Here is a 57,671-nt window from a genome sequence, read left to right as displayed (position 1 = left end):
GATCGGCGGGCCCAACGTCCTCAACCATGCCCACACTGTAGGCACGGCGACCGCCGCGCCCGGGCCTGTCCTACACCTTCTACGCCGTGGCGGCCCAGACCTCCCCGGACATCTCGGTCGGCTCCAACCAGTCCCAGCGCGCTGGTGGGCCCGGCGGTGGTTAGGTGGGGGTATGTCTGAGAGTGCGACGGTGGCCGATCGAGCCGCGATCATCGATGTGGTGACGCGGATGTTCGTTTTCACGGATCAAGGGAAATGGGCGGAGCTGGTGGACCGGGTGTTCACGGCGAAGGTGGATTTCGATGGGGGATTCGGTGGTGGCGTCGCAGAGCGGGCGGCGATCGATATCGTCGAGGATTGGCGGGTGGGTCTCGGCGAATTGGACGCGGTGCACCATCAATCGGGAAATCATCTGGTCGAGGTGCGCGGCGACGTAGCGGACGTGCACGCGGACGCGATCGCGGTGCATGTGAAAGAGTCGGCGACACAAGGCAAGACGCGCACCTTTGTCGGCAGCTACGACATCGGAACGGAGCGCACACCGGACGGCTGGCGAGTCAGCCGCTTCCATTACCGCCTCAAGGTGATCGACGGCAACGCCGATCTCACCTAAGCCCTGTCTCGAAGTCCCATCCGGCGCCGCCACAGTCCAGCTCGCCGCCTGGCCGCGTCGCCGATATCAACCCCGGCATCGGCTCCTCCTCCGCCTTGCCAGGCGACGAGCTGAACCGCGGCGGCATCCGGCCGGACTTCGAGACCGGGCCCAGCGACGAGAAGCGCGCAGACCCATACGCTTCGCCGCGCCGCCGATCCCGGTGAACACGGCCAACCTCGGTGCGTCGCGCCGCGACGCGCGGGGTAGCATCCCAAGGCTCGGCGGGTGACGAGGAAACCGGTGCAAATCCGGTGCGGTCGCGCCACTGTGAAAGCCAGACCCTCTGGGCTTGCCCACTCCGCCGGCTCGCTGGCTGCCGACCCCCGGCAGCGAGCAGCGAACACCCGATGGGCGCGTCACCCGAGGAAGGCTGCCACCTGTGATCCTGCTGCTGTCCACGTCCGATACCGATTTGCTCAGTGCCCGTGCCAGCGGCGCCGACTATCGGTGGGGTAACCCCGCCCGGCTGCTGGTGGACGATCTGCCCGCGCTGCTCGACGGCGCCGATCTGGTGATCGTGCGCATCCTCGGCGGCAAGCGCGCGTGGGAGGACGGGCTGGCGGTGCTGCGCGACAGCGGGGTGCCGATGGTGGCGCTCGGCGGCGAGATCGCGCCGGACGCGGAGCTGATGGAATGTTCGACGGTGCCCGGCGGTGTCGCCGCGGACGCGCACAACTATCTCGCGGCCGGCGGCGCGGCGAATCTGCGCCAGCTGCACAACTTCCTATCCGATACGGTGCTGCTGACCGGCCACGGCTTCGAGCCGCCGGTGCAGTTGCCGAGTTGGGGTGTGCTGGAACGGACTCCGGGGGTGGCGGTACCGGCGGACGCGCCGACGGTCGCGGTGATCTATTACCGCGCACAGCATCTGGCCGGTAATACCGGCTACATCGACGCCCTCTGCCAGGCGATCGAGCACACCGGCGCCCGCCCGCTCCCGCTGTACTGCGCGTCGCTGCGCACCGCCGAGCCGGAGCTGCTCGCGACCCTGCGCCAGGCCGACGCGCTGGTGGTGACGGTGCTGGCCGCGGGCGGCACCAAGCCCGCCACCGCCTCGGCCGGCGGCGAGGACGAGGCGTGGGACGTGGGCGCGCTCGCAGACCTGGATGTGCCCATCCTGCAAGGCCTGTGCCTCACCAGCGGACGCGAGCAGTGGGCGGCCAACGATGACGGGCTGTCCCCGCTGGATGTCGCCACTCAGGTCGCGGTGCCCGAGTTCGACGGACGGATCATCACGGTGCCGTTCTCGTTCAAGGAGTTCGACGCCGACGGCCTGTCGACCTACGTCCCCGATGCCGAGCGCGCGGCGCGCGTCGCCGGTATCGCGGTGCGTTACGCGCGGTTGCGCCACATCCCGGCCGCCCGTAAGCGCATCGCCCTGATGCTGTCCGCGTACCCGACCAAACATGCCCGCATCGGCAACGCGGTCGGCCTGGACACGCCGGCCAGCGCCATCCGTCTGCTCACCGAAATGCGCAAGGCCGGTTACGATCTCGGCGCGCCCGGCGAGATCCCCGGCCTCGACGAACAGGACGGCGACGCCCTGATCCACGCGTTGATCGCGGCGGGCGGCCAGGATCCGGACTGGCTGACCGCCGAACAGCTGGCGGGCAACCCGATCCGGATCAGTGCCGCCACCTACGCGGCCTGGTTCGACACCCTGCCGGACGACCTGCGCGAGGCCGTGATCGAGGCGTGGGGCCCGCCGCCGGGCGAGCTGTACGTGGACCGTTCGGCCGACCCGAACGGTGAGATCGTCATCGCCGCACTGCGCTTCGGCAACGTGGCGCTGATGGTGCAGCCGCCGCGCGGTTTCGGCGAGAATCCCGTCGCCATCTATCACGACCCCGACCTGCCGCCGAGCCACCACTATCTCGCCGCCTACCAATGGTTGCGCGCGGCAGCGGGTTTCGGCGCCGACGCGATGGTGCACCTCGGCAAGCACGGCAACCTGGAGTGGCTGCCCGGTAAGACGCTCGGCATGTCCGCGTCCTGTGGCACCGACGCCGCGCTCGGCGACCTCCCGCTGATCTACCCGTTCCTGGTGAACGATCCGGGCGAGGGCACCCAGGCCAAGCGCCGGGCGCACGCGACGCTGGTCGACCACCTGATCCCGCCGATGGCGCGGGCCGAAAGCTACGGCGATATCTCGCGTTTGGAGCAGCTGCTCGACGAGCACGCCAACATCTCCACCCTCGACCCGGCCAAGCTGCCCGCCATCCGGCAGCAGATCTGGACGTTGATGCGCGCGGCGAAGATGGACCACGATCTGGGCCTGGCCGAACGCCCGGACGAGGACGTCTTCGACGACATGCTGCTGCACGTCGACGGCTGGCTGTGCGAGATCAAGGACGTGCAGATCCGCGACGGCCTGCACATCCTCGGCCAGGCGCCGGCGGGGGAGAGCGAGCTGGATCTGGTGCTGGCCATGCTCCGCGCCCGCCAGCTGTGGGGCGGTGAACGCAACGTGCCCGGTCTGCGGGAAGCGTTGGGGCTGGACGAGTCCGGCACCGAGGCCCGTGGCCGGGTCGATGTGGTGGAGGAGCAGGCGCGCGGTCTGGTCGCCGCGTTGCAGGCCGCCGACTGGTCCGTGGACGCGGTCGATCGGATCGTCGACGAGTTCGCGGCGGCGGGCGCGACCGCCGACCGTGAGCTGACGGCCGTGCGCGCGGTATTGCGTTTCGCCGCCGCCGAAGTCGTGCCGCGCCTGCGGCAGACCGGGGTCGAGGTGGAGCGCGTCCTGCACGCGTTGAACGGCGGGTTCATTCCCGCGGGGCCCAGTGGCTCGCCGCTGCGGGGCCTGATCAACGTGCTGCCCACGGGCCGCAATTTCTACTCGGTCGACCCGAAGGCCGTCCCCTCGCGGCTGGCCTGGGAAACCGGTCAGGCCATGGCGGATTCGCTGCTGGCCCGCTACCTGGCCGATCACGGCGAGTACCCGCGCTCGGTGGGGCTGTCGGTGTGGGGCACCTCGGCGATGCGCACCTCCGGCGACGATATCGCCGAAGTCCTTGCCCTGCTGGGTGTCCGGCCGGTCTGGGACGAGGCGAGCCGCCGGGTCACCACGCTGGAGGTGATCTCGCTCGACGAATTGGCCCGTCCGCGTGTCGATGTCACGGTGCGCATCAGCGGCTTCTTCCGCGACGCCTTTCCGCACGTGCTGGCGCTGCTGGACGACGCGGTCCGGCTGGTCGCCGAGCTGGACGAGCCCGCCGAGTCCAATTACGTACGCGCCCATGCCGCCGCGGATCTGGCCGAGCACGGCGACGCCCGCCGCGCCACCACCCGCATCTTCGGTTCCAAGCCGGGCACCTACGGCGCAGGGCTGCTGCAGCTGATCGATGCCAAGAGCTGGCGCACCGACGACGATCTCGCACAGGTCTACACCACCTGGGGCGGCTACGCCTACGGCCGCGATCTCGACGGCGCGCCCGCGGCCGACGACATGCGCACCGCGTATCGCCGAATCGCGGTGGCCGCCAAGAACACCGACACCCGCGAGCACGATATCGCCGACTCCGACGACTATTTCCAGTTCCACGGCGGCATGGTCGCCACGGTCCGCGCGCTCACCGGGAAGAACCCCGAGGCCTACATCGGCGACAGCACCCGTCCCGACGCGGTGCGCACCCGGACGCTGTCCGAGGAGACCTCGCGCGTGTTCCGCGCCCGGGTGGTCAACCCGCGCTGGCTGGAGGCGATGCGCAGGCACGGCTACAAGGGCGCGTTCGAGATGGCCGCCACCGTCGACTACCTGTTCGGCTACGACGCCACCACCAACGTGGTCGCCGACTGGATGTACGAGAAGCTCGCGGAGAGTTACGTTTTCGACGACGTGAACCGCAAGTTCATGGAGCAGTCCAACCCGTGGGCCCTGCACGGCATTGCCGAGCGGCTGCTGGAGGCGGCCGAGCGGGACTTGTGGGAGCGGCCGGAGCAGGCGACACTGGATCGGTTGCGTCAGGTCTATTTGGAGACCGAGGGCGAATTGGAGTAGTCCGGAAAAGCAACCCCCCAATTATCGGGGGAATTTCGAAATCGCTGATCTTCCAGGGCAATTCGATCTGCCGCAGGCTCTCGACAACATCATTGCCGAGAGCGCATGATCGATGGTGTTTCCACGGCCGTTTACCGGGGAAACGCCAATCGAATCGGCTAGATGATTGGAAAGCCTTATGAATATCAGGAAATTCGTAGCGACCGCAGCCCTCACCATTGCCGCGACCGGTATCGCCGCCGCCACCGCGCACGGTGAGGTGCAGGTGGCCGACGCGATCACCGGCGTCGATCAGGGGGTGGCCTACACCGCCGCCGTCGCACCGGACCACTCGAGCGCGACCGTCACGCTCGCCTCCGGCAAGTTCGTGCTCACGCCCGATCAGGGCATCTCCGTCGTCGCGCCGGACGGCTCGCTGGTCGCCACCGTGCCGACCACGATGCAGTCGGTGTCGGGGCAGCAGGTTCGGGTGGCGCCGCAGGTCGACGCCGCCGCAACCACTTTGACGCTGCAGCCGGTCGGGGCCGCGGTCCCGGAGCTGGGCGCCCCGCAATTCATCGGTGACGCCGGTACCACCGTCGCGGGTGTGTTGATCGGATGCGCGATCGGCTTCCTGATCGGGCTGATCTTCGCCATTATCGGGGCCATCCCCGGCTGCATCATCGGTGGCATCATCGGCGGCATCGCGGGCGCCAACCAGCCCTAGTAGGTAATCGCGGTACCAGCGAACCCGGTCGCGATCGGCCCTGTGCCGAATCGGCCGGGTTTCGCTATTTTGCCGAATTGTGCTGCGTCGACGATTTATTCGGCACCGGCCGCGCGCCGGAATCGCTCGGCGGTCGCCAGCAACTGCTCGACGAGTTCCGGGCCGTCGAGCACCTCGAAATCGACGTCGGCCACACCGAGATAGTGCGCGAGCATCCGCGGATTGTCCGAACCCGCCTGCACCACACAGTGATCCGGTCCGTCCGCGGCGACCGACACCGCGGGCGGCAGCTTCGCCCGGATCTCCTGCGCGGGTGCGGCCATGCGCACCGTCGCGCGATAGCGCCATGTCGCGGCCCCGACGCCGCGCTGCACCCGGTCGGCGAGCTCGGCTTCGGACAGCTCGCGCGGCGTGAACCGCGGACCGTTGGGCGTCTTCGGCACGATCCGGTCCACCCGGAAGGTGCGCCAGTCGGCGCGACCGGGATCCCAGGCGACCAGATACCACCGCCCGCGGAAATGCACCATCCGGTGCGGTTCGACCGCACGCCGCGACGGCGTCCCGGCGTGTGTCTCGTAGTCGAACCGCAACTGCTCGCTCGCCCGGATCGCGGCCGCCACGGCGGTGAGCACCGCGGCGTCGACGGTGGTGCGCTGGAATTCCGGTGCGTGCACGGTGGCCGAGGTGAGCATGGCGACCCGCTGCCGCAGCCGTGCGGGCAGCACCTGTTGCAACTTCACCAGCGCGCGGACGGAGGTTTCCTCGATCCCGGTGACCGCGCCGTTCGCCGCGGTGGCGAGCCCGACCGCGACCGCGACGGCCTCGTCGTCGTCGAGCAGCAGCGGCGGCAGCGCGGAGCCCGCGCCGAGCCGGTAGCCGCCCGCGACACCGGGCGTCGCGTACACCGGATAGCCCAGGGTCCGCAACCGCTCGATATCGGTGCGGATGGTGCGGGTGGACACCTCGAGCCGCGCGGCGAGCGCGGGACCGGTCCAGTCCCGATGCAGCTGTAGCAACGACAACAGCCGCAGCAATCGTGCGGAGGTCTCCAACATCGGTCGATCATCGCAGCAATCGCGGAAAACTTCCTTCCGCGATCAACTGCCGACCACCGCGTTCATGATCGTGCCCGCGCTCGTGGCGACCACCCCGCCGATCATCGCGCCCGCGATCATCTTCGGCGACTCCAGCGCGCCGCCCTGCCACTTCTCCCAGGCGAATCGTCCACCGGCGAAGGTGATTCCGCAGACGCCGGACAGCAGCACCAGCCAGGTGAGGTAGCGGACCATCTGCAGGATCTTGTCCGAGATCGGCGGCGCTTCCGGGGTCGGGTTACCGATTTGGGCGAGGAGGGCGTCGTGCACAGCGATGATGACCATGAATACGCTCGCTTCGGGTCGATGTGACACCGGGCGCGGTGTCACGGGCGCGTTGTCTGGGAGATAGCCATGCTTGTCCCGGACAGTATGTGCGGCCCTGACGATTTCGTGGAGCGTACGGCGGAACCTGTCGGGAATGTCCGATCAGGGCGTTATGGTGCGTGCGACCCGGAAGCCGACATCATCGAGGCGCAAACTCGGGTGACTGCGCCGGCGCACACCGGCCCGGCAGCTCCAGTGTTCGTCGAACCAGCCGCCGCCGCGCAGCACCCGGTAGGAGCCGTAGACCTCGGCGTCGTAGATGTCCCAGCACCAGTCCCAGGTGTTGCCGAGCATGTCGAACAGGCCGAACGCGTTGGGCCGCTTACCGCCGACCTCGTGCATCCGATCGCCGGAATTCCCGCGATACCAAGCGATCTCGTCGAGCGGACCGTACCGCGGGCCGGTGCTGCCCGCGCGGCACGCGTACTCCCATTCGGCCTCGCTCGGGAGTCGGTAGCCGTCGGCGGCGGCATCCCATTCGATGTCCTCGTCGGCTATGCGATACGCCGGACGCAAGCCCTCCTGTGCGGACAGGGCATTACAGCACCGCACGGCGTCCCACCAGGAGACGCCGTCGACGGGCCGGCGCTCGCCCGCCGCGCTGCTCGGCCGTTCCCCGGTGACCTGGGCATAGCGTTCCTGGGTGATCGGGACCGCGCCGATCCGGAAGGGTGCGATATCGACGGTCCACTGGCGGCGGGTTCGCCGATCCGCCAGCTGTACCGTGCCCGCGGGCACGGTGATCAGTGCGTGCGCGTCCACGCGCAGGTCAGGCGCGCAGCTCGGGAATCGCTCCGTCGCGTTCCAGGTCGGGCTCGACCTGGTGCGGGAAGACGAACTTGCGCATGGCCCACCAGCGGAACACCGTGGCGAGCAGGGTGCCGATGATCGTCGCGCTGACGAAATCGGCGATGTTCTCGGTGACCACCGACACGTGCGGCGCGCGGAGCTGGAAGATGTAGCTCGACACCGCGAGCGGCAGCTGGTTGATCACCATGCCGATGCCCGCCACCACGAAGAACAGTGCCGCCTCGTGCCGCCGCTCGTGCCCGCCGCGTGCGGTGAACGCCCACTCGCGGTTCAGGACGTAGGACACGACCGTCGCGATCAGCACGGCGACCATGTTCGCGGTCACCGGCTTACCGTGCAGGACGGTCCATTTCAGTCCGAAGAACAGCACCGAGGTGGTGACGAAGGCGATCGCTCCGACGGTCAGAAACTTCAGCAGCTCCGCGTTGCGCACGAACGCCGACAGCATTCGGCTCGGCACGCGGGCAGCGACAATCTGGGCCAAGAACATCGGGCCAGGTTAGCCGAGTGCGGGCGGGCCGCTGTCACCGCCGCCGGGTTCTCGATCGTTTCGCGAGTGCGTTTGCGGGAGAACGGATCTCGTATTCGGCAGGGCACGATATGAAAACGATCATGCCGAGCCGTTATCTTTCCGTTATATTCAGTCGGATAGCGCTCATCTATTTTCCCAGGTCAGAGCCGTATCGGCCGACTGTACAGATGCACATGCGCCGCTGGTCACAGTTGCACTCGCGCTCGGTGCGCCGAACGCCCGGAAATGTGAGAGTGTCTTGTATCGAGGCCGGGGCCCAGAGGAAAGTGGCTCGGACACCGGTCGGTACAACCACGAGGGGCCTCAGCCGTCGGCTGCGGCCCCTCGTTGTCTGGCCGGTGTGTTAAGCCGTTGGGCTGCGCCAATATTCGGGATCGCGACCGTAGTCGGGCGTGGTGTACGCGCGATCCCACGGCGCGTCCGGCGCCAGCAGTTCCCGCCACGGCGCGACCTCGACGTAGAGCACCCGCATGGCGTCCAGGGAGGCGTAGTGCAGGGCGGGGCCGTCCGTGCTGACCGCGTCGTCGGGCACCGCGACGTCGAAGTTGCGTTCCAGCGCGGCCCGCACGGTGGCCTCGACGCAGACATTGGTCTGCAATCCGGCGACGACGAGGCGGTGCGCGCCGAGATTGCGGAGCAGCGGCTCGAGTTCGGTATAGGCGAAGAAGCTGTGCCGGGTCTTGGTGAGCACCACGTCGCCGCGGCGCGGCGCGACCTCGTCCATGATGCGGGACTTCCACTCGCGTTGCTCGGCAGACACTTTCGGAACCAGCGGGCGGCGGTGCTGCAGATGTCTGCGCGGTCGCGGGCCGGTGCCGATCAGGCCGGACTGTCCGGCGATCATGCGGGAGTAGATGAGCGGGAACTGTTGGCGCCGCGCCTGTTCGGCCAACTCGGCACATTCGCGCACGACCGCGTCGAGTCGCCAGATGGGCGGCCAGCCCAGTGCGTCACGCACGCCGTCGTCGGCGATGTAGGTGTTCTGCAAGTCGATCATGAGCACTGCGGTCTCGACCATCGGCGTCCTCCCGTGCGCGTCGAGGAACCCTTGTCTCGAGGGTAGGACGGCACAGCCGACGGCGTCGCGAAACGGCAGGCGCGGGTGCGGGTTCCGGCCCGTCAGTCCGGCGTGACGGGTCCGTTGATCTCCACGATGGCGTCGTTCAGGTCGATGACCGCCGCGACGCGCTGCCCCCAGGGGCGCGTGGTGGGGACCAACGCGCTGCGCGCACCGGCCTCGACCGCGCGGCGATAAGCGTCGTCCACGTCGTCGGTTTCGAGCAGCACGCGAAATCCGTCGGTGGGCCGGGGTTCGGCGTAGTCCTCGATCTTGCGCCGGTGTTCGACGCTGAGATAGGGCGCGGTCGGCCCCTCGGACCACCCGCCGCGGCCGAGCACCACGAAGGTGCCGTCGCTGTCGGCGAACACCTGTCCGAGACCGAAGGCCGCCTCGTAGAACGCCACCGTCGCGTCCACGTCGTCCACCAGTAACGCCACCCCGCCGAAGTGCATACCGACTCCTTGGATCCCCGCAGCCATTTGGAAAGGTAAATTACCGTATGGCGGCAATCGGCGCTGCCTCGATCTTTGTGAGATTGGCTACCGTGCGGCGAATGGGACGGGCACCAGGTCGAGTGCCATCTCGACCTCGATCAGCGACTCGTCCCGGGGCATCGCTCGCCGCCGCCCGGTCCGCTGGAAACCGTGCCGGAGATAGAGGCGCTCGGCCGGTTCGTTGCCGTCCAGCACCCAGAGGAGGGTTCGCCGGTGGTCCTGGCCGCGGGCCCACTCGAGCACGGTGCGCACCAGTGCGTCGCCGACGCCCAGGCCGCGCGCCTGCGGGGCGACCCACATCGAGACCAGGTTGGCGGTTTCCGGCTGCTCGCCGAGTTCACCACCCGCGAGGCCGGCCGGTTCGCCGTCGACCGTCGTGATGAACAGTGTTCGTTCGGAAAGCTTGTGCCGCCAGTCGGTTTCGGTGCGTTGGGCGGCCTGCGCGTGCGTCAGGTTCGCGGAGTAGGGGGCTTCCAGCAGCCCGGCCAGTTGCACGTCGCGGAAGATCTGCCAGTCGTCACCGACGAGGCGTCGCGTGTTGATCATCGCTGCATGGTCGATCACCCGGCGGGTGCCGCGCAACGCATTTGCCGCCGATGTCAGGTCCGGGACGGCTTAATTACGTAACATGCTCTAACGTAATTGTGCGTAGGGCACGGCGGTGAGGGAATGCGATGAAGGTCGACCTGAGATTGGACGCGGGATCGACGCAGGTCGCCGACCGCGCGCGGGAACTCGTAGGGCTCGGGGCGGACGGCCTGTTCACCTTCGAAGGCCCCAACGACATCTTCGTGCCGCTGACGCTGGCCGCCGCGACCGTGCGAGCCGACCTGATGTCCAATGTCGCGATCGCGCTGCCGCGCAGCCCCCTGCATCTCGCGCACACCGCCTACGACCTGCAAACCCTGAGCGGCGGGCGATTTCGCCTCGGTCTCGGATCGCAGGTGCGTCCGCATATCGAGAAGCGTTACGGCGCACAGTGGTCCGAGCCGGTCGCGCGGATGCGCGAGACCGTGCTCGCGATCAAGGCCATCTTCGACGCCTGGGAAGGGCGGTCGCCGTTGCGCTTTCGCGGACGGTTCAGCACGCACACGCTGATGCCGCCGATGTTCGATCCCGGGCCGAACCCGTACGGCCCGCCCGAAGTCTGTCTCGGCGCGCTCGGCCCGCGGATGACCCGGGCCGCGGCCGAGGTCGCCGACGGACTGCTGGTGATGCCGTTCAACAGCGCCAGGCACTTTCGGGAACGGACCCTGCCCGCCGTCGCCGACGGTCTGGCGCGCGCCGGGCGGACGCCCGCGGAACTGCGGATCTACCCGCAGGTCATCGTCGGCGTCGGCCGCACCGATGCGGAACTGGCCGCCGCGGCGACGGGCGTGCGGGAACTGCTGGCGTTCTACGGTTCCACGCCCGCCTATCGGCCCGTGCTGGAGGTCGAGGGGTGGGCGGATCTGCAACCCGAGCTGAATCTCTTGTCCAAGCAAGGTGATCGGGCCACCATGACGAGCCTGATCGATGACACGATGCTCACCACCCTCGCCGTGCACGGCACGCCCGAGCACTGCGCCGCGTCGATCCTGGATCGGTTCGGAGCGGTCGCCGACCGGGTGTGCTGCTACTTTCCCGGTTATCCCGTGTCGAATTCCCATGTCGCGGACCTGATTCGGGCCTTACAGGACGATGTCGTGTGAGCGAGGTCCTGGTACGGGTCGAAGACGGCGTCGCGATCCTCACACTGCATCGACCCGAGCGGCGCAACGCCTTCACGAAGCAGATGGGAATCGCGCTGGGGGAGTACTACCGGGCCCTCGACGCCGATGACGCGGTGCGCGTCGTCGTGCTCACCGGCACGCCACCGGCCTTCTGTGCCGGCGCGGACCTGTCCGGCGGTGAGGATACGTTCGCGGCCAGTGCCGACCCGAGTTTCAGTGCGTCGCCGGTAATGCCGCCCGCGTTCGACCTCGGCAAGCCGGTGATCGCGGCGATGAACGGGCACGCCATCGGCATCGGCTGCACCCTCGCGATGCAGGCCGATATCCGCATCGCCGCCACCGACGCGAGCTACGCGGTGCCGCAGGTCCGCTTCGGCCTGGTACCGGATGCCCTGGCGCACTGGACGATTCCGCAGATAGCCGGCACCGCCGTCGCCGCCGAAATCCTGCTGACCGGCCGCAAACTCGACGGCCCCGAACTGGTCCGCCTCGGCCTCGCCAGCCGCACCCTACCCTCCGCCGAAGTCCTCCCCGCCGCCCTCACCCTGGCACACGACATCGCCACCAACGTCTCCCCGACCTCCGCAGCCTTGTGCAAGAAACTGCTGTGGGACACCGCCCGCCACAGCTTCGCCCCCGAGCGCGTGGCCGAGCTGGAAACCGAGCTGCACCACCAGGTAATGGGTTCGCCGGATGCTGCCGAAGGGATGCGGGCGTACCTGGAACGGCGGGAACCGCGTTGGGCACCGCGGTTTTCGGCGGGGGAGTAGTTGTAAGCGGTTGTCAGCCGCCGATACTCGTCGTGGGTGCGTGGGTGCGTGGGTGCGTGGGTGCGTGGGTGCGTGGGTGCGTGGGTGCGTGGGTGCGTGGGTGCGTGGGTGCGTGGGTGCGTGGGTGCGTGGGTGCGTGGGTGCGTGGGTGGCGCAGCGCGGCTGACGGCTGGTCCCGTGGGCTCAGCGGCTGGTCACGAGGGCGCATGGGCTCGGCGGCTCCGTGGCTTGATGTCAGGTGGGACTCGCGGGCTGGACAGCTCGTGGGCTCGCTGGCTGGCCGGTTTGTGGGCTGATGGCTTGATCGCCAGCTGGCTTATGGGCTCGTCCACTCGGTAGGTTCGTAGTTCGTCCGCCGTGGGTTCGTGAGGCTCGTCGCTTCGTCAGGTGTTGCGTTGTGCGGCAATGACATACAACGCTTCGGCGAGGGCGTCGGCGAATCCGTCCTGTTCGTCGCCGCCGCGCACCAGCGCGTGGAAAGTTGTGGTGCCTGAGAGGATTTCGAACAGCACATCGGGGTCCGCACGCTCGGTCAGTTCGCCGCTGGTGAACGCGTGGTCGAGCAGTTCGGCGAAGGCGGCGCGCACCGGCGCGCCGATCGCGAGCAACCTGCGGCGCGCCTCCTCGGTCTGCGAATCCGCCAGCAGCCCGGGCACCCCGGCGCGCGCCGCCGGACTCGCCGCTCGCGCGAGAAAGATCCGCACCCAGATCCCCAGGTCCGCACGCAAATCACCGGTGGGCACCGGCAGCGGATGCCCGCCCGGCCCATGCACCGCTTCCTCCAGCAACGCCTCCCGGCTGGGCCAGCGCCGATAAATCGCCGGCGCGCTCACCCCGGCCCGTCGCGCGATCGCCACCACCGTCGTCTGCTGATACCCCACCTCCGCCAGCAACCGCCGCGCCGCCCCCAACACAGCCAGATCCTTCTCAGCATCCCGAGGCCGCCCCGGCCGAGCACGCGCATCCGAGGTCACCCCCGAATAATAGGCTGCCACCGCCCTCTACCGGCGCATCGAGGCGGCGGCCTTTCCCAACGGATGGTCACGTCGCACCCACGGCGACGTTCAGGTCGACGGCGCTCCACCCGCCGCGGCCGACCCGACAAAGCCCCCGCAAAGATCGGCGCCGCCCCCGCACGACTGGTCAACTGATCACCAGGTAATGGTGGCGGCATCGCCCGAGAGCCCAACACCACCATTACCTGGTGATCAACTGTCCAGCAGCAGGACTGGCCGCCTTCGCTCTGCCGGCTGTCCGTCAACGCGATGGTCGCCGCGAATCGCCTGCGCAGGGTCGAATTTCAGGTAGCGCGGCGATCCGACCGCGGTTCCGCTCGACGCGGGGCAGTAGTTGAGTAGGGAGCCGCAGGACCTCCTGAGCACGTCATCCGTGTTGACCTCACGCAGGACCCGTCCCCGAACTGTCCGCCGCCCGGCCCGAAGCGCTGTGGCGCAGATGGGAGCGCGTCAGTGCGTGGGCGAGAATCTGGAAGAAGAGGTGTAATGCGGAAGAAATTCTTCCGCAATGGGGTGGAGGGTGGTGTTCATGACGAACACAGCGATTCATCCTTTCCGTATCGAGATCTCGCAGGGCGAGTTGGATGACCTGCGGGCTCGGTTGAGCAGTGCGCGGGTGCCGGTGGTGGTGCCGGGGACCGAGGGGGATTGGGGGCGGGGGATCGCGCCGAGCTACCTCGCGGAGTTGGCGGCGTACTGGCGCGACGAATTCGATTGGCGGGCGCAGGAAGCGAAGCTGAACGCGTATGACCAGTTCACTACGGAGATCGACGGGCAGACGATTCATTTCATCCATGTTCGGTCGGCGGTGGCAGGGGCGGTGCCGCTGCTGATCACGCACGGGTATCCCGGGTCGGTGGTGGAGTTCGTCGATCTGATCGGGCCGCTGACGGATCCGGCGGCGTACGGCGGCGACCCGGCGGATGCGTTCCATGTGGTGATTCCGTCGCTGCCGGGGTTCGGCTTCTCCACGCCGCTGTCCTCGACCGGGTGGGAGCTGGCCCGCACGACCGACGCGTTCGCCGAGCTGATGACCCGGCTCGGGTACGAAAAGTTCGTGGCGCAGGGCGGCGACGTCGGGGCGGGCGTGACCTCGCGGCTGGCCGCCGTGTATCCGGAACGGTTGATCGCGACCCACGTGAACAGCGACCAGGGCACGCTCGGGCTGGTCGGTGAGCAGTTGCCGATCCCGGAGGGGCTCAGCGCGGACGACCTCGCGGCGATCGAGCAGGCGCGGGCGAGCTGGGCGGAACAGAAGGGGTACCTGGTGCTGCAATCCACGCAGCCGAACGCGATCGCGGCGGCATTGACCGATTCGCCGATCGCGCAGCTGGCGTGGATCGCGGAGAAGTTCCAGGCGTGGACCGATCCGGGGCGACCTGCCGGTGAACGGATCGACCGGGACGTGCTGCTGACGAACATCAGCATCTACTGGTTCACCCGCAGCGGCGCTTCGGCTGCTCAATTCCTTTGGGAGACCGCGCATTCGGGTATGGCGTGGGCGGCTCCCTCGGGCGTCCCGCAGGGGTGGGCGATCTTCAACACCAGCCCGTTGATGCGGCGGGTGATGAACCCGGGCGGCTACCTGGAGCATTTCACCGAGTACACCTCGGGCGGGCATTTCGCGGCCTTGGAGCAGCCAAAGTTGTTCCTCGACGATGTCCGCACCTTCTTTCGCAAGCATCGCGGCTGAAACCGGTTGGCGGGGCGCGTGGGTGCGCTCCGCGTACGTCGCAGCGCGTACGTGCGGGCGAGTCGCGCAGCGGATGTCCTGGTGTGCCCCTCGGCCTACGGTTTTCGCTATGACTTGGAATGAGCTGGCCGCGAGCAAGTTCGCACTACTGACCACCTATAAGAAGGACGGGACGCCCGTCGGCACGCCGGTGTGGGTCGCCTCGGACGGCGACCGCATCGTGGTGTGGACGAACCCGAAAACCTGGAAGGTCAAGCGCATCCGGCGCAATCCCGCGGTGATGCTACAGGTTTCGGATGCGCGGGGACGCCCGAAAGGCGACGAGGTGTTCGCCGGCACCGCCACGATCCTCGACGCCGACGGCACGCAGCGGGTACGCGACCTCGTCGGCCGTGAATACGGTCTCATCGGCACCCTGGTCATCAAGTTGCACAAGCTGTTTCGCGGAGCGGACGGTTCCGTCGGCTTGGCCATCGCGCCGACCCCGTGATCGCCGGGGCGTCCCCTCGGCATCTCGCCGCTGCCGATCGGTCGCATTGTGCACTGCTGATACTCGGTTGAGCCCACCACCGATGCGGGGTCGGGTTCATGGGGTGATGCGGGCCGGGTGCACGGTCGATACGAGACAGGCTCATTGCCGGGCGACAGGTTCACGATCGGTGTGAAGCCGGGTCCGCTGCGCGGTGTCGGCTGGGTCCACCGTTGATGGGCGGCGGGCGTCCATCGTCAACACGTAATGGGGTTCGCGGCCGATTCGCCGTATGGTCTCCGATCGCCGCCAACCTGTGGCAGGGCTCACCACTGCTCACGCCCCGGCCTGGAGCGGAACGAGTACGGCGGCGAGGCGTTTCAGGCCGACTCGGCGAGACCCGCTGCGCGCCAGGTATCCGCGAGGTCTTGCAGGGGCAGGTCCAGGGCCATGCTCAAGGCGACGACGGTGCCGAAGGCGGGGGAGGGGAGGCGGCCGGTCTCGATCTTGCGCAGGGTTTCCGGTGAAATGCCTGCTGTCCGAGCGACTTCGGTGAGGTCGCGCTCGGCGCGCGCGGCGCGCAGAGCGGCGCCGAGGCGGCGGCCTGCGTCGATCTGAGCCGGAGTCAACGGGAGACGGACCATGGGAAGCAGGTTAGTGTTGGTATTTAAATACCGCAAGTCCCCTGTGGTGTGGTATTAAAATACCGTTCATGTTGGGTATTTTAATACCGAAAGGAAAGCTCATGGTGGAGCTGAAGACGCCGGACGAGATCGCCCGGATGCGCGTGACCGGACAGTTCGTCGCGGAGGTGCTCGCGGAGTTGCGCGTGCTGGCCAAGGTCGGGGTGAACCTGCTCGAATTGGAGGCGCACGTGCGCGAGCGGATCGCGCGGCGCGGCGCGCAGTCCTGCTACTGGGACTACGCGCCCTCGTTCGGGCGCGGTCCGTTCCGGAACACCGTTTGCCTGTCGGTGAACGACGCTGTGCTGCACGGCCTTCCGTTCGATTACCGGCTGCGTGACGGCGACGTGCTGACCATGGACCTCGCGGTCGGCATCGACGGCTGGGTGGCCGACGCGGCGACGACGATCGTGGTCGGCACCGCCGACGAGGCGGACCTGCGGCTGATCCGAGCCACCGAGGACGCGCTCGCTGCCGCGATCGCGGTTGCCTTGCCCGGCAAGCACATCGGCGACATCTCCGCCGCCATCTCCGCGGTCGCGCGCGATTACGGCTATCCGGTGAATACGGAATTCGGTGGTCACGGGCTCGGCCGCACCATGCACGAGGATCCGCACGTGGCCAATCACGGGCGCGCGGGTCGCGGCTATCGGCTGCGGCCCGGCCTGGTCATCGCGATCGAACCCTGGTTCGCCCGCACCACCGACCGCATCGTCACCGACCCCGACGGCTGGACGCTGCGCTCGGCCGACGGTTCGCGCACCGCCCACTCCGAACACACCGTCGCGATCACCGGGTCCGGTCCGCAAGTGCTCACCGCCGCCTGAGTCCGCGAAGGCGTGTGCAGGGCTACTCGCCCGCTGGGCCGGGAATGACGAGCGCCGCAAAGCAACTCGTCCTCCTTTGCCTCGAAATGGCGAGTGGTGCAGGGGCACTTGCTCGTTGGGTCGAGAATCGTGCGCGGCGCTGGGGGCGTTCGTCTGGCTGGGCTCGGGAAGTGGGGCTGGGGCGCTCGCCCGCCTGGGTTGCGGAAAGGCGAGTGGCGCAGGGCCACTCGCCTGTCTGCGACTACTCCGGGGTGCCGAGCCAATCCTCGAGGTCGTCGGCGATCTTCAGGTGGGTCGCGATCTCGGCGCGTTCGTCAGAGGAGAGGTCGAGTGCTGCTATCTCCTTGCGTAGTTCGTCGGCACGGTCCGGATCTTTCATGGCCACTGCCAATTCGGTGAGTTCGGCGAGGGCGTGGGCCTTGTCGAGGGTCGACGCGGTCGCGCCGAATCGGCGCAGGCCGGCTTCGAGGGTCTTGCGCGCCGCCTCGTCGTCTTCCTTGGAGAAGCGCAGGATCCGGGCGTTGTCCAGAATCCGTTGCAGCCCTTGGAGTTCGCGCGAGCCGCCGTACTCGAAATCGGGCTCGTCGCGTTGTAGGTAGGTGACACTGTTGCCGCCGGGATCGATCGTGGTGAACCGGGTTTGGCCAGGGCGGAAGCGGCTGATCCGGGGCACCCCCTGCGCGGGGACCCGTCCGTAGCGTTCGCGTAGCGCGGTGCTGAAGGATGCGTGCAGCTCGGCTACCTCGTCGACCATGACCAGGCAGCCCATCTCTGCCTCGCCGACCTCCCGCTTGTCCTTCTTGTCGCGGTAGAAATGCAGCTCGTAGTCGTTGCGCTGCACTGAGCAGTAGACATACGGGGTGTGTTGCTCCCCGGTGACCTCGTATCCGAGGGTCCGATAGAACTCGAGCGTCTCGGCGGAGTTGCCGCCCCACATCACTGGCACAGCCGCGTCGCCCATCAGGCCTCCAAGCTTTGGTAATCAATTTTGACTACCCCAGGTTAGGGCCGTTTCACTGTGGAAGTCAAACTTGACTACTATGGGAAATTCCTATCTGAAGGAGGTTCGCCATGTCGGCCGTGCGCCTGTTGGTGCTGGGGGTGATGCGGTTGCGTCAGCCCACCTACGGCTACGCCGTGCGCCGCGAATTACTGTCCTGGCGCGCCGAAACGTGGACGAACGTGAAACCCGGCTCGATCTATCACGCACTGAAACAGCTGACGCAGGAAGGCAAGCTGAGTGCGTTCGGCACCGAGGGCAGCAGCGAGGGGCCGGGCCGCACGCTGTTCCAGATGACCGAGGCGGGCGAGGCGGAATTCCGCAAGCTGATGGACGAGGCGCTGGTCAGCATCGACATGGAGGAACTCGGCGCGGGCATCGCGTTCATGGACGCGCTGCCGCGAGCGCACGTGCTGGCGAAGCTGCGCGAACAGCGCCGGCGCAGCGAGGAGGTCCGCACGGGCCTGCTCGCGATGATCCCCGACTTTCCCACCCGCTACGAACAGCCGCACTCGACCGACCTGCTGGAACTGTGGAGCAGCGTGTTCGGGAACCTGGCGCAGTGGACCGACGGCCTGGTGGAAAGGATCGAGGCGGGCGAGTACCGAATGCCCGATTGAACCGGATCGGATTACGCTGCCCTTCATGACGAACACGCTGGGGGCTGTCGGCAAAGCCGAATACGTACTGCTGACCACGTACCGCAAAGACGGCACGCCCGTGGGCACCGCGGTGTGGGCGGTCGCCGACGGGGACAAGCTCTATGTGTGGACGGTGACCGACAGCTGGAAAGTGAAGCGGCTTCGGCGTAATCCGGAGGTCACCGTGCAGCCGTGCAACGTCGCAGGGAAAACGCGCGGTGAGATCGTCAAAGGCACCGGACGCATCCTCGACCCCGAGGGCACCGAGCGCGTCCGCAAACTGTTGATGCGCAAGTACTGGTTGATGGGCCCGATCACCATCCTCGGCAGCAACCTGCGCCGCGGCAAGAAGGGCACCATCGGGATCGAGATCACGTTCCCCTGAACGGTTTCGGGCGCACGGGTGGGCTGCGCCCGGTCCATTGAGCTGATTCCGCTGTGCCGGTTCCACCGTGCCCGGTCCTGCTGTGCCGGTTCCACTGTGCCCGGTCCTGGTGTGCCTGGTCCCGTTGAGCGTGGTGTCCCCATTGCGCCCGGTCCCGCTGAGTCTGGTCCCGTTGCGTCCGGTGCACTATGTCCGGGTCGCGGTGTGCCCGGTCCTGCTGAGCGCGGACCATTGTGCCCCGGTCCCGGTGCGCTGTGTCCGGTCTCGCTGGGCTCGGTCCGCTGTGCGCCAGTCCTGATCTCCCGCACCAGTTCTGTCTCCCCGCACCCGCTGTGGCAGGCCATAGGGGGTGCGAGGAGTCGAAAAGGGTGCGGCTGTCGATGGCGAGCCGAGCAGGTGGTGCGGTGGTCTGCCGACCGGGCGGTGCGACCGTCTGCACCCCGCGGTGCGGTTGCGGCGGCGGTTCCGCCCACGGCTCGGCCTGTCCGCCGTGGACGGAGCCCCTACGTCGCCTGGCTCACCGAGGACATGTGGAAATCGGGAATGCGCAAGGGCGGCATGGCGGTTCGGGTGAACCAGTCCTTCCACTCGCGGGGGAGGGTGATTTCGCTGGTGCCTGCTTCGGTGACTCGGCGGAGCAGGTCGAGCGGGCTCTCGTTGAAGCGGAAGTTGTTGACCGCGGCGGTGACCTCGCCGTTCTCGACGAGGTAGACGCCGTCCCGGGTGAGGCCGGTGAGCAGCAGGCTGGCTGGATCGACCTCGCGGATGTACCAGAGGGTGGTGAGCAGCAGCCCGCGCTCGGTGCGCGCGATCATCTCGTCGAGGGTCGTCGCGGAACCGCCGGTGAGCAACAGGTTGCCGCCGGGAATGGTTGCGGTGGTGCCGAATTCGGCGGCGGTGGCGCGCGGATAGATCAGTGACTCGATGACGCCATCGCGAATCCAGTCGACCCGTTCGGCGCTCAACCCGTTGTCGAACACCGACATCGCTTGCGACGATGCGGAAGTCGCGACGAACGGGCGATACTCGAGTCCCGCCGCCTGCGGATCGGAGTACAGCGTCAGCGGAATGTCGGTGAGCCGCTCACCGATTCGTGTACCACCGGCGCGGGAGAACGCAGTATGTCCCTCGTGCGCGCCGCGCCCCTCCATCTGCCAGTGCAGATAGATCATCATGTCGGCGACCGTGGACGGCGGCATCAGCGTCTCGTAGCGACCTGCGGGCAGCTCGACCTTGCGTCCGGCCCAGTCCAGGCGGCGTGACAATTCGGCCAGCAGGCCGGGGACGTCGACATCGGTGAAGTCCGCGGTGCCGACACCGGCCCAGGCGCTGGCGAGATCCGTTCCCGCACCACGCTTTCCGTTGATCTCCACCGAGCCCGTCGGCTGGGTGAACCGGCGGCGCAGTCCGGTCGAGGTGCCCAACCAGGTGGTGTGCACGGTGTGGTGCGCGAATCCGTACAGCCGATCGCTGCCGTCGAAACCGGCCGAGAGACCGCGGGCCAGGTCGGTGAACACCTCGATGCCGGTGCTGCCCGCGGGATCAGCCCAGTCCTCGGCGGGCCGTTCCGAATCCAGCAGCGGCATAGCGTCTTCGGCGGGTGCGGCGGCACGGGCCGCCTCCTCGCTGCGGCGCACCACCGCTTCGATCTCCGCCGGATCGACACTGGTCGACCCGATGGTGCCGACCCGGGCGGCGCGCGGACCGTCGCGGAAGATCGAAATCACCGCCCAGTCACGGTAATTCGACGATCCGTTGGTGGTCATCGAATTGCCGGCCCAGCGCAGCGACGCGTCGTGCGCGTCGGTGACGATCACCATGGCTTCGTCGGCGCGGGACAGGGCGAGCACACGCTCGACGACCTCGCCCGCGGCGATGATGGTCTGCTGGCTCACTGCCCCGCCTCCGTCCGGGTGTTGAGAATGTTGATGCCGCGCACCAGCACCGACGGGCAGCCGTGGCTGACCGCGGCGACCTGCCCGGGTTGGGCCTTGCCGCAGTTGAACGCGCCGCCGAGCCGCCAGGTGGACGGTCCGCCGACCGCCTCCATCGCGCCCCAGAAGTCGGTGGTGGTGGCCTGGTAGGCGACGTCGCGGAGTTGGCCGTCCAGCTTGCCGTCGCGAATGCGGAAGAACCGCTGACCGGTGAACTGGAAGTTGTAGCGCTGCATGTCGATCGACCACGACTTGTCGCCGACGATGTAGATGCCGTCGCGCACCCGGGAGATGAGTTCCGCGGTGCTGGTGTCGTTTTCGGGATCGGGCTGCAACGAGACGTTCGCCATCCGCTGGATCGGCACGTGATGCGCCGAATCCGCATAGGAGCAGCCGTTGGACCGGTCCAGGCCGAGGCGCGGCGCGAACACTCGGTCCAGTTGGTAGCCGACGAGCACGCCGTCACGCACCAGATCCCAGCGCTGCCCGGCCACGCCCTCGTCGTCGTAGCCGACGCTGGCCAGGCCGTGCGGCTCGGTGCGGTCACCGGTGACATGCATGATCGGGGTGCCGTATTGCAGGGTGCCGAGCTTGTCCGGGGTGGCGAACGAGGTACCGGCGTAAGCGGATTCGTAGCCGATGGCGCGGTCGTACTCGGTGGCGTGGCCGATGGATTCGTGGATGGTCAGCCACAGGTTGGTCGGGTCGATCACCAGATCGGTCGGGCCGGGGGTGACGGTCGGCGCCTTCACCTTCTCGGCGAGCCAGGACGGGATCCGGGCCAGTTCGTCCGACCAGTCCCAGGTGCCGTCGGCGCCCGTGACGTACTCCCAGCCGCGCCCCACCGGCGGTGCCAGCGTGCGCATGGTCTCGAACACGCCCGCCGCCGAATCGACCGTGGTCGCCTCGAACTGCGGATGCAGCCGGACGCGCTGCTGGGTGATCCTCGAACCCGCGGTGTCGGTGTAGAAGGTCTGCTCTTTCACCTGCAACACGTACGCCGTGACGTGGTCGACGCCGTCGGCGCCGGACAGGCGTTCCGAATAGTCCTGCAGCAGTGCGACCTTGTCGGTGGTCGGCACGGTGAACGGGTCCACGTCGTAGGCGGAGACCCAGTACACGTCGTCGTAGATCGGTTCGTCCGCGAGTTCGACCCGTTCGCGGTTCAACGCGCGCAGCGTCGTCGCGACCGTCACCGCGGTGCGCGCCACCTCGGCGGCGGTCGCGGGAGTCAGCGCGGCATGCGAGGCGAAACCCCACGTGCCGTCGACGATCACGCGGACCGCGAAACCGAGTTCGATGTTGTCGGTGATCGCCTCGACGCGCCCGTCGCGCAGCCGGATCGTCTGCGTCACCAGCCGGTGCACGCGCAGGTCGGCGTGCTCGGCGCCCGCTGCGCGCGCCGCACTCAACGCGGCGTCGGCGAGCGCGGTCAGCGGCAGTTCGAGAAACTCTGCGTCCACATCCTTGGAAGTCGCGATGCTCACCCAGCCCAACCTAGTCCCTCCCGCCCGACCACATCCCGCGCCACCCCGCGCAAACATGCGCCCCCTGCAAACATGCATCACACGCACCCCGCACCAGCTCCGGCGCCGGCCGGTGTGCCAGGGGGCGGGGTCAAAGGTGCAGGGGCGCAATGTCAAAGGTGGGGGAGTCGGAACGGCACGCGCGAAACCCGCGCATACCACGCCTGTCTCACGAAATGCCGTACTGTGCCCGCGTGCCGCCATCCGCCCTCCGTGACCGCAAACGCGAACGTACCCGCCGTGCGCTGCTCGAGGCAGCCGTAGACCTTTTCGAGTCCAGAGGCTACGACGAGACGACGGTGGCCGATATCGCGGCGGCGGCCGAGGTGGGCACGCGCACCTTCTTCAACTACTTCGCGAGCAAGGAAGAACTGCTCTTCCCGGAGACCGACGAGCGGGTGCGGGCCGCGGTGGCCGCGATCGGCAGCCGCCGGCCGGGGGAGCGTCCGGTCGAAGTGTTACTCCGGGCTTTACGCGCAGCCGGTGACAATCCCGGCGAACATCTCGTCGACGATCTCAGCGCCCGGATCGCCGCATTGCGCGCGCAGGTGTCGCGCACCGTGCCGTCGGTGAGCGGCCGGGCCGCGCACGCACAGTTGGTGGCGCAGCGTGAGATCGCGCGCCAGCTGCATACCGCGTTCCCCGCCGAACTGGACGAGGTGGGGGCTGCCGCACTGGTCGGCGCGGTCGTCGGCGCGGTGTCCGGTGCGCTGACCGTGCTGTTCCAGCAGCCGATCAACGGCGCGGACGACGGCGAGCGACTGCACCGCCAGATCCACGAGACCACCTCGCGCGTGCTGAAGCCTTGGCTCGCCTCGCAGGTCGAGCCCATCGGCTGATCAGCCGAACTGCTGCCAGCCCAAGCGGATCACCATCGCGACCACCACCACGAGCAGCACGACGCGGACGAATTTCGCGCCGTTGCGCAGCGCCATGTGTGAGCCGACGATCGCGCCCGCCACATTGCCGACCGCCATGGCCGCGCCGAGCAGGAACAGGATGTGGCCGGTGAGCCCGAAGAAGATCAGCGCGCCCACATTGGATCCGCAGTTGATCACCTTCGCCATCGCGGCGGCCCGCACGAACTCGGTGCCGAGCAGCGTCGCGAACGTGATGATGAGGAAGGTCCCGGTGCCGGGGCCGAGCAGGCCGTCGTAGAAACCGACGAGTCCCGCGGCGAGTGCGATGGTGAGGATCGCTTTGCGCCGGGTGGGCGCGTGCGTGGCGAGCGTGACCCCGATCGAGGGTCGCAGCGTGACGAACACCGCGACGCCGACCAGCACCACCATGACGATCGGAATGAACAGGTCACGGTCGATCAATGAGACTGCGGCAGCACCGGTTCCGGCGGTCACCGCCGCGATTCCCGCCGCGGGCACGAGGACCCGCCACTGCATCGGCACCTTCCTGGCGAAGGTCAGTACCGACGCCGCGGTGCCCGCGACGGCGGCGAGCTTGTTCGTGCCGAGCGCGGTCTGCGGCGCGATGTTCGGTGCGACCAGAAACAACGTCGGCAGAATGATGAGCCCACCGCCGCCGACCACCGCGTCCACCCAGCCCGCGGCCGTCGCCGCGGTTATCAACACCGCCCAATCACCGATCTGCACGGGGCAAGCCAACCAGGTGGTCGGCTGCGGGCCAGTCAGCAGTCCAGTTCGGCGCACTCGGCGCGCGGGTGCGCCCCGGCGTGCCCGCCCCGACCTAGGGTGGACGGGTGCGCCGGTTCAGCCTGTGGCTTCGCGGGAAGCCCATCGTCTCGGATTCGATACTGGCGGCTGTCCTCTTACTGCTCGAGATCCTCAGCGTCGGGAACTCCACGCACAAGGTCGCCTTTCTCGCGGTCGGGGTTTTTCTGCCGCTGCCGATCGTGTTGCGCCGGGTGTATCCGCGCGCGATGGCGGCGATCGCGCTGGTGTCGTCGCTGGTCGCGACGGCGGTCGCCTATGTGGTCGGGGACGAGGCCGATCACATCACGCTGTTCAGTCTCGGGATCATGCTGTACACGCTCGTCGCCTACGTGGGCAGACGGGAGGGGCTGTGGTTCGGACTCGGCGTGGTGCTCGATTCGGTGCTCTCGAATCTGGCGCTGGACAAGCCCGCGGGCGGCGAGGCCGTCTTCACCGTCATGTTCTTCGCGCTGTGCTGGACGCTCGCGGAGTTCATCGGCGCGCGGCACGCCTATGACACCGAGGTCGCGGCCCGGCTCGCGGTCGCGGACTACGACAAGGAACGCCGCGCGCACGACGCGGTGTCGGCCGAGCGCACCCGCATCGCCCGCGAACTGCACGACGTGGTCGCGCACGCGGTGAGCGTGATCATCGTGCAGGCCGACGGCGCGAAGTACGCGCTGCGGCGCGACCCCGACGCCGCCGAGCAGGCGCTCACCACGATCGCAGGGACCGGTCGCGAGGCGCTGCGCGAACTGCGCCGGACCGTCGCGCTGCTGCGGACCGAACACGCGCCCGACCAATTGCCCCAGCACGGCACCGCCGGACTCGCCCGGGTGGTGGACATGATGCGCGGCGCCGGCCTCGCCGTGGAACTCGAATTGACCGGGGAGCTCGACGACGTCGCGCCCGAGGTCAGTCTCGGCGTGCATCGCATCGTGCAGGAGTCGCTGACGAACACGCTGCGCCACGCCGGGCCGCATCCCAAGGCGTGGGTGCGGGTGCGCCGCCGCGACGCCGACGTGACGATCGACATCTCCGATACCGGCGGCGTCCCGTTGGACGAACCCGCGGTCCGGATCAAAGGCGGCGGAATGGGTTTGGTCGGAATGCGGGAACGCATCGCCGTGCTCGGCGGCACGTTGGAGACCGGTCGCGCCGCGGACGGCGCGTGGCGGGTGCAGGCCACGATCCCGCTCGCGCCCGGCTTGCCGGAATAGGTCGGCAGGCCGTCGGCGGGCCCGCGCACGTTAGATTAGGTGCGTGCCGATCACCGTTCTCGTTGTCGACGACCAGGAACTCATGCGCATGGGGTTGAAGATGGTCCTCGGCGCGCACCCCGATATCGAGGTGATCGGGGAGGCGGCCAACGGAGCGGCCGCGGTGAGCCGGGCCGCCGAGCTGGTACCCGATGTGGTGCTGATGGACGTGCGGATGCCGGTGGTCGACGGCGTCACCGCGACCGCGCGGATCGTCGAGGCGGGGCACGGCTGCCGGGTGCTCGTGATGACCACCTTCGATCTCGACGAGCACGCGCTCGGCGCGTTGCGCGCGGGCGCGAGCGGCTTCCTGCTCAAGGACACCCCGCCGGAGGATCTGATCTCCGCGATCCGCAGCGTCGCCGCCGGTGACGCGGTCGTCTCGCCGAAGGTGACCAAGCGCCTGCTGGATCGGCTCATCGCCGAGGATCCCGCGCGGATGCGCGACCCGGGCGTGCTCGAGGTGCTCACCGCCCGCGAACGGGAGGTGCTCGAACAGATCGCGGCCGGCCGTTCCAACGCCGAGATCGCCGAACAGCTGTACCTCTCCGAGGCCACCGTGAAGACGCACGTCGGGCGCGTGCTCACCAAGCTCGGCCTGCGCGATCGCGTACAAGCGGTGGTGCTCGCCTACGAGACCGGCCTGGTCCGCCCTGGCGGTTAGTTCCCGTCGCTTCCGAGGCGGCGGGCGACTGGGTCGACTTCGCGGCGGCGAAAGTCGCTGTGCTGGAACCTTTCCAAGGAATTCTCGGTGCCGTTCGACCGGCCGCTGCATGATTGTCTGCGCGCTGCGGACGCCGCGGTCGCGAGCCGGGCGCTGCTGAGCGATCCCGAGGCGGTCGAGCGGCCGATCGAACAGTTCACCCCCCGGCCGGTGACTCACAAACGGCTGCGCAGCGTCGGCAGACCGGGGCCGGTCAGATCATCGCAGTAGGCGATCCGGCCCGCCATCGCCATGACCAGTGCGGTAGTCGTCCCGCGCACCTCAGGACCGGTGCCGATCTCGAACGGGCCGTCGGTCGCCGTCACGCGCAGCCCCGCGATCGCGCTGTGGCCGGATACCGTGAAATCCCGGCTCGCGTAGAACCGGGCCACCGCGGTCGCGGCCGCGACCGCGGGCTCGCGCGGCAACCCGAGCGGGCGCCGGATGTCCTGCGCGTGCACCACCACCTCGCCGAGCCAGGCCGCGGTATCACCGAAGGTCGCGGTGGTGCTGGTACGGACCGCCCGGAACCGGTCCAGCGTTTCGGCGGGTGTCGCACCATGATGCTCGGCCAGCTGCCGATCGTTGTGCAGCGCGAAATCGAACCGGGCACGCAGTGCGCTGAGCACCCAGCGGATCCGGCCGACGCTCGCCGCCGCGGTCAGGTGGGCGAGCACCTCCTCGACTGTCCATTCCCCGCACAGTGACGGGCTCGCCCATTGCGTCTCGTCCAATTCGGCCAGATCCTCGGCCAGCGCCGCGCGCTCGGCATGCGTCATCGCCCAGATCTCGGCACGCGACAGTTCGTTCGCCACTCGGCCTCCTCATCCGGCATTGCCCGCCGGTCCGCTGTTCCACTGCTACAGACGGCCTGACTGCCGGGAACTCATCGGCCGCTCAGGTCTCATGGGACTCTCAGGCGGATCCGGGAGAAAATATGGCGGGCCGGGCGTTGAATCGGGTAGATCGTCCGAAAGGAACGCCATGCCCGCCCTGGTATTCGTGCTCTATGTGATCACCGAGATCGCCGCCCTGGTCGCCGTCGGCCAATGGCTCGGCGTGATACCGGCCATTCTGCTGCTCATCGCCGGATCGGCGGCGGGCATGCTGCTGGTCGGCTCGCAGGGACGGCGGGTGTTCGAGCAGTTCCGCCGCGTCGGCCGCGGCGAGATCGCGCCGGGGACCGCGGTCGCCGACGGCGCGCTGGTCGCGGCAGGCGGGTTCCTGATGTTCGTGCCCGGTCTGGTCACCTCGTTGATCGGCCTGTTCCTGCTGCTGCCGCCGACCCGATTCCTGGTGCGGCCGATGGCCGCCGCGTTCGCCGCGCGCCGGGTCGCCAAGTTCCAGGCCGCCATGCCGTACCGGGGCGTGGTGATCGACGGTGGCGAAGTCATCGACGGCACCGTCGTGCACCAGTACTACGACGACGGACAGGGCAACGCGCGTCGCGCCATCACCAACCCCTGACCACCCCGATTGTCAAAGGGTGGTAGCGCCATTACCAACGAGTAGTAAAGACACGCCAGCGCGCTAGGGATCCCGCTGAAAAGGGGCTACGGTGACGCGATGGCCACCGAGCAACTCACCATCACGGTGAGCGAAGAGCTGGCCGCCGCGGTGAAACGTGCGGCGGCGGCTGCGGGACAATCGATTTCCGGGTTTGCGGCCGCCGCGTTGCGGCTGGAACTGATCGCCGTCGAGGCGGGTTGCCCGCCGGGTTCGCCGTGCGGTCCCGGCAGCGCGCCGCCGCGCTTCGCCGACGTGATGACGGTGCTGGCGCACGCCGAGGATGTGCGGCAGCCCGTACTGAACGGCTGACCCGAAAGCCCGAATCGGGCATACGGCAGACTGGGATCTCGTGAATACCCAGTTGCTCATCGGCGGTCGTATCTACAGCTCCAGTTCTCCGGACGCGACGGCGATGGCGGTGGCCGACGGCACCGTGGTGTGGCTCGGCGCGGAACAGCCCGGACGGGCACTGCATCCGGACGCCGAGGTCATCGATCTGGACGGCGCGTTCGTCGCGCCGGCGTTCGTGGACCCGCACGTGCACGTCACCGCGCTGGGACTGAAGCTCACCGGACTCGACCTGTCCGTCGCCCGTTCGCTGGAGCACTGCCTGAGCTTGCTGCGCGATTTCGCCGCGGCCCGGCCCGAGGGCGCGATCCTCGGTGACGGCTGGGACGAGACCACCTGGCCGGAGGGCAGACCGCCCACGGTCGAGGAGATCGACAAGGCCGCCGGCGCCCGCCACGTCTACCTGTCCCGGGTGGACGCGCACTCGGCGGTGGTGTCGTCCGCGCTGCTGGACGCGCTGCCGCAGGTGCGCGCGGCCGACGGGTTCACCCGCGGCGAGCCGGTCCGGGCGGCGGCGCACCACCTGGTGCGGACCACGGTGCTCGCGGAACTCGATCGCGCGCAACGGGATCGGGCGCGGGCGGCGGCGCTGGACCACGCGGCCGCGCACGGCATCGTCGCGGTGCACGAATGCGCGGGGCCGGAGATCTCCGGTCGCACCGACGTGCGCGAACTGCTCGAATTCCGGCACGGCGTCGAGGTGCGGGCGTACTGGGGCGAGGCGGTGCGCAGTGCCGAACAGGCGCGCGCACTGGTGGCCGAACTCGGCGTGCACGCGCTCGGCGGCGACCTGTTCGTGGACGGCTCGTTCGGTTCGCACACCGCCTGGCTGCGCGAGGACTACGCCGACCAGCCCGGCACCGGCCGGTCCTATCTCGACGCCGAGGCCATCGCCGCGCACGTCCGCGCCTGCACCGAGGCGGGTATCCAAGCGGGCTTCCACGTGATCGGCGACGCCGCCATGGACGCGGTCGTCGCCGGATTCGACCGTGTCGTAGGCGAATTCGGCGGTCCGGCGGTCGCGGCGCTCGGGCATCGGGTGGAGCACGCCGAACTGCTCGATGCCGCGCAGATCGGCAAGCTCGCCGCATGGGGTGTGCTCGCCAGCGTGCAACCGGGATTCGACGCGGCGTGGGGCGGCGAGGACGGCATGTACGCGGCGCGGCTCGGCGCGACCCGGGCCGCCGCGCTGAACCCGTTCGCTGCCATGGCCGCGGCCGGGATCGCGCTGGCCGTCGGTTCGGACGCGCCGGTCACCCCGCTCGATCCCTGGGCGGCCGTGCGCGCCGCCGCCCACCACCGCACCCCTGGCCACGGGCTTTCCCCGCGCGCCGCGTTCGCCGCCGCGACCAGGGGCGCGTGGCGTGCGGGCGGGGTGCGAGACGGGATCGCGGGCACCCTGGTGCCCGGTGCGCCCGCGTCCTATGCGGTATGGGACGCCGAGGAACTGGTCGTGGCCGCGGCGGCCGACTCGGTACAGCGCTGGTCCACCGACCCGCGCTCCCGCGTCCCCGGATTGCCACCCCTGCAACCCGATTCAGCGCTACCGAAGTGCCTGCGCACCGTGCATCGCGGCGAAACGATCTACACGGCGTGAGGTCTGCGAGGGTGCGCGGGAAGGTTACGCGGGGTGCGTGAGCGAATGATGGGTGTGCTGAGCCGGTTTCCGGTGTTGTCGCGGTCGGTGGGCGCGATCTGCGCTGGGCTGTTGATCTTCGGGAGTTTTCCGCCGCGGCCGTGGTGGTTCCTCGCGCCGCTCGGTATCGCGGTGCTCACGCTGGTGGTGCGCGGCAGTGGGCGACTGCGGGCGGGGTTCGGCTACGGATTCCTGGCCGGTCTGGCGTTTTTCGTGCCGCTGCTGCCGTGGACCGGGATCTACGTCGGGCCGGTGCCGTGGTTGGCGCTGTCCACGGTGTGCGCGGTGTACATCGGACTGTTCGGTGTGCTGGCACGAATCGTGGGACGACTCCCGGGCTGGCCGCTGTGGGTGGCGCTGGCGTGGGCGAGCGCCGAGTGGGCGCGCTCCAGTTTCCCCTTCGGCGGATTCCCCTGGGGCCGTTTGGCCTTCGGGCAAGCCGACGGCTGGTTCCTGCCCCTCGCCGCGCTCGGCGGCGCCCCCTTCGTCAGCTTCGCGGTGGCGCTGACCGGCGCGGGCGCAGCTGCTTTGATCCTCCAGGTGCGCGCCGTCGTCCGTTCGACCGCGGCACCCCGCCCGGCGAGCGAAAACGATGCCGCCACGGAAAACGCTGCGCCGCATGACGCGACCCCAGCCGCAGAAACCCCGATTGCGGGAACCCGCCGGGCCGCGTGGCTCGGATGTGCCGCCGCTGCGGCAACTCTCGCGGTTCTGCCGTTGGCGGGGCTGCGGCTCGGGGCGACGCTGCCTGCGCCGGATCAGGGGGATCGGGTGATCACGGTGGCGGCGATTCAGGGGAGTGTGCCGCGGCTCGGCTTGGACTTCAATGCGCAGCGGCGGGCGGTGCTGGACAATCACGTGCGGCGCACCGAGGAGCTGGCGCAGGCGGTCGCGGCGGGGGCGGCGAAAAAGCCGGATGTGGTGATCTGGCCGGAGAATTCGTCCGATATCGACCCGCTGCGCAACGCCGACGCGGCGGCCCTGATCACCCGGGCGTCCGAGCGGATCGGCGCGCCGATCCTGGTGGGCGCGGTGCTGGTGAACGGTGATCGGACCACGACCAACTCGGTGATCGTGTGGAACGGCGCCGCGGGCCCGGGGGAGCGCCACGACAAGAAGATCATCCAGCCCTTCGGCGAGTATCTGCCGATGCGTTCGTTCTTCCGGCTGTTCTCCGAATATGCCGATCGCGCCGGATATTTCGTGCCGGGCCACGGCGACGGTGTGGTCCGTGCGGCCGGTATCGACATCGGCGTGGCGACCTGTTACGAGGTCGCCTTCGATCGCGCGTTCGAGGACGCGATGCGCGCAGGCGCACAGCTGCTGACCGTGCCCACGAACAACGCGACGTTCGGCGACAGCGAGATGACCTATCAGCAGCTGGCCATGTCGCGGGTCCGGGCGGTCGAACACGGCAGGGCGCTGGTGGTCGCGGCGACCTCCGGCGTCAGCGCGATCATCGCGGCGGATGGCACTGTGCAGCAAGAGAGTCCGCAATTCGTGCCCGCCGCGCTGGTCGCCCAGCTACCGCTGCGCAGCAGCAACACCGTCGCTACTTCCGTTGGGCCGCTGCCGGAACGGGTGTTCGTCGCGCTGACGGCCGCCGCCGTCCTGGCTGTGTTGATCCGTCAACGTCGGGCCCGGCGCGCGGACGCGGCCGAGAAAAACGTGCCGCAGGTCACAGTGCGCGACTGAAAGTGGTTGCGGGGGCTAACCGTACCTCCGGTATTTTCTGTGATTGCTGTAGCCGAACCGTGATGTAGCGAATTATTCGCACATACGCATTGTTGATGTTGTATTCGCTTGTCAGGGCGGTTTTTTCCTGGGCTTTTGGCGAGGCGAACTGGGCGAATTGTCGTGTTAGCCAAATGTTTGCTATACAAGATCAACCGCGCTGGCTAGCCTGCGATGTGAAACAAATCCGCCACGCTGGCAATCCGGCCGATCAGACGCTCCGAATCATAGGGCGTGGATCACTTTTCACGGTCGGCCTCGCGCGCCTTGCTGTGGTCTGTGTTCTGGAAGTTGCGTCGAACAGCGGCAGAACGGAGTGATTGATGAGTTCATTGGCCACGGACAGCGTCGACCAATGTTCATCGGGCGAATCCTCGGCACAGCCATTCGTCTTGTCGCCGGCTCAAACGGCGCTCTGGTACGCGCAGCGGATTCGGCCGGATGTGCCGCTGACGATCGCCCAGTATGTCGAGATCCACGGCGACCTGGATGTCGGCCGCCTGCTCTACGCGATCGAGCGATTCGGCGCGGAATCCGAGGTCGGCAAGCTGCGCCTGGCGGAGATCGACGGAATCCCGCACCAGATAGTCGATCCCGCGCGCCGGCCGGGGTGGGCCAGGGTCGATCTGCGCGGCGAGCCCGACCCGCACGCCGCGGCGCTGCGCTGGATGCACGAGTACACCGGTTCGCCGATCGATCTGGAGCGCGACCCGCTCACCGCGAATGTGGTGCTGCGCACCGGGGATTCGGATTACATCTGGTACTCGCGTGCCCATCACATCGTGATCGACGGCTACGGCGCGATGAACGCGCTCACTCGCACCGCCGAGATCTACACCGCGCTGGAGAATCGGACCGAGCCGGTGGTCTCGCGCGCCGCGCCGCTGGCCGAGATCTACGCCGACGAGGTCCGCTACCGCGAGACCAGCAGGTTCCGCGCCGACCGCGACTACTGGCTGGAACAGCTGGCCGGCGCGGGCGAGCCGATGAGCCTCGGCGGCAGCACCGTCACCGCGGCCGGCCAGGACGCGGGCCGCCGCATCGCCGCGGGCGTGCTCGACGACCGTGCGCAGGCCGCGATGGACGCGGCCGTCACCACCTTCGGCACGGCCAACTCGGCACTGTTCGTCGCCGCGCTCGGCGCGTATGTCCGTTCGGTGACCGGAAATCCGGATGTGGTGCTGAGCCTGCCGGTCTCCGCGCGTACCACCGTCTCGCTGCGCCGCTCGGCCGGCGTGGTGTCCAATGTGGTCCCGATCCGGCTGCGCTTCACCGCGGAAACCACCCTCGCCGATGTGGTGAAGGCGACCGAACTCCAGATCACCGGCGCGCTGCGGCACCAGCGCTACCGGCACGACGACATCCGCCGTGACTGCGGCTACTCGCGCGACTCGCGCGGCTTCTTCGGGCCGATGGTCAACATCATGCTGTTCCACGACGAGTTGACCTTCGGCAGCCTGGTCGGCTCGCTGAACGTGCTGGCCACCGGCCCGGTCGAGGACCTGTCGGTGAACCTGTACAACGGTGTCGGCGGCCGGATCCACGTCGACTTCGAGGCCAACCCGCGCCTCTACGGCGAGGCCGAGGTGTCGGTGCACCACGACCGTTTCCTCGACTTCCTCACCCGATTCCTCAGCGCCGCACCGGACACCCACGCCGAGACGCTCACCGCGATCACCGCCGCCGAGCACGAGCGCGTCCTGCACGAGTGGAACACGACCGAGGCGCCGCGGCAGCCGGGCACCCTCGCCGAGCTGTTCGCCGAGCGCGCGGCCGCCTGCCCCGACGCGATCGCGCTGGAATCCGGCGACGACACCTCGGCCACCGCGACGCTCACCTATCGCGAACTCGACGAGCGCGCCAATCGCCTGGCCCGCCTGCTCATCGAGCGCGGGGCGGGACCGGAGACCGTGGTCGGCCTGTGCCTGCGTCGCAGCATCGATCTCGTGGTCGGCATGTACGCGATCGTCCAGACCGGTGCGGCCTACCTGCCGCTCGATCCGGAACATCCGGCCGATCGGCTCGATCAGATCGTGCGGCAGGCGTCGCCGGTCTGTGTGCTCACGGCCGCGCGCGACGAGCTCGCGATGCCCGAATCCGCTGCCGCACTGGCCATCGACACCGTCGACCTGGCCGGCTACCGCGGTGCGCCGATCACCGATGCCGAACGCACCGCCGCCCTGCGCGCCGACCACCTCGCCTACGTGATCTTCACCTCCGGCTCCACCGGCAAGCCCAAGGGTGTCGGCGTGAGCCACGCCGCGATCGTGAACCGGCTGCGCTGGATGCAGCACGAATACTCGCTCGACCGGACCGACGTGGTGCTGCAGAAGACGCCCGCCACCTTCGACGTCTCGGTGTGGGAGTTCTTCTGGCCCTTGCAGATCGGCGCGCGACTGGTCGTCGCGGCGCACGACGGGCACCGGGACCCGGCCTACCTGGCCCGGCTGATCGCCGAAAAGGGCATCACCACCGCGCATTTCGTACCGTCCATGCTCTCGGTGTTCGTCACCGACACCGATGTGCGCGGCTGCACCGCGTTGCGTCAGGTGTTCTGCAGCGGCGAGGCGTTGCCCGCGGCCACCGTCCGGGACTTCCACGCGGCGCTGCCCCGGCCCGCGTTGCACAATCTGTACGGTCCCACCGAGGCCGCCGTCGACGTCACCTACTGGCCGTGCCCGGCCGACCCGGCGACCGTGCCGATCGGCTCGCCGGTCTGGAATACCCAGACCTACGTGCTGGATTCGCGGTTGCGGCCGGTGCCGCCTGGCGTGGTCGGCGAGTTGTACCTGGCCGGTGTGCAATTGGCGCGCGGCTACCTCGGCCAGCCCCGGCTCACCGCGGATCGCTTCGTGGCCAACCCGTTCGGCGCGGGTGCACGCATGTACCGCACCGGCGACCTGGCCCGCTGGCAGCTCGGCACGGACGGTCCCGGCGTGCTGGAGTACATGGGCCGCAGCGACTTCCAGGTCAAGATCCGCGGCCTGCGGATCGAACTCGGCGAGATCGAGGCGGCGCTGCTCGACGACGCGCGGGTCGCCAGGGCGGTCTGCGTGGCGCACGCGGGCCGCAACGGTGACGAACTCGTCGCCTATGTGGTCGCGACCCCGGCCGCGGGACGGCTCGACACTGCCGCGCTGCTCACCGAGCTGCGCCGTACGCTGCCCGCGTACATGGTGCCCTCGGCGCTGCTGGCCCTCGATGAGCTGCCGCTCAGCGCCAACGGCAAGATCGATCGCAAAGCGCTGCCCGCCCCGGTCGGCGTCCGGGCCACCGGACGGTCCACCGCGGAACCGCGTACCGAGGTGGAGCGGGTGCTCGCCCGGGTCTTCGCCGAAATGCTCGGCACCGAGGTCGGCGTCGAGGACAGCTTCTTCGACCTGGGCGGCAACTCGCTGGTCGCCGCGCGCGCGGTGGCCCGGATCAATGCCGCCCTCGGCACCGGCCTGACCATTCGCGACCTGTTCGAGGCCTCGACGATCGCCGCGCTCACCCAGCGCTTCGCCACCCACACCGCCGATGTTTCCTCGCCGAAACTCGTTGCGGCGCAACGCCCCGAGCGGATTCCGCTGTCGCTGGCGCAGCAGCGGCTGTGGATCCTCAACCGCTTCGCCGAACACGCGGCCGCCTACAACATGCCGCTGGCGGTCCGCATCGAGGGCGCGCTCGACGTCGAGGCGCTGCGGGCGGGCCTGGTCGACGTGATCGAACGCCACGAGAGCCTGCGCACCACGTTCCCGGAGTCGGCCGAGGGACCGGTGCAGCTGATCCACCCGGCCGCGGAGATCCCGCTCACCCTGGACCCGATCGACGCCGCGGGCGCCGACGTGGCGGAACTGGCCACCGAGTTCGCCGGGTACGGCTTCGATCTGCGCAGTCAGGCGCCGATCCGGGTGGCGCTCTACCGCACCGGACCGGACCAGTGGGTGTTCCTGGTCGTGCTGCATCACATCTGCGGTGACGGCTGGTCGATCGCGCCGCTGGCCCGCGATCTGATGACCGCGGTCGCGGCGCGCGGCACCGGCTCCGCGCCGCAGTGGGCGCCGCTGCCGGTGCAGTACGCCGACTTCGCCCTGTGGCAGCGGGAACTGCTCGGCAACGAATCCGATCCGGCGAGCGCGCTGAGCGGTCAGCTGACGCACTGGCGTTCGGCGCTGGCCGGCCTGCCCGACCAGCTCGACCTGCCGCTGGACCGCCCGCGCCCGTTGCGCAGGTCGACCACCGGCGGCCGGGTCGATTTCACGATTTCCCCCGAGAACCGCCGCGCCGCAAGCGAACTGGCCGCCGCCCGGGGCGTCAGCATGTTCATGGTGCTGCACGCCGCGCTGGCCACCCTGCTGTCGCGACTGTGCGCGAGCACCGATATCGCGATCGGCACGCCGATCGCGGGCCGCTCCGATCCTGCGCTGGACGAGCTGGTCGGCATGTTCGTCAACACGCTGGTGCTGCGCACCGAGATCGATCCGGCCGCGGGTTTCGACCGCATGCTCGACGTGGTGCGCGAGACCGATCTCAACGCCTTCGCCAACGCCGACGTGCCGTTCGAGCGGCTGGTCGAGGTGGTCAACCCCGAGCGCTCGGCCGCGCGGCATCCGCTGTTCCAGGTGATGCTGTCCTACGACCGGGATCCCGACCTGCGCATCGAGTTGCCCGGCGTACGGGCCGAGGTGCTGCCGATCGTCTCCGATATCGCGAAGTTCGATCTGCAGCTGGTGGTGCACGACGACGTCACCGACGGACCGCTCACCGCCGAATTCGGGTACGCCACCGATATTTTCGACCGCGCCACGGTGGAATCGTTCGCCCGCCGCTTCGTCGCCGTGTTGAATGCCGTGGTCGCCGCGCCGAGCATGCCGATCGGCGATCTGAGCATTCTCGATCGGCGCGAGATCGCCAATCTGGTGCCGATCGCGGGCGCGCCCGCCGAACCGTTCACCACGCTGGCCCGGTTACTCACCGACACGGCCGAGCGGGTGCCGGACGCGGTGGCCGTGCGCTACCTCGGTGTCGACACCACCTACCGGGAACTCGACGAGTCCTCGAACCGGTTGGCGCGCGTGCTGATCGAGCACGGCGCCGGCCCGGAGGTGGTCGTCGCGATCGCGCTGCCGCGCGGCCTGGACGCGATCACCGCGGTGTGGGCGGTCGCGAAAACCGGTGCGGCGTATGTGCCGATCGATCCGAGCTACCCGGGCGAGCGGATCGCGCACATGATCGGCGATTCCGGGGCCATCCTCGGCCTGACCGACGCCGCCTGCCTGGCGGCCATGCCGGAGTGGCCCGCGCCGCGCGGCAAGCACCGCAAGAACTACGTCGACTGGCTGGTGCTGGGCTCGGCCGAACTGGCCGCGGAAGCGGTGCACTGCTCGACCGACCCGATCACCGACGCGGACCGGCATCATTCGCTGTGCACGGTGCATCCGGCCTACCTGATCTACACCTCCGGCTCGACCGGCAAGCCGAAGGCGGTGGTGGTCACCCACGCCGGCCTCGCCTCGCTCGCGAACGAGCAGACGCACCTGTTCGGCGTCACGGATTCGGCTCGGACGCTGCATTTCTCGTCGCCGAGCTTCGACGCGTCGGTGCTGGAGCTGCTGCTCGGTTTCGCCGCGGGCGCGACCATCGTCGTGGCGCCCGCCGGTCTGTACGGCGGCGCCGAACTGGCCACGCTGTTGCGCACCGAGCGGGTCACCCACGCGTTCGTCACCCCGGCCGCGCTGGCCACCGTGCCGACCGACGGGCTGGACGAGCTGGAGGCGGTCATCGTCGGCGGCGAGGCCTGCTCGGAGGAGCTGGTCGAGACCTGGTCGGCCGAGCACCGCATGCACAACATGTACGGCCCGTCGGAGGCGACTGTCGCCGCCACCGCGACCGGGCCGATGGTGCCGGGCCGCCCGGTGCCGCTCGGCCTGCCGATCCGCGGCATGCGCCTGTTCGTGCTCGACGGACGGCTGCACCCGGTGCCGCCGGGCACCCCCGGCGAGCTGTACCTCTCCGGCCCCGGTCTGGCCCGCGGCTACCACGGTCGTTACGGCCTTACCGCGCAACGGTTCCTGGCCAACCCGCACGGTCGCCGCGGCGAGCGGATGTACCGCACGGGTGACCTCGTCGTGGTCGAGACCGGCGGTCAGGTGCGCTTCCTCGGGCGCGCCGACGATCAGATCAAGATCCGCGGCTTCCGGATCGAGCTGCGCGAGATCGACCACGTGCTGCGCGCGCACCCCGGCGTGAACTTCGCGCTCACCGTGGTGCACACCGACGAACACGGCCAGCCGCGGCTGGCGTCCTACGTGACCGTGGACCAGCCGGTGGCGGCCGCCGATCTCACCGAGACCGCCCGGCAGCGCCTGCCCGGCTACATGGTGCCCGCCTCGGTCACCGTGCTGGACGAACTCCCGGTCACCCCGGCGGGCAAGCTGGACCGAAAAGCGTTGCCGGAGCCGGTCTTCGCGACCGGCGGCAGCTCGCGGGCGCCGGCCACCGAGCTGGAGTCGCGGGTCGCGGGCGTGTTCGGCGAGATCCTCGGCCGTCCCGTCACCGGGGCCGAGGACAGCTTCTTCGATGTCGGCGGCAACTCGCTGCTGGCCACCCGGCTCGCCGCCGCGCTGCACGCGGAATTCGGGGTGGACCTGCCGGTGCGGGTGATCTTCGAGGCGCCCACCGTCGCGGGGGTGGCCGAGCGGCTCACGGAAGCGCCCCGGACGCAGCGGTTGGCGCTGGCTGTGCAGACCACGCGTCCGGGACGCATTCCATTGTCGCTGCCGCAGCAGCGACTGTGGTTCCTCAATCGATATTCTCCCGAATCGAGCGCATATAACATCGCTTTCGTTATCCGGATCGCGGGAGATCTCGATGTGGCGGCGCTGCGTGCGGCGCTCACCGATCTGGTGGAGCGGCACGAGGTGCTGCGCACCGTGTTCCCGGAGGACAGCGCGGGCGCCCAGCAGGTGGTGCTGCCGACCGCGCGGGCGCTGCCCGCGATCGAGGCGATCGACACCGACGAGGCGGGCGCGACGGCCGCGCTCGGCGCGCTCGCGCATCGCGGCTTCGACCTGATCCGCGATACGCCGCTGCGAATGACGCTGCTGCGCACCGGTGCCGAGCGCTACCTGCTCGGCATCGTGGTGCATCACATCGCCGCGGACGGCTGGTCCCTCGGCCCGCTGACCCGCGACCTGGCCGCCGCGTATGTGGCGCGGCACGAGGGCGCGGCCCCGGCCTGGACCCCACTTCCGGTGCAGTACGCGGACTTCGGGCTCTGGCAGCGCGCCTGCCTCGGCGACGAGGGCGAGCCCGGCAGCCTCGCGGCCGAGCAATTGGCCTACTGGCGTAGCGCGCTGGCCGATCTGCCCGCGGAACTGCCGCTGCCCTACGACCGGCCGCGGCCGGCGGAGCCGACCCAGCAGGCCGGCACCGTGCCGTTCACGGTGCCGGACCCGGTGCAGCGCGCTCTCGCCGAGCTCGCCAAGGAGCAGGGCGTCAGCATGTTCATGGTGCTGCGCTCGGCGCTGGCCGTGCTGCTGCGCAGCGTGACCGGCGGGCGCGACATCGTGATCGGCACCCCGGTGGCCGGCCGGACCGACACCAAGCTCGACGAGCTGGTCGGCATGTTCGTCAACACCCTGGTGCTGCGTTCCGACGTGGACCCGGACCGCCCGTTCGCGGGTCTGCTGCGCGCCGACCGGGACACCGAGCTGGCCGCGATGGCGCACGCCGACATCCCGTTCGAGCGGGTGGTGGAGGAGCTGGCCTCGGGCACGACCCGGGGCAGGCATCCGCTGTTCCAGGTGGCGCTGACCGTGCAGGACGGCCCGGTGCCGACGCTGGAGCTGCCGGGCCTCGAACTGCGGGCCGAGGAACTCGATATCGCGCTGGCCAAGTTCGATCTGGAACTGCGGGTCGCCCACATCGGCTGCGACGCCGGACCGGGCGAACCCGGGCGCGCGTTCGAATTCGTCTACGCCGCAGAACTGTTCGACGAGGCGACGATCCACACCCTCGCCGACCGGTTCCTCCGGGTGCTGGCCGCGGTGACGGCCGATCCGCGAGTGCTGGTGCGCGACATCGACACCCGCACCGAACGGGAACGCCGCCTGCTCGCCCCGGCGACCGGCGGGCCGACCACGCCGCAGTGCACGCTCGCCGCGTACTTCACCGCGACCGCGCACATGCATCCGCATCGCACCGCGGTGCGCTCGGGCGCGACCACGCTCACCTACGCCGAACTCGACAAGCGCTCGAACCGGTTGGCCCGGGCGCTGATCGCGCGGGATATCGGCATCGGCGACCGGGTGGCCCTCGGCCTGACCCGCTCGGTCGAGTCGGTGCTCACGGTGCTCGCGGTGGTGAAGACCGGCGCGGCGTTCGTGCCGGTCGACCCGAACTATCCGGCGGACCGGGTGCGGCACATGCTCGCCGACGCGGGCTGCTGGGTCGGCGTCACCGTCGGCGCGCACGCCGAGCGGTTGCGTGCGGCCGCTGCGGACGGCCCGGCGACGGACTGGTTGCTGCTCGACGACCCGGCCGTGCGCGCCGAGCTGGAAACCTACGACGACGCACTGGTCGACGATCTCGACCGCATGTGCACCATCGAGGCGGCCGACCTGGCCTACCTGATCTACACCTCCGGCTCCACCGGAAAACCCAAGGGCGTCGCGGTCACCCATGCCGGGCTGTCCAATTTCGCGGACGAACTCCGCGATCGGATGCGGGTCGACCGCGAGTCGCGGACACTGCATTTCGCCTCGCCGAGCTTCGACGCGGCGGTGCTGGATCTGCTGCTCGCGGTCGGCTCCGGGGCCGCCCTGGTGCTCTGCCCGCCCGACGTGTACGGCGGTGACGAGCTGGCCGCGCTGCTGGAGCGGGAGCGGATCACGCACACCTTCATGACCCCGGCCGCGCTGGCCACCATCGATCACGAGCGGTGGCCGCTGCCGCACCTGCGCGCGCTGATGGTCGGCGGCGAGGCGTGCGCCCCGGATCTGGTGGCCCGCTGGGCGCCGGGACGGACCATGCTCAACGGATACGGACCCACCGAGACCACGATCGTCGCCACCATCGCGACGCTCACCGCGGAGCGGCCGGTCACCATCGGCACGCTGGTGCGCGGGGCGCGGGCGCTGGTGCTCGACGAGCGGCTGCGCCCGGTGCCCGCGGGCGTGCCCGGCGATCTGTACCTGGGCGGCCACGGTGTCGCACGCGGCTACTTCGATCGATTCGGGCTCACCGCACTGCGTTTCGTGGCCGACCCGTTCGGCCCGGCCGGGGCGCGGCTCTACCGCACCGGCGACGTGGTGCGCTGGAACGAGGCCGGTGAACTGTGCTATCTGGGCCGCAGCGACCACCAGGTGAAGGTGCGCGGCTTCCGGATCGAGCTCGGCGAGATCACCGCCGCGCTCGGCGAACATCCCGCCGTGCGGTTCGCGCACACCGAGGTCCGGCAGATCGCCGGCGCCGACCGGATCGTGGCGTTCGTACAGCCCGCCGACGAGCACACCGGGGTGGACGTGGAGGCGGTGCGCGCCCGGCTGGGCGCGCAGTTGCCGACGCATATGGTGCCCGCCAGTATCACTGTGCTGGAACGGATTCCGCTCACCCCGGTGGGCAAGCTGGACAGCGCCGCGCTGCCCGAGCCGCAACTGGCCCTCGCCGCGGCCACCCGGGAACCGTCGACCCCCGCGGAGCGACTGGTCGCCCGGGTGATGGGGGAGCTGGTGGGTGTCGAGGCGGTGCGCGCGGACGACAGCTTCTTCGATATCGGCGGAAACTCGCTGCTGGCAACGCAACTCGTCGCGCGGCTGGCCGCGGCCAGCAACACCAGGCTGGAGGTGCGTACCGTCTTCGCCGCGCCGCGGGTCGCCGAACTCGCCGCGCACCTGGATTCGGGACCGGCCGGGGCAGGCTCGCGTCCGGCGCTGGTCCGACAGGCCCGCCCGGATCGGATTCCGCTCTCGGCGGCGCAGCGCAGGCTGTGGTTCCTCAACCGGTTCAACGGGATCGGCGAGGCCGCGGCCGACGGCGCGGACCTGTCCGCGGGCGCGTACAACGTGCCGGTGGTGCTGCGGATGAACGGCACGCTGAACGTCGACGCGCTGGTCGTCGCGCTGCACGCGGTGCAGGACCGGCACGAGACGTTGCGGACCGTGTTCCCCGAGGTCGGCGGCGAACCGACGCAGCAGGTGCTCGATCTGGTCACCGCGGCGATCACCCTGTTCGTCGCCACGGTGCGCCCGGACGAAGTGGACGACGCGGTACGGCGTTTCGCCGCACCGGGATTCGATCTCGCGGGCGTGGTGCCGATGCGGGCCGCACTCATCTCGGTGTCCCCGGAGGGCGACCGCGGCGTGCGGAATCCGGCCGAGGTGTCCGACGAGCACGTGCTGGTGCTGGTGGTGCACCACATCGCGATGGACGGGCAGTCGCTCGCGCCGCTGGCGCTCGACGTGGCCACCGCCTACCGGGCCGCCTGCGCGGGTCGGTCGCCGGACTGGGACGAGCTCGCGGTGCAGTACGTGGATTACACACTGTGGCAACAGGACACGCTCGGCACCGAGGACGATCCGGACTCGGTGATCCGCAGGCAGCTCGACTACTGGCGCCACCAGCTCGACGGCGTCCCCGAACTGCTCACCCTGCCCGCCGACCGGCGCCGCCCGCCGGTGCCGTCCTACCGCGGCGGGCTGGTCGAATGCGAGATCGACGCGTTCACCCATCGGGCCCTGCACCGGGTCGCGACGAGCAACAACGTCAGCATGTTCATGGTGCTGCACGCCGCGCTCGCGGTGCTGCTGCACCGGATGTCGGCGACCGACGACATCACCGTCGGTACGCCGATCGCGGGGCGTGCGCATCCCGCGCTGGACCGGTTGATCGGCATGTTCGTCAACACGCTGGTGCTGCGCACCCGGATCGATCCGGATGCCCGGTTCACCGACCTGCTGCACACCGTGCGCGACGTCGACCTGGACGCGTTCGCGCACGCCGACCTGCCGTTCGAACGCCTCGTCGAGGTGCTGAATCCGGCTCGGTCCCAGGCGCATCACCCGATGTTCCAGGTGATGCTCTCGGTGCAGAACCATCCGGTGGGCGGGCTGGAGCTGCCGGGCCTGCGGATCGAGGCGGCCGATGTGGACACCGGCATCGCCAAGTTCGACCTGCAGTTCACGCTCACCGAATCGCAGACGCCGGAACGGGATCCGGCGGGTATCACGCTGTCGGTCAACTACGCGAGCGATCTGTTCGACGAGCAGACCGCGCTGCGGCTGGGCCACCGCCTGGCGCGGTTGCTCGCCGCGGTCGCGGCGAATCCGACCACCGCGGTGGGTGATCTGGAGCTGCTCGATCCCGCCGAGTGGTCCGGCCTGGCCCCGGTGCGCGGCGCGGAGCCCGACCGTGCGGTCACCTTCCCCGAGGTGTTCGCGGCGGCCGCCGCGGTGGATCGCGCGGCGATCGCCCTGCGCGCCGACGGCACCCAGATCAGCTACGACGCGCTGGACCGCTGGACCAACCGGCTCGCCCGGGTGCTGATGCGGCGCGGGGTCGGCCCGGAAACGCTGGTGGCGCTGGGGGTTCCGCGCTCGGTGGAATCGGTGGCCACGGTGCTCGCGGTGGCCAAGGCCGGCGCCGCGTTCGTGCCGGTCGACCCGAACTATCCGGCGCCGCGGATCGCGCACATGCTCTCGGATTCCGGTGCGGCACTGGGCATCACGCTCAGCGCGCACCGCGACGAGCTGCCCGGCGAGGTGGAGTGGATCGTGCTGGACGATCCGATCTTCCGTGGGCTGGTGCTGGATTCACCCGACGGGCCGATCGTCGCGGCGGAGCGCACCGCGCCGCTGCGGATGGACAACCCGGCGTACGTGATCTACACCTCCGGTTCCACCGGCACGCCCAAGGGCGTCGTGGTCACCCACGGTGGACTGTCCAACTTCGCGGCGGAGACCGCGCAGCGCTTCGACGTCCGGCCCGGTTGCCGGGTGCTGCACTTCGCCACGCCGAGCTTCGACGCGGCGATGCTCGATCTGCTGCTCGCGCTCGGCGGCGCGGCCACGCTGGTGATCACCCCGGCCGGGGTGGTCGGCGGCGAGGATCTGGCGCGGGTGTTCATCGACGAGGCGATCACGCACGCGTTCATCACCACCTCGGCGCTCGGCACGGTGGACCCCACCGGCGTCACCGCGCTGCGGCACGTGCTGGTCGGCGGTGAGGCGCTGCCGCCGGATCTGGTGACCCGGTGGGCGCCGAACCGCAACCTGTACAACGTGTACGGGCCCACCGAGACGACCATCGTCACGGTGATCTCGCAGCCGATGACGCCGGGCGGCCCGATCACCATCGGCGGTCCGATCCGCGGCGTCAGCGCGACCATCCTGGACGGTCGCCTGCATCCGGCCCCGGTCGGGGTCACCGGCGAACTGCATCTCGCCGGTTCGGCGCTGGCGCGCGGTTACCTCAACCGCCCCGGCCTGACGGCGCAGAAGTTCGTGGCGAACCCGTTCGGCAAGCCGGGCGAGCGGATGTACCGCACCGGCGACCTGGTGCGCTGGTGGACCGGTCACGGTGCGCCGGCGGCGGGCCGCGACCACGGCGGCAGCCGGCAGATCGAATACGTCGGCCGCACCGACCATCAGGTCAAGATCCGCGGCTTCCGCATCGAACTCGGCGAGATCGACGCGGCGCTGGCCAAGCACGGCGGCGTGGAATTCGCCACCACCATCGGGCACCGCACCCCCGCGGGGAGTACGGCACTGGTGTCGTATGTCAAGGCGCGCAACGGTATCGGGCTCACCACGGCCGAACTCACCGAGCATGTGGCCGGGCTGGTGCCGAACTACATGGTGCCGCAATCGATCATGCTGCTCGACCGGGTGCCGCTCAGTCCGGTCGGCAAGCTGGATCGAAAAGCCCTGCCGGAACCGGTGTTCGCGGCGGCCGACGGCTATCGCGCACCCGCGACGCCGACCGAGGTCGCCCTGTGCGCAGCCTTCGCGGCGGTGCTCGGCGTGGAGACGGTCGGCGCCGACGACGGTTTCTTCGAGCTCGGCGGCAACTCGCTGCTGGCCACGAAAGTCGTTGCGCAGGTAAGGGCCAACGGCCTCGACCTGCCGGTGCAGGCCATGTTCGGCGAGGCGACCCCGGCCGCCATCGCCGCCCGGCTCGACGGATCGGGCGCGGGCATCGTGGCGGCGCTGGGGCCGGTGTTGCCCATCCGGCCCAACGGCAAGGCGGCGCCGCTGTTCTGCGTCCATCCCGCCATCGGGTTGGCCTGGTGCTACTCGGGTCTGCTCGCGCACCTCGCGCCGGACCGTCCGGTGTACGGGTTGCAGGCCCCGCACGTCGCGGGCGAGGACGGGTTCGCCTCGATCGCGGAGGCCGCGCAACAGTATGTGGCACATATCAAGTCGATCCAGCCGACCGGCCCCTACCACCTGCTCGGCTGGTCGCTCGGCGGCCTGATCGCGCACGAGGTGGCGGTGCAATTGCAAGAAGCGGGCGACGAGGTGGCGCTGCTGTCCATGATGGACAGCTACCGGCTCTCCGACGCCTGGCTCGAGCACGCGATCCCGAGCGTGGCCGAGATCATCGAGGAGTTCGGCAGCGACCAGCTCGACGCGCCGCTGGACCCCGCGATGAACCTGCGCGACGCGGCAGAGCTGCTGCGCGCGCGTCCGGGGCCGTTCGCGGCGCTCACCGTCGAGCACCTCGAACGGCTCTACGCCGGCTACACCAACGGCACCCTGCTCGCGCACGGCTTCCGGCCCCGGGTCTTCGACGGCGATCTGCTGTTCTTCACCGCCGCCGCGGACGAGATCAACCGGGCCGATCCGGAACGCACCGCGGCGGCCTGGCAGCCGTTCGTCACCGGCGCTATCCGCGATCACGAACTGCCGTGCCGGCATTCGGCGATGACCGCGCCCGAATCGCTCGCCGCGATCGGACAGGTGCTGCGCGGCGCACTGGACGGGGCCGCGGTACTGCTGCCCGCCGGTGCGCAACCAGCGAAGAACGGTGTGCGGCGAGCCAAGAGCGGCGCACGAAAGGAGAAGCAGAGGTGAACGGGCAATACCCGGCCACGCGCCAGTCGATGCGTCCGGAACGACCGGTCGTGCCCGCGCCGGGACCGGCCGCGGGCGGGGACTGCGAGGTGGACGGGCTCGACCTGTCCATGCTCCGGCCGTTTCGGGCGGTCGCCCGGCCCGCACGGCGCAAGCGGTGCGCGTCCGCCGGGGCCGGTCGATCGACTTCGACGACGGGGGAGGCGGCACAATGAGTTTGGCGGTGGAAGTACTCGGCCTGGTCAAGCACTACGGGCGGATCCGAGTGCTCGACAACATCGATCTGCAGATACCGAGCGGCACCGTGATGGGTCTGCTCGGCCCCAACGGCGCGGGCAAGACCACGACGGTGCGCATCGTGACCACCCTGCTGCGCCCGGACGCCGGCGCGGTCCGGGTGGCCGGTGTCGACGTGCTGCGCAATCCGGGTGCGGCGCGGCGGCGGATCGGGTTGTCCGGGCAGTACGCCGCGGTCGACGCGAACCTGTCCGGGTTCGAGAACCTGCGCATGGTGGCCCGGCTGTACGGGATGTCGCCACGGCAGGCCAGCACGCGTGCGACCGACCTGCTGGACGCGTTCGGGCTCGAGCACGCCGCCGACCGCAGGGCGGGCACCTACTCCGGCGGTATGGCACGCCGGCTCGACCTGGCCGGCGCGCTGGTGGCCAAGCCCGCGGTGGTGGTGCTCGACGAGCCGACCACCGGGCTCGACCCGCGCGGCAGGCTCGACATGTGGCGCGTCATCGGCGAACTCGTCGACGACGGCACCACCGTGCTGCTCACCACGCAGTACCTGGAGGAGGCCGATCTGCTCGCGGATCGGATCACCGTCATCGATCGCGGGCGGGTGATCGCGCGCGGCTCGGCCGACGAACTGAAGACCTCCATCGGCGGTGACCGGCTCACCGTCACGCTGGCTCCCGGCCAGGACGTGCAGCCCGCGCTGTCGGTGCTCGCCCAGGTGGGCATCGGCGAACCGAGCCACGAAACGGGCACCGACGAGGCCTCGATCGTGGTCGGCGACGGCTCGCGCACCATGGTCGAGGCGCTGCGCAGGCTCGACGACGCGGGCGTCTGTGTGGTGGACGCCACCGTGCACCGGCCGAGCCTGGACGACGTATTCCTTTCTCTCACCGGCACATCGGCCCGCCCCGCGGCCGACCGGAAGTCCGAAACCGATGACGTACAAGAGGAGATCCTGTCGTGACGGCGGTCCTGGAAAGTCCGAAAGTGCAGGCGGCGCAGGTCGATTCGGGGCCACGGCTGCGAATCTTCCGGGACAGCGCGATCGTCGCCTACCGTAACCTGCTGACCATTCTGCGGGTGCCGACCCTGCTGGTGACCGCCACCATCCAGCCGCTGATGTTCGTGTTCCTGTTCGCCTACATTTTCGGCGCCTCGCTGGGTGGTAGTCAGTACCGGGAATTCCTGCTCGCCGGAATCTTCACCCAGACAGTCGCTTTCAACGCGGCGTTCACCACCGTCGGCCTCGCGGGCGACCTGCAGAAGGGCATCATCGACCGGATGCGCACCCTGCCGATGTCCCGGCTGGCCGTGCTGATGGGACGCACGCTGTCCGACCTGGTGGTCAATATCCTCAGCGTCGCGGTCATGGTCGGCTGTGGCTATCTGGTGGGCTGGCGGATCAACGGCGGCATCGCCGACGCCGTGCTCGCGTTCGGCATCATCCTGCTCTTCGCCTTCGCCATGTCCTGGGTCGGCGCGCTCACCGGCCTCATCTCACCGACCGTGGAGGTGGCGCAGAGTGCCGGGCTGATCTGGATGTTCCCGCTCTCGTTCATTTCCTCGGCCTTCATCTCGGCGGAGACGCTGCCGGGTCCATTGCGCACCATCGCCGAGTGGAACCCCATCACCGCGGTCTCGGCTGCGGGTCGCAAGCTCTTCGACAACGACGCGCCGCCGTCGTTCGCACCGCCCACCGGATGGGCTGCCGACCACTGCGTCGGGTATGCCATCGCCTGCTCGCTCGTCATCCTCGCGGTGGCCATGCCGCTGGCATTGCTGCGCTACCGCAAGGTCGCCAGCCACTAGACGTCCCGAGTTCCACCGAGGCTCCGCCTGCCAGGTTGTTCATCCACCTGGCGGCGGAGCCTCTGGCGTTTTCCGGCCGCACTCGCCGCGGCTCGTGACGCCGAATCCGCAGGTTGCGGCCGGGTCCCTTGCATCTGCACTACTGCCGATCGGAATGTTCTGGGCGATTGCCAATAGCTGGCTGTCTGGCACGGATGGTGTGCTCATCGTCGACGAAGCGGTCGATGATACCCGGCTGTCCGCGTCGCGTCCGTCGAATGGAACGAAAGGAGCCGGTCAGTGGCTTTGGATGCCTTGATTCACCGGAGCTATCCGGTACGTGCCGCCCTGCGCTGGTCGGTGCTCGTGGGTGCCGTGACCGCCGCGGCAAGCCTGGTGGTGCCGGTGGGCGTCGCGTCGGCGGACGACTCTGTCCCAGTCACCCAGGCGACCGATCGCCAGGAGGAGGTCCTCGCCGTTCGCGACGGGGTCATCGTGTCGCAGGTCAGCTATTTCCTGCCGTTGCCCGCGGGGGCGGCCGCGCATCCGGCGGCCTGCGATCGCACCGGATATCTGCGTTACCGGGCCGTCGGTAGCCCGGAACATTCCGCCGACGCCGACAAGGTGATCGTGCAACAGCCCGGCGCGAACGGCGGCGCGGTGAACTCCGACAGCGTGGCCGCGAACACCGTCGTCGCCGCGCGGGCGAACGGCCAGAACGTCGAGTTCTGGGCCCTGGCGCGGCGCAGCCAGTGCCTCGATGAGTCGTTCGGGTTCGATTACGCGCTGCGTTCGGGCAACTACCTCGACGCGGTCGACTACTACTTCAACCACAAGCCGCTCGACGGCCAGGTGTTCCCCGGCTTCAAGGATTCGTCGCAGCTGGCGGTGCTCGATGCCATGGGCATGGAGCGGTTCGTCCGCGATCAATACGAGATGATGCTGTCGGAGATCCCGGAGCAGGCGAGCCGGCAGCAGAAATATGTGTGCACCGGCATCTCACTCGGCGGGCTGGTCGAAGGGTTCTTCGCGGACTGGGACTTCGACGGCAATCCGGCCACCACCAACGACGCCGGTTACCAGCAGTGCGCCGCGTTCGCCTCGCAGGATACGGCGATCACCTCCGATCCGGTCGCCATCCAGAACACGCCGTTCCTGCACGACATCACCAACGCCATCGTCGGCCCGACCAACGATGTCGTGAAAGCGGTCGCGAATGTCGGTGTACTGCCCCGTTCGCTCGTTTCGGTGCCCGTCGTCGGGGGTCGGACGTTCATGATCCTCCGATTGGCCGGGCTTGCCGCGTACCTGGAACCGGATGCGGAGAGCCAGCTCATGGCGCATCTACCGCACGATCTCGATATCGACCTCACGCTCGACTATCTGTACTCCGGATCGCCGGTGTCCTTCGCCACCAACGGCGCGGACGGCTCGGGCACCATCCGGGACTTCCGCTTCACCAACACCGCGTTGCTCGGCGAGTTGATCGACAACAACTCGGCGAACTTCGCACTGTGGGAGCAGGGAGTCGGCGCGATCGCGGGCGGGCCGGTGGCGGAGAAGACCTTCCCGGTGCCGGGCTCGGTCACCCAGGTGCCGCTGCTCGGCGGGTTCCTGCGGGTGATCGCGGGTCCGCAGCCGCGCGTCCGGCCCACCGATCGAAATGTGCTCTACACCTGGCGGAACTACGACGATGTACGCGGAGTGCCCTACACCTCGCCGAACCACGAAGCCTCCGATATCCGGGACGCCGCACGGCAACTCGGCACGGGTTCGCCGTACGCGTACTGGGAGACCTATCTTCCGGCCCGGCTCTTCATCGACATCGGCGCGGGCTACGGCGGCGCCCGCAGCGGTGACATGACGAACCTGCGCTACCACAACATGGCCCGCACCAAGCCGAGCTACATCGCTTATGCCGGTGATGGTTTCGTGCAGCAGGGCTTCGGCATGGTCGTGCCGCCGGGTCCGACCGCACAGGTGGTCACCCTGCCCGGCTACAGCCACGTCGACACGATCGGCGCGGCGCGGGTGCAGAACGACGGCAAAGCCGACGCCAGCGCGCAGACCCTGGCCGATTTCCTCAAAACCCTTGGCTGACCACATTTCACCGAAAGCGGAGTCATGAAGCTCACCAGTCGCATCAGAGTGTCGCTGTCCGTCGGAATTCCGCTGGCGGTCACGGCGGTACTGCTCGTCGTCGGCCTGCCTGTCCCGTCTTCCGTTGCCGCCCCGGTGGTTTCGCGGGGCGCCGACAGCGCCGAGGTCACCCCCTTCACCGATCCCAGCTTCGGCGACGATGTCGAAGCCACCTATGTCCGGCTGCACTACCCGAGCCCGTATTCCACGATGGCCCATCCCGAAGCCTGTGACTGGATCTCGTTCGTGCGCTACCGGTCCAAGAAGGGGCCGGAGCAGTCGTCGGACGCGGACGCGCTGCTCAGCGTGCAGCCCGGCACGTTCTCCGGTGCGGCGAACAACAATCCGCAAGGCCCGCAGGTCGTGCGCAAGGCCGCGGCGAACGGCAAGTCCGTGGAATACATTTCGCTGGATCGCCGGGCCAACTGTGCCGAGGACCGCACCGGGTGGGTCGCGGCCGAGCAGGCCGGGGACTACCACGTCGCGGCCGACTACTACTTCCACGGCAAGCCGATCGACGGCAAGACCTACCGGTACCAGACGTCGCAGGATCTGAACTACCTCGGCGAATACGGTCTGGCGCTGACCATGGACGACTGGCGTGCGGTGATCGAATATCTGCTGCCCGACCCGGCCGACCGGCACAAGATGGCCTGTGGCGGACACTCGCTGGGCGCCTTCCTCACCGGCCCGATGATGGCGTGGGACTTCGATCAGAATCCGGCCACCACCGAGGACGCCGGCTACAGCCTGTGCGGTCGCGGCATCGTCCCCGAAGACGGATTCGCCATGACCGATCCGGCGGGCTTCGCCGGGGCGCCACCGCTGGACGCGTTCTTCTCCGCGGTGGGCGGCGCCGTCCGCAACGGTGTCGATCTGCTGTTGAAGAACGGTCTGGGGACCGCGCAGTGGCCGGTCACGGCGGCCAGCGAGATCATGAACGTCTACTACCTCGCGGGCATGGCGGCGGACCAGAAACCGGACGAGGAAAGCGATCTGAAGAATCTGGTGCCGGTCGATCTGCGCACCGAGCCGTGGATGCGGCTCATGTACGGCAAGGACTATCTGGATCTGTTCACCGGCAACAACCTGCCGCGGGACTTCCGGCTCACCAACCGGGCCGCGCTGGGGATGCTGTTCGATCAGAACTCGGCGGAATACGTCATGCAGGCCGGGCTCGGTTACTACGACTGCCCGACCACCGGTAAGACGTACCCGGTGCCCAATGGACTCGGTTCGGTGCCGATCCTCGGGCCGAACCTGTTCGTCATTCCGCAGCGGGTCGGGTTCGGCCAGAACTACACCCCGGCCGATCGCAACCAGCTGTGCGGCTGGAAGAACTACGACCAGATGCCCGAAGCCACCATCGACGGCATCGATCCGGTCCGTGGGCAGCCGACCGATCGGGATCACGAGGTCACCGATATCGTGGAGTTCGCGCGGGCGATGAACCCCGGTCGCCAGCCCACGGACTTCTTCGAGGAGTACACGCCGGTGCGCATCATCACCGACATGATCTTCGCGCTCGGCCTCGGCCGCGACGGTGAACTGCGCCAGCTGCAGAACCGCACCGGCGGCATCCTGAACTTCCTGCTGCACGGTGATCGTTGGCAGAGCACGCCGGCGGGGCGGCGCAATCTGACGCTGCTCTCGGGTGATTCGCCGCTGCAGAACGCGGGCTGGGGCGGCATCCTGCCCGCCAACGCCAAGATCATTCCCGGCTATCGGCACTACGACGTGATGACCGCCGCGGAAAAGCAGAACAACGGGATGCCCGAGATGGCAAGTAGTCTGATCGCGAACTTCCTGACCCAGTAGTGATCTGAAAACCGCAGCGGCTCCGTCCCTTTCGCCTGGCGTGGGAAAGGTGCGGAGCCGTTGCGGTGCGGTGCCACCACACTCGCGGCGATGATTGCTGACACGATGGGGGGATGAATGAACAGGGGCGCCCGGTTCTGTACGCGATAGTGACAGGTTCGTCGGTGGCGCGGGACGTGGGGACGCTGGTGGATCTGGCGCAGGTGGACGGCTGGGAGGTCTGCGTGATCGCCTCGCCGGACGGGTTGCGGTTCATCGACGCCGACGGGCTCGCGGCGCGCACCGGACACGTGGTGCGCAGCCAGTACAAGGAGCCGGAAGCGCCGGACGCGCTGCCGCCGGCGGACGGGCTGATCGTCGCGCCGATCACGGCGAACTCGCTGGCCAAGTGGTCCGCCGGGATCTCGGACACGCTGCCGCTCGGCCTGCTGGTGGAAGCGGTCGGGCTGCGCCTGCCCGTGGTCGCGGTGCCCTTCGCCAACCGCGCGTTGATCAACTTTCCGCCGATCGGGGAGGCGATCCGGAAGCTGTCGGAATGGGGCGTGACGGTGCTGGCCGAGGATCCGCCGCACGAACCGGCCACGGGTGCGCAGGCCGCCGCCGGATTCCCGTGGGCCGGTGCCTGGCAGTCCCTGCTGCAGCACCCCTGGCGGCCGCGTCCCGCGTGATCAGCGAGACATGGTGGCGGCGGCACAAGGAGTTTCGCCGCCACCATGTCTCGTTGCTCACGAAGCGGTCCGGACCGGTGCCGACCGCTGCGCCGCCGAAGCCGAGAATCGTTCCGCCAGAGCACTTATCGCGGTCAAGACGAGGGTGATCACGACACCGCCGAGGATGGCGCTGCTCGGCGCGGTGTGCGCGAGGACCACGGCGGACACGGTGGCGGCGAGCCCGTAGCCGATACCGCCCACCGCGTACATCACCGAATAGGCCGCGGCGTGCAGGTGCGCGGGCAGCTGGGCGCGCAGCGCGAGATTGCGGGCGACGATCACCGCCGCCTGGAACAGTCCCGCCGCGGCGAGCGCGACCGCGATCCCGAGCCCCGGCGTGATCGCCACCAGCGCAACGCAACCCGCGGTGACGACGAGCAGGACCAAGGCCTGCCCCCGTACGGTCCCCGGCCACTCGCGCAGGCCGTAGCAGAACGCGCCCACCGCACCGGTGACGGCGAACGCGGTGAGCATCGGCCCGGCCCAGCGCACTTCGATGCCCCGGAACTCCAGCAGCGCGGGCAACACCAGCTCGGCCGTGGCCAGCAGCGACATCGCCGCGGCGCTGGTCAGGTAGATCGGCCAACCGGATAGGACTGCGCGCCAACCACCTTCGGCCTGCTCCACCGTGGCCGCGGCCGGTCCGGGCAACAGGAAGATGAGCACAGCCGCGGCGGCGGCGCCGATCGCCGCGAGCGTCAGCGGTGCCGCGGGGAACAGGCCCGTGGCCAGCGACACCACCAGCGCCGGCGCGGCAGCCCAGATCACCTGGGTGAGCATCGCTTCGACGCCGAGCGCGCGGGGCACGTCGGGCGAGGACACCAGCCCGATCAGCATCGAACGCATCCCACCGGGCGATCCGGCCGGACCGAACCCCGCGAGGAAGGCCAGCCCGATCAACAGTGGCGGGGGAGCCGAACCGCTCGACGCCAGCCCGGCGAACGCGACGGCCCCGACGGCGAAACCGGCGGCCAGCTGCGGTCGGATCCGATGCTGACGCAACCACATTCCCTGCACTGCCGCCCCGATGACCTCACCGAGGACGTACCCGGCGGACAGCACCGCGCCGAGCGCATATCCGCCGGGGGTCGACCTGACCAGGAACACCAGGCCCAGGGGTGCCATCGCGATCGGCAGCTTTCCGGCAAGTGACACAAGCGACCACGCGAGCACCTCGCGGGTGGCGAGCCGCCGATAACTCATGCTCGCCTCCGCCCCGGTTCCGGTAGTGATCTCCGGGTCAACCAGCCGACGGGCTCAGGTATTTCCCTGCGGCGCCACGGCTTTCGCGGCGGAGCCGGCCTTTCCGCGCGCCCACTCGGCCAACTGGGGGAGGGCCGCGCCGCCCACGCACGAGTTCCGCGACGAGTTCGTTCTGTACCGGGAATCTGTTGGTACGGACACCCTTTCGATGGGCGGGGCCCGGCTCGGAATGCGAAAGCCGCCCGCATCATGTGATGCGGACGGCCTCTGCGGTGTCGCTTACACCCGGCGGCGGGTCTTGAGCAGGTCGAGACGCTCCTTGAGGAGTTCCTCGAGCTCTTCCTTGCTGCGGCGTTCCAGCAGCATGTCCCAGTGGGTGCGCGGCGGCTTGACCTTCTTGGTCTCGACCGTGGTGCCTTCGATCAGGATGCCCTCCTGACCGTTGCGGCAGAGCCAGGTCGGCGGGATCTCGGCGTCGTCGGCGAAGGGGACGTCGAACTCTTCCCCGTTGTCGGTGCGGTACCGGGCGATCCGACGCGGCGCCAGGTCGTGGTCGCGGTCGGTCTCGTAGCTCACCGCTCCGAGCCGACTGCCCCGGAGTACGCGATCTGCCATGGTGTGCCTCTCCCTGTGTGCTCGAGTCTTGTTGCTGCGACCGGGTCCGGACGAACGTTCTCGTGCTCGACCTCAGGTACAACGTACGGGCCTGCGCCGATAGTTCCCGTCGCGGCCGCGGAACCGTTCCATTGTAGTCGCACCGGCGCGGGGGCCTCGCCACGCCCGTGGTCGGCGGGTTCGATGAGGGTCGCTGACCGGTCCGTGCCCGCCGAACCGTTAAGGTTCTGCGTCATGTCGCGCCGCTTGCTGTCCTGCCTGACTTCTCGATAGGGGGGTGTGTTCAATCTCTGATCGTCGTCACTCTCGTCAACTGTCCTGCCTGTGGTGTGGGCGAGAGATCGTGGAGTCGGAGGCAGGCCGTCGTCGCCGGTACTGCCGGCAGTCGTGTCGTCAGCGAGCCTACGAGCATCGCAACAGCCTGAAGGGCACCGGGATCCCCGACGATTCCGTGGTGCTCAGCGCCCAGGAGGCCACCGACCTGGCCGATCGCTGGTTCGCCGCCCGCTGCGCCGCCGAGGACGTCGCGATCGCCATCGACGAGGGCGCCTCGCACGAGGAACTGGCCACCCTCGGCAAAGCCCTGGTCGAACTGGCCCGCGACGCCGAACGGCTGCGCTGAGCGGGTCGGTTGGGTTGGGCGGGTCCGCTGGGCTGGGCGGGTCGGGACGGCTCGGCTGAGTCGGATGGCGGTGTTGAGTCCAACCGTTGCGCTGGGCGGGTCGACTGCGCTGGGCGGGTCCGCTGGGCTGGGTCGGGTGGCGGTGTTGAGTCCAACCGTTGCGCTGAGTTGAACCGTTGCGCTGAGCGGGACCGGGCACTGACCGGCTCATCTCACGCGGTGTGCCGGTGGCGCAGATAGATTCCGCCGAGGAGCACCCCGACGCCCGCCAGCACGCCGCCGAACGCCAGCAGCGTGGTGGCGTCCGGGTGGACCAGCGACTGGGCGCGCATCGCCTGGGTGAACACGATGGCCAGCACCCCGGTGTAACCGAGGCCGAGAACGCCGATCACCGCGGCACGGGTGCGTTCGGCCCGCAGCCACCGGTAGCGCGGCGCCGACCAGGCCAGCACGAGCACCGCGAGCAGCAGCACCTGGATGCCGTGCAGTCCGACGAAATGCGGGACGCGCAGGTCGCCGCCGATCGTGCTCCAGTGCGTGAGCGGCATGCCCGGTGCCGCGTCGCGCGGGGACAGGTCGCGCAGCGCCGGATCGATGACGGTATGGCCCGCGATCAATTCGACGACCTTGCCGTCCGCGTCGCGCACCAACTGCTTGCCGGTGAAGCCCATCAGATACCCCATGGCCATGCCCGCCACAGCGAAGAGCAGTCCGAAACGGATCGCGCTCGCGGTCGGCCGGTCGACCAGGCGTTGCCAGCACAGGATCAGCGCGATCAGCAGGTTCGCCAGGAACAGGCCGGGCACCCCGGACATGAAGATCTGCTGGCCGATCTGATTGACCGGGTCGGTGTCGACGTTGTTGAAATGGCTGAACGTGCCGCGCGCACCCTGCACCGCGATGAACCCCACGTCGAGCACACCGGTGATCGCGAACACCGTGCCCAGCCACCAGGTCGCGCGACTTCCCTTGTGCGGCAACGACAGCAGGAACGCGAGGGTGGCGCTGTAGAGGGTGAAGGCGAGGCCGAACTTGAACGGCTTGAGCCATACCGACTCGCCGAGCAGCTGCCGGTCGTCGGCCAGCATGCCGATCGCGGAGACGACGGCGAGGGCGGCCATGAAGGCGACCGACACCATGAGCGGACGATGCAGGCGGGCGGCGGTCCGGACGAGCCCGGCGGCGCCCGGGTGCGGCCGGTTCCCCGGCGTCGGTGCGCCGGGCCCGGCGGCCAGATCTGTGGTAGCCATGCACCGACGGTAGGAAGCCGAACCCGTGGAAGACGTCCCGCCGCAGCGCTATTCGCGTCTAGTACCCCCGGCGTCGCGTCTAGTACCGGGGTACTGAGCACCGAGGCGGTTCGGCCGCGATCGCGTCACCGTTGACGCGATCGCGGCCGAACCGCTCCGGGGTTTCGCCAGCCCCTCATCGACTCGCGAAGGGGTGGGACTACGGGGTGTTGCGCAGGATGTCGATGCCGCGGCCCGCGAGCCAGGGCAGCGGGTCGATCGGCTCGCCACCCGCGGTGTGGATCTCGTAGTGCAGGTGCGGGCCGGTGGAGAAGCCGCGGTTGCCGACGGTGGCGATGATGTCGCCCGCGCGGACCTGCTGGCCGACGGTGGCCAGGATGTCGTTCACGTGGCCGTAGATGCCGATGGTGCCGTCGTCCTGCTGCACCCGCACCCACATGCCGAAGCCGCTGGCCGGTCCGGCCTCGATCACCACGCCGTCGGTGACCGCGGCGATCGGCGTGCCGATCGCGTCGGCCAGGTCGAGGCCCGCGTGCAACGCGCCCCAGCGCATGCCGAAGGTGGAGGTGAGGATGCCCGCGATGGGACGAACGGTCTTGGGCCGCGCAGCCTCCACGGCCAGGCGATGCTGCTCCCAGACGACGCTCTCCGGGACGGTTTGCGGCATCTGGGCTTCGCGCGGGGTGAACGCGGTGAACGCGGCCTGGGTGGCCACCTCGGTGTCGGCGGTGGCGCGGGCGCCGGCGGTCAGGTGGCCGGCGCCGGTCTGATCGGCGGCGGCGAGCACCCCGAGCGAGGCGCTGACGACGGCGGACACGGCCACCGCGCGGGTGGCGGCGCGGTGGCGCCGGGTCCGGGTCGCGCCCCGACGTGAAGATAACGGAACGGTCACGGGCATGAGATGAACGTACGGGAGGTGAACAGCGACTCCGCAATCCTGTGGCAACCGTCACAGAGGTGCGAAAGCCCAGTTCGCTGGTCACGAATGGGTAACGAGGCGGCGCGCCTCGCGTGCTCACCTTGGGGAATTCCGTAATGCGCCGAGTTGACCGTGCGGTCGCCAGTTGATCACACTGTTTAAGTGGCGACTAATGGAGTTCGTGCGCTCGAGGCGTTGTCCGACCCGACTCGGCGGGCCATCTTCGAGGCATTACCGCAGGCCCCGCGCTCGGTCGGCGAACTCGCCGCACTCACCGGCGTGACCAGCTCCGCGGTTTCCCAGCACCTGCGGGTGCTGCGCGCGGCGCGCCTGGTGCTGATGCGCCCCGAGGGCACCCGCCGCCTCTACTCCCTCGACCCCCGCGGCCTCAGCGACGCCCGCGACTACCTCGACCAGTTCTGGCCCAGCGCCCTCGCCGCCTACTCCGCCGCCCTCCAAACCGCCCGCACCACCCCCTGACCCACTCCCGTTCCGCCGCAACACTTCTGGTTCGCCGCACCCTTCCACACCGCCGCACCCTTCCGCGCCGCCGCACCCCCTAGGGTGTGCCATATCGGGTGCGTGAACACGGAAGTGGTGCGGGCCTGAGTGCCGCCCCCGCACGACCTTTCGCGGCTGCACGCCGTACCGCACCGCTTTTGATATGCCGCACCACTTCTGTGCTCACGCACCCCCTGGGGCGTGGCATACCGTGTCTCAACTGACAGCACATCCCTGACATGTCGGTGACAGGACATCCCGGACACTGATCGGTCGATCGATGAGTGTTCGTTGATGGGCCAGAAGGTAGTCACGATGGAGCAGAGGCTTGCTGCTGTGTTCGCCGAGGTTGCTGCTGGGCGTGCCACGGTCGTTGGAGTGTGTGCCGAGCTGGGGATCAGCCGGGACAGGTTTTATGTGTATCGGCGCCGCTTCGCCGAGGAGGGTCTGGCTGGTCTGGTGCCGCGTTCGCGTGCACCCAAGTCCAGCCCGACGCGGACCTCGGAGTTGATGACCGGGTTGATCGTGGCGGCCCGCAAAGAACTCGAGCGTGAGGGCTGGGACAACGGCGGACTCTCGATCCGGGCCCGGCTGCTCCACGACGGCGTCCTGGATGCCCCGT

46 protein-coding genes (1 of these 46 running past the window's edge) are annotated in these 57,671 nt (G+C 69.2%); 27 read left to right on the top strand and 19 right to left on the bottom strand.

What is annotated here, in order from left to right:
- Positions 1-28, bottom strand: the beginning of a protein-coding gene (locus NVU01S_RS45275; RefSeq protein ID WP_043678067.1) for a M28 family peptidase. The gene continues 977 nt to the left of window position 1, outside the view; the window shows 28 of its 1,005 coding nt (coding positions 1-28); its start codon is at positions 26-28; its stop codon lies off the left edge, out of view.
- Between the two features lie 144 nt (positions 29-172).
- Here NVU01S_RS45275 and NVU01S_RS27405 point away from each other — a divergent pair, with 144 nt between their 5' ends.
- From NVU01S_RS27405 to NVU01S_RS27395, 3 genes are all read left to right on the top strand, one after another.
- A complete protein-coding gene (locus tag NVU01S_RS27405) occupies positions 173-613 on the top strand; it encodes a nuclear transport factor 2 family protein (RefSeq protein ID WP_043678069.1) in 441 nt (146 codons plus the stop codon).
- A 421-nt stretch (positions 614-1,034) separates the two neighbouring features.
- Positions 1,035-4,652, top strand: coding sequence for a cobaltochelatase subunit CobN (gene cobN / locus NVU01S_RS27400; protein WP_043678071.1), 3,618 nt, complete (start codon positions 1,035-1,037; stop codon positions 4,650-4,652).
- A gap of 178 nt (positions 4,653-4,830) precedes the next feature.
- Positions 4,831-5,358, top strand: a complete 528-nt coding sequence (locus NVU01S_RS27395; RefSeq protein ID WP_043678074.1) for a DUF8020 domain-containing protein — start codon at positions 4,831-4,833, stop codon at positions 5,356-5,358.
- Positions 5,359-5,453: 95 nt separating this feature from the next.
- Here the strand turns inward: NVU01S_RS27395 and NVU01S_RS27390 are convergent, their stop codons facing one another.
- The 7 genes from NVU01S_RS27390 to NVU01S_RS27360 form a co-directional block, all read right to left on the bottom strand.
- Positions 5,454-6,413, bottom strand: coding sequence for a helix-turn-helix transcriptional regulator (locus tag NVU01S_RS27390; RefSeq protein WP_043678076.1), 960 nt, complete (start codon positions 6,411-6,413; stop codon positions 5,454-5,456).
- Positions 6,414-6,455: 42 nt separating this feature from the next.
- Complete coding sequence (locus tag NVU01S_RS27385) at positions 6,456-6,737, bottom strand: hypothetical protein (RefSeq protein WP_043678078.1); 282 nt, start codon at positions 6,735-6,737, stop codon at positions 6,456-6,458.
- Between the two features lie 144 nt (positions 6,738-6,881).
- Positions 6,882-7,541 carry a formylglycine-generating enzyme family protein gene (locus NVU01S_RS27380; RefSeq protein ID WP_507762149.1) on the bottom strand — a complete coding sequence of 220 codons (660 nt, stop codon included), beginning with the start codon at positions 7,539-7,541 and terminating at the stop codon, positions 6,882-6,884.
- Between the two features lie 7 nt (positions 7,542-7,548).
- Complete coding sequence (locus tag NVU01S_RS27375; protein ID WP_042259906.1) at positions 7,549-8,079, bottom strand: GtrA family protein; 531 nt, start codon at positions 8,077-8,079, stop codon at positions 7,549-7,551.
- Positions 8,080-8,464: 385 nt separating this feature from the next.
- Complete coding sequence (locus NVU01S_RS27370; protein ID WP_043678084.1) at positions 8,465-9,139, bottom strand: cysteine hydrolase family protein; 675 nt, start codon at positions 9,137-9,139, stop codon at positions 8,465-8,467.
- A 101-nt stretch (positions 9,140-9,240) separates the two neighbouring features.
- Entirely contained in the window at positions 9,241-9,633 is a 393-nt protein-coding gene (locus NVU01S_RS27365; protein ID WP_043678085.1) for a VOC family protein, read from the bottom strand.
- 87 nt (positions 9,634-9,720) lie between these two features.
- Complete coding sequence (locus tag NVU01S_RS27360; protein WP_156161832.1) at positions 9,721-10,221, bottom strand: GNAT family N-acetyltransferase; 501 nt, start codon at positions 10,219-10,221, stop codon at positions 9,721-9,723.
- Between the two features lie 128 nt (positions 10,222-10,349).
- Between NVU01S_RS27360 and NVU01S_RS27355 the strand changes: the two genes are divergently transcribed.
- Positions 10,350-11,366 carry a TIGR03617 family F420-dependent LLM class oxidoreductase gene (locus NVU01S_RS27355; RefSeq protein WP_043678087.1) on the top strand — a complete coding sequence of 339 codons (1,017 nt, stop codon included), beginning with the start codon at positions 10,350-10,352 and terminating at the stop codon, positions 11,364-11,366.
- Positions 11,363-12,157 carry an enoyl-CoA hydratase/isomerase family protein gene (locus NVU01S_RS27350; RefSeq protein ID WP_043678089.1) on the top strand — a complete coding sequence of 265 codons (795 nt, stop codon included), beginning with the start codon at positions 11,363-11,365 and terminating at the stop codon, positions 12,155-12,157. The genes NVU01S_RS27355 and NVU01S_RS27350 overlap by 4 nt, the downstream gene beginning before the upstream one ends.
- 383 nt (positions 12,158-12,540) lie before the next feature.
- Here NVU01S_RS27350 and NVU01S_RS27345 read toward each other — a convergent pair whose 3' ends face one another.
- Positions 12,541-13,071, bottom strand: coding sequence for a TetR/AcrR family transcriptional regulator (locus NVU01S_RS27345; protein WP_082032317.1), 531 nt, complete (start codon positions 13,069-13,071; stop codon positions 12,541-12,543).
- Between the two features lie 631 nt (positions 13,072-13,702).
- Between NVU01S_RS27345 and NVU01S_RS27340 the strand changes: the two genes are divergently transcribed.
- Together NVU01S_RS27340 and NVU01S_RS27335 are read left to right on the top strand one after the other, a co-directional pair.
- On the top strand, positions 13,703-14,866 hold the full coding sequence (locus tag NVU01S_RS27340; RefSeq protein ID WP_156161833.1) for an epoxide hydrolase family protein: 1,164 nt from the start codon (positions 13,703-13,705) through the stop codon (positions 14,864-14,866).
- Positions 14,867-14,975: 109 nt separating this feature from the next.
- Complete coding sequence (locus NVU01S_RS27335) at positions 14,976-15,356, top strand: PPOX class F420-dependent oxidoreductase (RefSeq protein WP_043678095.1); 381 nt, start codon at positions 14,976-14,978, stop codon at positions 15,354-15,356.
- A gap of 359 nt (positions 15,357-15,715) precedes the next feature.
- Here the strand turns inward: NVU01S_RS27335 and NVU01S_RS27330 are convergent, their stop codons facing one another.
- Complete coding sequence (locus NVU01S_RS27330; protein ID WP_043678097.1) at positions 15,716-15,979, bottom strand: helix-turn-helix transcriptional regulator; 264 nt, start codon at positions 15,977-15,979, stop codon at positions 15,716-15,718.
- Positions 15,980-16,080: 101 nt separating this feature from the next.
- Between NVU01S_RS27330 and map the strand changes: the two genes are divergently transcribed.
- The gene (gene map, locus NVU01S_RS27325) at positions 16,081-16,845 is read left to right on the top strand and encodes a type I methionyl aminopeptidase (RefSeq protein ID WP_043678098.1); all 765 of its coding nucleotides are present in this window, start codon (positions 16,081-16,083) and stop codon (positions 16,843-16,845) included.
- A 241-nt stretch (positions 16,846-17,086) separates the two neighbouring features.
- Here map and NVU01S_RS27320 read toward each other — a convergent pair whose 3' ends face one another.
- The gene (locus NVU01S_RS27320) at positions 17,087-17,806 is read right to left on the bottom strand and encodes a DUF8817 family protein (protein ID WP_043678101.1); all 720 of its coding nucleotides are present in this window, start codon (positions 17,804-17,806) and stop codon (positions 17,087-17,089) included.
- Between the two features lie 110 nt (positions 17,807-17,916).
- Here NVU01S_RS27320 and NVU01S_RS27315 point away from each other — a divergent pair, with 110 nt between their 5' ends.
- Positions 17,917-18,465, top strand: coding sequence for a PadR family transcriptional regulator (locus NVU01S_RS27315; RefSeq protein WP_042259927.1), 549 nt, complete (start codon positions 17,917-17,919; stop codon positions 18,463-18,465).
- Between the two features lie 25 nt (positions 18,466-18,490).
- On the top strand, positions 18,491-18,871 hold the full coding sequence (locus tag NVU01S_RS27310; RefSeq protein ID WP_043678103.1) for a PPOX class F420-dependent oxidoreductase: 381 nt from the start codon (positions 18,491-18,493) through the stop codon (positions 18,869-18,871).
- Between the two features lie 503 nt (positions 18,872-19,374).
- Here the strand turns inward: NVU01S_RS27310 and NVU01S_RS27305 are convergent.
- Positions 19,375-20,751 carry a metallopeptidase TldD-related protein gene (locus NVU01S_RS27305; protein WP_043678143.1) on the bottom strand — a complete coding sequence of 459 codons (1,377 nt, stop codon included), beginning with the start codon at positions 20,749-20,751 and terminating at the stop codon, positions 19,375-19,377.
- A gap of 11 nt (positions 20,752-20,762) precedes the next feature.
- Positions 20,763-22,292 carry a TldD/PmbA family protein gene (locus tag NVU01S_RS27300; protein ID WP_043678110.1) on the bottom strand — a complete coding sequence of 510 codons (1,530 nt, stop codon included), beginning with the start codon at positions 22,290-22,292 and terminating at the stop codon, positions 20,763-20,765.
- Positions 22,293-22,525: 233 nt separating this feature from the next.
- Between NVU01S_RS27300 and NVU01S_RS27295 the strand changes: the two genes are divergently transcribed.
- Positions 22,526-23,170, top strand: a complete 645-nt coding sequence (locus NVU01S_RS27295; RefSeq protein ID WP_244467439.1) for a TetR/AcrR family transcriptional regulator — start codon at positions 22,526-22,528, stop codon at positions 23,168-23,170.
- Here the strand turns inward: NVU01S_RS27295 and NVU01S_RS27290 are convergent, their stop codons facing one another.
- Positions 23,171-23,938 (bottom strand): TSUP family transporter, encoded by a 768-nt coding sequence (locus tag NVU01S_RS27290; RefSeq protein ID WP_043678113.1) that lies wholly within the window; start codon positions 23,936-23,938, stop codon positions 23,171-23,173.
- Between the two features lie 107 nt (positions 23,939-24,045).
- Between NVU01S_RS27290 and NVU01S_RS27285 the strand changes: the two genes are divergently transcribed.
- Together NVU01S_RS27285 and NVU01S_RS27280 are read left to right on the top strand one after the other, a co-directional pair.
- Complete coding sequence (locus NVU01S_RS27285; protein WP_043678115.1) at positions 24,046-25,218, top strand: sensor histidine kinase; 1,173 nt, start codon at positions 24,046-24,048, stop codon at positions 25,216-25,218.
- Between the two features lie 43 nt (positions 25,219-25,261).
- Positions 25,262-25,921 carry a response regulator gene (locus tag NVU01S_RS27280; RefSeq protein ID WP_014986103.1) on the top strand — a complete coding sequence of 220 codons (660 nt, stop codon included), beginning with the start codon at positions 25,262-25,264 and terminating at the stop codon, positions 25,919-25,921.
- Between the two features lie 215 nt (positions 25,922-26,136).
- Here NVU01S_RS27280 and NVU01S_RS27275 read toward each other — a convergent pair whose 3' ends face one another.
- Complete coding sequence (locus NVU01S_RS27275; protein ID WP_043678117.1) at positions 26,137-26,775, bottom strand: maleylpyruvate isomerase family mycothiol-dependent enzyme; 639 nt, start codon at positions 26,773-26,775, stop codon at positions 26,137-26,139.
- 169 nt (positions 26,776-26,944) lie between these two features.
- Between NVU01S_RS27275 and NVU01S_RS27270 the strand changes: the two genes are divergently transcribed.
- From NVU01S_RS27270 to NVU01S_RS27225, 11 genes are all read left to right on the top strand, one after another.
- Positions 26,945-27,427 carry an FxsA family protein gene (locus NVU01S_RS27270; RefSeq protein WP_014986101.1) on the top strand — a complete coding sequence of 161 codons (483 nt, stop codon included), beginning with the start codon at positions 26,945-26,947 and terminating at the stop codon, positions 27,425-27,427.
- A 99-nt stretch (positions 27,428-27,526) separates the two neighbouring features.
- Positions 27,527-27,778 (top strand): ribbon-helix-helix protein, CopG family, encoded by a 252-nt coding sequence (locus tag NVU01S_RS27265; RefSeq protein ID WP_043678119.1) that lies wholly within the window; start codon positions 27,527-27,529, stop codon positions 27,776-27,778.
- A gap of 40 nt (positions 27,779-27,818) precedes the next feature.
- Positions 27,819-29,414: an amidohydrolase gene (locus NVU01S_RS27260; RefSeq protein WP_043678120.1), complete on the top strand. Its 1,596-nt coding sequence runs from the start codon at positions 27,819-27,821 to the stop codon at positions 29,412-29,414.
- 48 nt (positions 29,415-29,462) lie between these two features.
- Complete coding sequence (gene lnt, locus NVU01S_RS27255; RefSeq protein WP_043678145.1) at positions 29,463-31,148, top strand: apolipoprotein N-acyltransferase; 1,686 nt, start codon at positions 29,463-29,465, stop codon at positions 31,146-31,148.
- A gap of 362 nt (positions 31,149-31,510) precedes the next feature.
- Positions 31,511-45,241, top strand: coding sequence for a non-ribosomal peptide synthetase (locus NVU01S_RS27250; RefSeq protein WP_082032318.1), 13,731 nt, complete (start codon positions 31,511-31,513; stop codon positions 45,239-45,241).
- The gene (locus tag NVU01S_RS43600; RefSeq protein ID WP_156161834.1) at positions 45,238-45,456 is read left to right on the top strand and encodes a hypothetical protein; all 219 of its coding nucleotides are present in this window, start codon (positions 45,238-45,240) and stop codon (positions 45,454-45,456) included. Before NVU01S_RS27250 ends, NVU01S_RS43600 begins: the two co-directional genes overlap by 4 nt.
- Positions 45,453-46,448, top strand: coding sequence for a daunorubicin resistance protein DrrA family ABC transporter ATP-binding protein (locus tag NVU01S_RS27245; RefSeq protein ID WP_043678122.1), 996 nt, complete (start codon positions 45,453-45,455; stop codon positions 46,446-46,448). The genes NVU01S_RS43600 and NVU01S_RS27245 overlap by 4 nt, the downstream gene beginning before the upstream one ends.
- Before the next feature lie 62 nt (positions 46,449-46,510).
- Entirely contained in the window at positions 46,511-47,293 is a 783-nt protein-coding gene (locus tag NVU01S_RS27240) for an ABC transporter permease (RefSeq protein ID WP_043678149.1), read from the top strand.
- Between the two features lie 279 nt (positions 47,294-47,572).
- Positions 47,573-49,372: a hypothetical protein gene (locus NVU01S_RS27235; protein WP_244467440.1), complete on the top strand. Its 1,800-nt coding sequence runs from the start codon at positions 47,573-47,575 to the stop codon at positions 49,370-49,372.
- A 24-nt stretch (positions 49,373-49,396) separates the two neighbouring features.
- Positions 49,397-51,229 carry a hypothetical protein gene (locus NVU01S_RS27230; protein ID WP_043678126.1) on the top strand — a complete coding sequence of 611 codons (1,833 nt, stop codon included), beginning with the start codon at positions 49,397-49,399 and terminating at the stop codon, positions 51,227-51,229.
- A gap of 113 nt (positions 51,230-51,342) precedes the next feature.
- Positions 51,343-51,897, top strand: coding sequence for a flavoprotein (locus NVU01S_RS27225; RefSeq protein ID WP_043678128.1), 555 nt, complete (start codon positions 51,343-51,345; stop codon positions 51,895-51,897).
- Positions 51,898-51,954: 57 nt separating this feature from the next.
- On the opposite strand, the gene NVU01S_RS27220 is transcribed toward NVU01S_RS27225, so the two are convergent.
- On the bottom strand, positions 51,955-53,142 hold the full coding sequence (locus NVU01S_RS27220) for an MFS transporter (RefSeq protein ID WP_043678131.1): 1,188 nt from the start codon (positions 53,140-53,142) through the stop codon (positions 51,955-51,957).
- 279 nt (positions 53,143-53,421) lie between these two features.
- On the bottom strand, positions 53,422-53,757 hold the full coding sequence (locus tag NVU01S_RS27215) for an RNA polymerase-binding protein RbpA (RefSeq protein ID WP_014986090.1): 336 nt from the start codon (positions 53,755-53,757) through the stop codon (positions 53,422-53,424).
- 286 nt (positions 53,758-54,043) lie between these two features.
- On the opposite strand from NVU01S_RS27215, the gene NVU01S_RS27210 reads away from it, so the two are divergent.
- Complete coding sequence (locus NVU01S_RS27210) at positions 54,044-54,379, top strand: hypothetical protein (protein ID WP_081869103.1); 336 nt, start codon at positions 54,044-54,046, stop codon at positions 54,377-54,379.
- 212 nt (positions 54,380-54,591) lie between these two features.
- On the opposite strand, the gene NVU01S_RS27205 is transcribed toward NVU01S_RS27210, so the two are convergent.
- Together NVU01S_RS27205 and NVU01S_RS27200 are read right to left on the bottom strand one after the other, a co-directional pair.
- Positions 54,592-55,629: a hypothetical protein gene (locus NVU01S_RS27205; protein WP_043678133.1), complete on the bottom strand. Its 1,038-nt coding sequence runs from the start codon at positions 55,627-55,629 to the stop codon at positions 54,592-54,594.
- 199 nt (positions 55,630-55,828) lie between these two features.
- Positions 55,829-56,527, bottom strand: coding sequence for a M23 family metallopeptidase (locus NVU01S_RS27200; RefSeq protein WP_244467442.1), 699 nt, complete (start codon positions 56,525-56,527; stop codon positions 55,829-55,831).
- Between the two features lie 183 nt (positions 56,528-56,710).
- Here NVU01S_RS27200 and NVU01S_RS27195 point away from each other — a divergent pair, with 183 nt between their 5' ends.
- Positions 56,711-57,028: an ArsR/SmtB family transcription factor gene (locus NVU01S_RS27195; RefSeq protein WP_043678135.1), complete on the top strand. Its 318-nt coding sequence runs from the start codon at positions 56,711-56,713 to the stop codon at positions 57,026-57,028.
- A 399-nt stretch (positions 57,029-57,427) separates the two neighbouring features.
- On the top strand, positions 57,428-57,671 hold a 244-nt coding region (locus NVU01S_RS43595), incomplete at its 3' end, for a helix-turn-helix domain-containing protein (protein ID WP_209444860.1).

The sequence above is a fragment of the Nocardia vulneris genome (assembly GCF_001613425.1).
Taxonomy (GTDB): Bacteria; Actinomycetota; Actinomycetes; order Mycobacteriales; family Mycobacteriaceae; genus Nocardia; species Nocardia vulneris.
This window is presented reverse-complemented; position numbering and strand designations above follow the sequence as displayed.

Coding starts and splice junctions, on each gene's coding strand:
- NVU01S_RS27405 (WP_043678069.1), top strand. CDS start 173: ATGTCTGAGAGTGCGACGGTGGCCGATCGAGCCGCGATCATCGATGTG.
- NVU01S_RS27395 (WP_043678074.1), top strand. CDS start 4,831: ATGAATATCAGGAAATTCGTAGCGACCGCAGCCCTCACCATTGCCGCG.
- NVU01S_RS27390 (WP_043678076.1), bottom strand. CDS start 6,413: ATGTTGGAGACCTCCGCACGATTGCTGCGGCTGTTGTCGTTGCTACAG.
- NVU01S_RS27385 (WP_043678078.1), bottom strand. CDS start 6,737: ATGGTCATCATCGCTGTGCACGACGCCCTCCTCGCCCAAATCGGTAAC.
- NVU01S_RS27375 (WP_042259906.1), bottom strand. CDS start 8,079: ATGTTCTTGGCCCAGATTGTCGCTGCCCGCGTGCCGAGCCGAATGCTG.
- NVU01S_RS27370 (WP_043678084.1), bottom strand. CDS start 9,139: ATGGTCGAGACCGCAGTGCTCATGATCGACTTGCAGAACACCTACATC.
- NVU01S_RS27365 (WP_043678085.1), bottom strand. CDS start 9,633: ATGCACTTCGGCGGGGTGGCGTTACTGGTGGACGACGTGGACGCGACG.
- NVU01S_RS27360 (WP_156161832.1), bottom strand. CDS start 10,221: ATGATCAACACGCGACGCCTCGTCGGTGACGACTGGCAGATCTTCCGC.
- NVU01S_RS27355 (WP_043678087.1), top strand. CDS start 10,350: ATGAAGGTCGACCTGAGATTGGACGCGGGATCGACGCAGGTCGCCGAC.
- NVU01S_RS27340 (WP_156161833.1), top strand. CDS start 13,703: ATGACGAACACAGCGATTCATCCTTTCCGTATCGAGATCTCGCAGGGC.
- NVU01S_RS27335 (WP_043678095.1), top strand. CDS start 14,976: ATGACTTGGAATGAGCTGGCCGCGAGCAAGTTCGCACTACTGACCACC.
- NVU01S_RS27330 (WP_043678097.1), bottom strand. CDS start 15,979: ATGGTCCGTCTCCCGTTGACTCCGGCTCAGATCGACGCAGGCCGCCGC.
- map (WP_043678098.1), top strand. CDS start 16,081: ATGGTGGAGCTGAAGACGCCGGACGAGATCGCCCGGATGCGCGTGACC.
- NVU01S_RS27320 (WP_043678101.1), bottom strand. CDS start 17,806: ATGGGCGACGCGGCTGTGCCAGTGATGTGGGGCGGCAACTCCGCCGAG.
- NVU01S_RS27315 (WP_042259927.1), top strand. CDS start 17,917: ATGTCGGCCGTGCGCCTGTTGGTGCTGGGGGTGATGCGGTTGCGTCAG.
- NVU01S_RS27310 (WP_043678103.1), top strand. CDS start 18,491: ATGACGAACACGCTGGGGGCTGTCGGCAAAGCCGAATACGTACTGCTG.
- NVU01S_RS27270 (WP_014986101.1), top strand. CDS start 26,945: ATGCCCGCCCTGGTATTCGTGCTCTATGTGATCACCGAGATCGCCGCC.
- NVU01S_RS27265 (WP_043678119.1), top strand. CDS start 27,527: ATGGCCACCGAGCAACTCACCATCACGGTGAGCGAAGAGCTGGCCGCC.
- lnt (WP_043678145.1), top strand. CDS start 29,463: ATGGGTGTGCTGAGCCGGTTTCCGGTGTTGTCGCGGTCGGTGGGCGCG.
- NVU01S_RS27250 (WP_082032318.1), top strand. CDS start 31,511: ATGAGTTCATTGGCCACGGACAGCGTCGACCAATGTTCATCGGGCGAA.
- NVU01S_RS27245 (WP_043678122.1), top strand. CDS start 45,453: ATGAGTTTGGCGGTGGAAGTACTCGGCCTGGTCAAGCACTACGGGCGG.
- NVU01S_RS27230 (WP_043678126.1), top strand. CDS start 49,397: ATGAAGCTCACCAGTCGCATCAGAGTGTCGCTGTCCGTCGGAATTCCG.
- NVU01S_RS27225 (WP_043678128.1), top strand. CDS start 51,343: ATGAATGAACAGGGGCGCCCGGTTCTGTACGCGATAGTGACAGGTTCG.
- NVU01S_RS27220 (WP_043678131.1), bottom strand. CDS start 53,142: ATGAGTTATCGGCGGCTCGCCACCCGCGAGGTGCTCGCGTGGTCGCTT.
- NVU01S_RS27215 (WP_014986090.1), bottom strand. CDS start 53,757: ATGGCAGATCGCGTACTCCGGGGCAGTCGGCTCGGAGCGGTGAGCTAC.
- NVU01S_RS27205 (WP_043678133.1), bottom strand. CDS start 55,629: ATGGCTACCACAGATCTGGCCGCCGGGCCCGGCGCACCGACGCCGGGG.
- NVU01S_RS27200 (WP_244467442.1), bottom strand. CDS start 56,527: ATGCCCGTGACCGTTCCGTTATCTTCACGTCGGGGCGCGACCCGGACC.